General features: G+C 72.3%; 53 protein-coding genes (1 of these 53 cut by a window edge). 31 read left to right on the top strand and 22 right to left on the bottom strand.

Annotation, left to right across the window (positions count from 1 at the left end; genetic code table 11):
- Window positions 1-333, top strand: the 3' portion of a protein-coding gene (locus tag ACZ37P_RS12665; protein WP_355339019.1) for a hypothetical protein. 18 nt of this gene lie to the left of the window's left edge; the window shows 333 of its 351 coding nt (coding positions 19-351); the start codon falls outside the window, past its left edge; it ends in the stop codon at window positions 331-333.
- Here the strand turns inward: ACZ37P_RS12665 and ACZ37P_RS12660 are convergent.
- The 4 genes from ACZ37P_RS12660 to ACZ37P_RS12645 form a co-directional block, all read right to left on the bottom strand.
- A complete protein-coding gene (locus ACZ37P_RS12660) occupies window positions 305-1123 on the bottom strand; it encodes an arylamine N-acetyltransferase family protein (protein ID WP_467346379.1) in 819 nt (272 codons plus the stop codon). The two genes, ACZ37P_RS12665 and ACZ37P_RS12660, sit on opposite strands and share 29 nt — an antisense overlap.
- Window positions 1124-1170: 47 nt before the next feature.
- Entirely contained in the window at window positions 1171-1497 is a 327-nt protein-coding gene (locus ACZ37P_RS12655) for a hypothetical protein (protein WP_467346377.1), read from the bottom strand.
- Between the two features lie 111 nt (window positions 1498-1608).
- Entirely contained in the window at window positions 1609-3156 is a 1548-nt protein-coding gene (locus ACZ37P_RS12650; protein WP_467346375.1) for a lysyl oxidase family protein, read from the bottom strand.
- Between the two features lie 181 nt (window positions 3157-3337).
- Window positions 3338-3883, bottom strand: coding sequence for a CchlQ (locus tag ACZ37P_RS12645; protein ID WP_188285437.1), 546 nt, complete (start codon window positions 3881-3883; stop codon window positions 3338-3340).
- 188 nt (window positions 3884-4071) lie between these two features.
- On the opposite strand from ACZ37P_RS12645, the gene ACZ37P_RS12640 reads away from it, so the two are divergent.
- Window positions 4072-5205 carry an aromatic ring-hydroxylating dioxygenase subunit alpha gene (locus ACZ37P_RS12640; protein WP_355339031.1) on the top strand — a complete coding sequence of 378 codons (1134 nt, stop codon included), beginning with the start codon at window positions 4072-4074 and terminating at the stop codon, window positions 5203-5205.
- Here ACZ37P_RS12640 and iolD read toward each other — a convergent pair.
- The 5 genes from iolD to ACZ37P_RS12615 all read right to left on the bottom strand — a co-directional run bounded on the left by iolD (window position 5202) and on the right by ACZ37P_RS12615 (window position 11330).
- Window positions 5202-7067, bottom strand: a complete 1866-nt coding sequence (iolD, locus tag ACZ37P_RS12635) for a 3D-(3,5/4)-trihydroxycyclohexane-1,2-dione acylhydrolase (decyclizing) (protein WP_391049492.1) — start codon at window positions 7065-7067, stop codon at window positions 5202-5204. The genes ACZ37P_RS12640 and iolD overlap by 4 nt on opposite strands.
- Window positions 7064-7960, bottom strand: coding sequence for a 5-deoxy-glucuronate isomerase (gene iolB / locus ACZ37P_RS12630; protein ID WP_467346371.1), 897 nt, complete (start codon window positions 7958-7960; stop codon window positions 7064-7066). Before iolB ends, iolD begins: the two co-directional genes overlap by 4 nt.
- Window positions 7957-9024, bottom strand: a complete 1068-nt coding sequence (gene iolC, locus ACZ37P_RS12625; RefSeq protein WP_467346369.1) for a 5-dehydro-2-deoxygluconokinase — start codon at window positions 9022-9024, stop codon at window positions 7957-7959. Before iolC ends, iolB begins: the two co-directional genes overlap by 4 nt.
- A 356-nt stretch (window positions 9025-9380) precedes the next feature.
- Window positions 9381-10229 carry a TIM barrel protein gene (locus ACZ37P_RS12620; protein ID WP_467346367.1) on the bottom strand — a complete coding sequence of 283 codons (849 nt, stop codon included), beginning with the start codon at window positions 10227-10229 and terminating at the stop codon, window positions 9381-9383.
- Between the two features lie 60 nt (window positions 10230-10289).
- Window positions 10290-11330, bottom strand: coding sequence for a Gfo/Idh/MocA family protein (locus tag ACZ37P_RS12615; protein WP_355339043.1), 1041 nt, complete (start codon window positions 11328-11330; stop codon window positions 10290-10292).
- Between the two features lie 131 nt (window positions 11331-11461).
- On the opposite strand from ACZ37P_RS12615, the gene ACZ37P_RS12610 reads away from it, so the two are divergent.
- The 15 genes from ACZ37P_RS12610 (at window position 11462) to ACZ37P_RS12540 (ending at window position 24369) form a co-directional block, all read left to right on the top strand.
- A complete protein-coding gene (locus tag ACZ37P_RS12610) occupies window positions 11462-12295 on the top strand; it encodes a GntR family transcriptional regulator (RefSeq protein WP_467346365.1) in 834 nt (277 codons plus the stop codon).
- A gap of 217 nt (window positions 12296-12512) precedes the next feature.
- The gene (locus tag ACZ37P_RS12605) at window positions 12513-13520 is read left to right on the top strand and encodes a sugar ABC transporter substrate-binding protein (RefSeq protein ID WP_401311800.1); all 1008 of its coding nucleotides are present in this window, start codon (window positions 12513-12515) and stop codon (window positions 13518-13520) included.
- Between the two features lie 41 nt (window positions 13521-13561).
- Window positions 13562-14596, top strand: a complete 1035-nt coding sequence (locus ACZ37P_RS12600; protein ID WP_391163763.1) for an ABC transporter permease — start codon at window positions 13562-13564, stop codon at window positions 14594-14596.
- Window positions 14593-15450 (top strand): ATP-binding cassette domain-containing protein, encoded by an 858-nt coding sequence (locus ACZ37P_RS12595; RefSeq protein WP_391163625.1) that lies wholly within the window; start codon window positions 14593-14595, stop codon window positions 15448-15450. Before ACZ37P_RS12600 ends, ACZ37P_RS12595 begins: the two co-directional genes overlap by 4 nt.
- Window positions 15447-16586 (top strand): ROK family glucokinase, encoded by a 1140-nt coding sequence (locus tag ACZ37P_RS12590; RefSeq protein ID WP_355339048.1) that lies wholly within the window; start codon window positions 15447-15449, stop codon window positions 16584-16586. The genes ACZ37P_RS12595 and ACZ37P_RS12590 overlap by 4 nt, the downstream gene beginning before the upstream one ends.
- Window positions 16583-17218: a hypothetical protein gene (locus ACZ37P_RS12585; protein WP_355339051.1), complete on the top strand. Its 636-nt coding sequence runs from the start codon at window positions 16583-16585 to the stop codon at window positions 17216-17218. Before ACZ37P_RS12590 ends, ACZ37P_RS12585 begins: the two co-directional genes overlap by 4 nt.
- A 121-nt stretch (window positions 17219-17339) precedes the next feature.
- Window positions 17340-18611, top strand: coding sequence for a bifunctional 3-oxoadipate enol-lactonase/4-carboxymuconolactone decarboxylase PcaDC (gene pcaDC, locus ACZ37P_RS12580; RefSeq protein ID WP_391049506.1), 1272 nt, complete (start codon window positions 17340-17342; stop codon window positions 18609-18611).
- Between the two features lie 125 nt (window positions 18612-18736).
- Window positions 18737-19369, top strand: coding sequence for an MBL fold metallo-hydrolase (locus ACZ37P_RS12575; RefSeq protein ID WP_401311591.1), 633 nt, complete (start codon window positions 18737-18739; stop codon window positions 19367-19369).
- 49 nt (window positions 19370-19418) lie between these two features.
- Entirely contained in the window at window positions 19419-20198 is a 780-nt protein-coding gene (locus ACZ37P_RS12570) for an exodeoxyribonuclease III (protein WP_355339059.1), read from the top strand.
- A gap of 95 nt (window positions 20199-20293) precedes the next feature.
- Window positions 20294-20734, top strand: a complete 441-nt coding sequence (locus ACZ37P_RS12565; protein ID WP_355339062.1) for a DUF6278 family protein — start codon at window positions 20294-20296, stop codon at window positions 20732-20734.
- A gap of 175 nt (window positions 20735-20909) precedes the next feature.
- Window positions 20910-21161, top strand: a complete 252-nt coding sequence (locus ACZ37P_RS12560; protein ID WP_188285422.1) for a TfoX/Sxy family DNA transformation protein — start codon at window positions 20910-20912, stop codon at window positions 21159-21161.
- Window positions 21162-21169: 8 nt separating this feature from the next.
- The gene (locus tag ACZ37P_RS12555) at window positions 21170-21913 is read left to right on the top strand and encodes an amino acid ABC transporter ATP-binding protein (RefSeq protein WP_188285421.1); all 744 of its coding nucleotides are present in this window, start codon (window positions 21170-21172) and stop codon (window positions 21911-21913) included.
- Window positions 21914-21930: 17 nt separating this feature from the next.
- The gene (locus ACZ37P_RS12550) at window positions 21931-22869 is read left to right on the top strand and encodes a glutamate ABC transporter substrate-binding protein (protein ID WP_467346359.1); all 939 of its coding nucleotides are present in this window, start codon (window positions 21931-21933) and stop codon (window positions 22867-22869) included.
- Window positions 22870-22885: 16 nt separating this feature from the next.
- On the top strand, window positions 22886-23530 hold the full coding sequence (locus ACZ37P_RS12545; protein ID WP_391049513.1) for an amino acid ABC transporter permease: 645 nt from the start codon (window positions 22886-22888) through the stop codon (window positions 23528-23530).
- Entirely contained in the window at window positions 23527-24369 is an 843-nt protein-coding gene (locus tag ACZ37P_RS12540) for an amino acid ABC transporter permease (protein ID WP_401311582.1), read from the top strand. The genes ACZ37P_RS12545 and ACZ37P_RS12540 overlap by 4 nt, the downstream gene beginning before the upstream one ends.
- 22 nt (window positions 24370-24391) lie before the next feature.
- Here the strand turns inward: ACZ37P_RS12540 and ACZ37P_RS12535 are convergent, their stop codons facing one another.
- Window positions 24392-26032: a CocE/NonD family hydrolase gene (locus ACZ37P_RS12535; RefSeq protein WP_401719536.1), complete on the bottom strand. Its 1641-nt coding sequence runs from the start codon at window positions 26030-26032 to the stop codon at window positions 24392-24394.
- A gap of 284 nt (window positions 26033-26316) precedes the next feature.
- Here ACZ37P_RS12535 and ACZ37P_RS12530 point away from each other — a divergent pair, with 284 nt between their 5' ends.
- The 4 genes from ACZ37P_RS12530 to ACZ37P_RS12515 are packed head-to-tail and all read left to right on the top strand — an operon-like array spanning window position 26317 to window position 31187.
- A complete protein-coding gene (locus tag ACZ37P_RS12530; protein WP_355339077.1) occupies window positions 26317-28191 on the top strand; it encodes a transketolase in 1875 nt (624 codons plus the stop codon).
- Entirely contained in the window at window positions 28188-29363 is a 1176-nt protein-coding gene (locus ACZ37P_RS12525) for a cation diffusion facilitator family transporter (protein WP_467346354.1), read from the top strand. The genes ACZ37P_RS12530 and ACZ37P_RS12525 overlap by 4 nt, the downstream gene beginning before the upstream one ends.
- Window positions 29364-29383: 20 nt before the next feature.
- A complete protein-coding gene (locus ACZ37P_RS12520; protein ID WP_467346352.1) occupies window positions 29384-30379 on the top strand; it encodes an SGNH/GDSL hydrolase family protein in 996 nt (331 codons plus the stop codon).
- A gap of 55 nt (window positions 30380-30434) precedes the next feature.
- Complete coding sequence (locus ACZ37P_RS12515) at window positions 30435-31187, top strand: ZIP family metal transporter (protein WP_355339086.1); 753 nt, start codon at window positions 30435-30437, stop codon at window positions 31185-31187.
- Here ACZ37P_RS12515 and ACZ37P_RS12510 read toward each other — a convergent pair.
- Window positions 31156-31932 carry a hypothetical protein gene (locus tag ACZ37P_RS12510; protein WP_391049520.1) on the bottom strand — a complete coding sequence of 259 codons (777 nt, stop codon included), beginning with the start codon at window positions 31930-31932 and terminating at the stop codon, window positions 31156-31158. The two genes, ACZ37P_RS12515 and ACZ37P_RS12510, sit on opposite strands and share 32 nt — an antisense overlap.
- 109 nt (window positions 31933-32041) lie before the next feature.
- Here ACZ37P_RS12510 and ggt point away from each other — a divergent pair, with 109 nt between their 5' ends.
- Window positions 32042-34036, top strand: coding sequence for a gamma-glutamyltransferase (gene ggt / locus ACZ37P_RS12505; RefSeq protein WP_467346350.1), 1995 nt, complete (start codon window positions 32042-32044; stop codon window positions 34034-34036).
- A 24-nt stretch (window positions 34037-34060) separates the two neighbouring features.
- Here the strand turns inward: ggt and ACZ37P_RS12500 are convergent, their stop codons facing one another.
- Together ACZ37P_RS12500 and ACZ37P_RS12495 are read right to left on the bottom strand one after the other, a co-directional pair.
- Window positions 34061-34627 (bottom strand): isochorismatase family protein, encoded by a 567-nt coding sequence (locus tag ACZ37P_RS12500; RefSeq protein ID WP_467346348.1) that lies wholly within the window; start codon window positions 34625-34627, stop codon window positions 34061-34063.
- Window positions 34628-34695: 68 nt separating this feature from the next.
- Window positions 34696-35133 carry a MarR family winged helix-turn-helix transcriptional regulator gene (locus tag ACZ37P_RS12495; RefSeq protein WP_355339098.1) on the bottom strand — a complete coding sequence of 146 codons (438 nt, stop codon included), beginning with the start codon at window positions 35131-35133 and terminating at the stop codon, window positions 34696-34698.
- Window positions 35134-35283: 150 nt separating this feature from the next.
- Between ACZ37P_RS12495 and ACZ37P_RS12490 the strand changes: the two genes are divergently transcribed.
- From ACZ37P_RS12490 to ACZ37P_RS12460, 7 genes are all read left to right on the top strand, one after another.
- The gene (locus ACZ37P_RS12490; RefSeq protein ID WP_467346345.1) at window positions 35284-36786 is read left to right on the top strand and encodes a hypothetical protein; all 1503 of its coding nucleotides are present in this window, start codon (window positions 35284-35286) and stop codon (window positions 36784-36786) included.
- A 177-nt stretch (window positions 36787-36963) separates the two neighbouring features.
- Window positions 36964-37806 (top strand): nitrilase-related carbon-nitrogen hydrolase, encoded by an 843-nt coding sequence (locus ACZ37P_RS12485; RefSeq protein WP_355339104.1) that lies wholly within the window; start codon window positions 36964-36966, stop codon window positions 37804-37806.
- A 3-nt stretch (window positions 37807-37809) separates the two neighbouring features.
- On the top strand, window positions 37810-39168 hold the full coding sequence (locus ACZ37P_RS12480; protein WP_355339107.1) for an aspartate aminotransferase family protein: 1359 nt from the start codon (window positions 37810-37812) through the stop codon (window positions 39166-39168).
- Window positions 39165-40571, top strand: coding sequence for a dihydropyrimidinase (gene hydA / locus ACZ37P_RS12475; RefSeq protein WP_391049529.1), 1407 nt, complete (start codon window positions 39165-39167; stop codon window positions 40569-40571). Before ACZ37P_RS12480 ends, hydA begins: the two co-directional genes overlap by 4 nt.
- A gap of 28 nt (window positions 40572-40599) precedes the next feature.
- Complete coding sequence (locus ACZ37P_RS12470; protein ID WP_188281266.1) at window positions 40600-41613, top strand: TIGR03842 family LLM class F420-dependent oxidoreductase; 1014 nt, start codon at window positions 40600-40602, stop codon at window positions 41611-41613.
- 141 nt (window positions 41614-41754) lie between these two features.
- Entirely contained in the window at window positions 41755-42621 is an 867-nt protein-coding gene (locus ACZ37P_RS12465; RefSeq protein WP_467346342.1) for an inositol monophosphatase family protein, read from the top strand.
- An 11-nt stretch (window positions 42622-42632) separates the two neighbouring features.
- Window positions 42633-44048 carry a phytoene desaturase family protein gene (locus ACZ37P_RS12460; protein WP_467346555.1) on the top strand — a complete coding sequence of 472 codons (1416 nt, stop codon included), beginning with the start codon at window positions 42633-42635 and terminating at the stop codon, window positions 44046-44048.
- 300 nt (window positions 44049-44348) lie between these two features.
- Here the strand turns inward: ACZ37P_RS12460 and ACZ37P_RS12455 are convergent, their stop codons facing one another.
- On the bottom strand, window positions 44349-45212 hold the full coding sequence (locus tag ACZ37P_RS12455) for a nucleotidyltransferase domain-containing protein (RefSeq protein ID WP_402711627.1): 864 nt from the start codon (window positions 45210-45212) through the stop codon (window positions 44349-44351).
- Window positions 45213-45357: 145 nt separating this feature from the next.
- Here ACZ37P_RS12455 and ACZ37P_RS12450 point away from each other — a divergent pair, with 145 nt between their 5' ends.
- Entirely contained in the window at window positions 45358-45825 is a 468-nt protein-coding gene (locus tag ACZ37P_RS12450) for an SCP2 sterol-binding domain-containing protein (RefSeq protein WP_355339117.1), read from the top strand.
- Here the strand turns inward: ACZ37P_RS12450 and ACZ37P_RS12445 are convergent.
- A complete protein-coding gene (locus tag ACZ37P_RS12445; protein ID WP_467346340.1) occupies window positions 45798-46694 on the bottom strand; it encodes an aminoglycoside phosphotransferase in 897 nt (298 codons plus the stop codon). The genes ACZ37P_RS12450 and ACZ37P_RS12445 overlap by 28 nt on opposite strands.
- 173 nt (window positions 46695-46867) lie before the next feature.
- On the bottom strand, window positions 46868-47371 hold the full coding sequence (locus ACZ37P_RS12440; protein WP_355339123.1) for an NUDIX hydrolase: 504 nt from the start codon (window positions 47369-47371) through the stop codon (window positions 46868-46870).
- Between the two features lie 133 nt (window positions 47372-47504).
- Here ACZ37P_RS12440 and ACZ37P_RS12435 point away from each other — a divergent pair, with 133 nt between their 5' ends.
- A complete protein-coding gene (locus ACZ37P_RS12435) occupies window positions 47505-48674 on the top strand; it encodes a glycerate kinase (RefSeq protein WP_467346338.1) in 1170 nt (389 codons plus the stop codon).
- Window positions 48675-48809: 135 nt separating this feature from the next.
- On the opposite strand, the gene pssA is transcribed toward ACZ37P_RS12435, so the two are convergent.
- From pssA to ccrA, 6 genes are all read right to left on the bottom strand, one after another.
- Window positions 48810-49643 carry a CDP-diacylglycerol--serine O-phosphatidyltransferase gene (gene pssA / locus ACZ37P_RS12430; protein ID WP_355339129.1) on the bottom strand — a complete coding sequence of 278 codons (834 nt, stop codon included), beginning with the start codon at window positions 49641-49643 and terminating at the stop codon, window positions 48810-48812.
- A 37-nt stretch (window positions 49644-49680) separates the two neighbouring features.
- A complete protein-coding gene (locus tag ACZ37P_RS12425) occupies window positions 49681-50337 on the bottom strand; it encodes a phosphatidylserine decarboxylase (RefSeq protein WP_355339132.1) in 657 nt (218 codons plus the stop codon).
- 193 nt (window positions 50338-50530) lie between these two features.
- The gene (locus ACZ37P_RS12420; protein WP_355339135.1) at window positions 50531-51742 is read right to left on the bottom strand and encodes an acyl-CoA dehydrogenase family protein; all 1212 of its coding nucleotides are present in this window, start codon (window positions 51740-51742) and stop codon (window positions 50531-50533) included.
- 3 nt (window positions 51743-51745) lie between these two features.
- Complete coding sequence (locus ACZ37P_RS12415; protein ID WP_355339138.1) at window positions 51746-52252, bottom strand: MaoC family dehydratase; 507 nt, start codon at window positions 52250-52252, stop codon at window positions 51746-51748.
- Between the two features lies 1 nt (window position 52253).
- Window positions 52254-54269, bottom strand: a complete 2016-nt coding sequence (locus ACZ37P_RS12410) for a protein meaA (RefSeq protein ID WP_355339141.1) — start codon at window positions 54267-54269, stop codon at window positions 52254-52256.
- The gene (gene ccrA / locus ACZ37P_RS12405) at window positions 54266-55642 is read right to left on the bottom strand and encodes a crotonyl-CoA carboxylase/reductase (RefSeq protein ID WP_355339144.1); all 1377 of its coding nucleotides are present in this window, start codon (window positions 55640-55642) and stop codon (window positions 54266-54268) included. Before ccrA ends, ACZ37P_RS12410 begins: the two co-directional genes overlap by 4 nt.
- Window positions 55643-56050: the final 408 nt, after the last annotated feature.

The following is a 56050-nucleotide window of genomic DNA, read 5'->3' as shown; positions in this document are numbered from 1 at the left end:
GCCGTCGCCGTGACGACGGGCCTGCTCGCGGCAGCGACGTGTCTGCCGGACGGAAGCGCCGCAGCCGCGACCGGCAGATTCTCGTACACGTTCATGACGCGGCAGGGGCCGCTGACCAGTGTGTTGACCGACCCGCCGAGCGGGCAGTGCCTCGTGCTGCCGGAGGTGATCGGGCCGAGGGCGTACGGGGCGGCGTACGCGCCGTGGAACGAGACGGGGGAGACGGTGCGGGTCTATACGGGGGCGGACTGCACCGGCGGGTACGCGACGCTGGGCCCGCACAGCCGGCGCGCCCCGGAGCAGGTCACGCTGCGGGCGGTGTGGGTGGGGTGACGGCGGGCTCGCGGGGGAGGTCGAGCGAGAAGTGGGTGCGGTAGGCGGCGAGCACGGCCTCGGCGTCGGGGAGTTCGCGCTCCTCGCGCGTGCCGGAGGCGGTGAGGACGAGGGTGCGCCCGCTGAGCGTGGCGCGCCCCTCGGGGGTGAGGCGGGAGCAGATGAGGGACGTGCGGAAGTGCGAGACGGGCGAGGTGCGCTGCCACCAGCAGGTGGCCTCGAAGTCCGCCAGCAGCCGGGGCCGCCGCTCCAGCAGATACTGCGGCTCACCGTCGCGCACGACGACAAAATCCCCCGCGTCCGAGTGGGCGTCGGCGTCGGCATCGGCGTCCGCGATCCGGAACACCCCTCCCGGATCGACCTGTTCACCCCGCTCGGCGTAGCGCAGCGGAAAGTGACTGTGGCGGCCGAAGCCGACATCGGCCAGCCACGTCTCGCCGTCCGCCGTCCGTACCCGCAGCGCGAGATGGTCGTACGGCGGCCCGACGCGGCCGTCCTTCCCGTACACCCGCGCGGCCAGCAGCTCCACCCCGTAGCCGAGCGAGCGCAGCAGCGCGCCGAAGGCGCCGTTCAACTCGTAGCAGAATCCGCCCCGTCGGTCCGTGACGACCTTCTCGAAGAGCGCGGGCTCGGTGAGCACGATGTCCTGGCCGAGGTGGATCGACAGGTTCTCGAAGGGGACGGCGAGCTGATGCCGCAGGTGCAGTTCGCGCAGCCCCGCCGCGTCGGGGACGGCGGGCCGTTCGGCCCCGATGCGCTGGAGGTAGGCGTCGGCCTGCGAGGAGTCCATGCGCTCCTTTATACGTCCGCCCGCCCCGGCATCGGTGATCCCGGCCCTCAGACGAGCAGGTCCGCCAGGACATCCGTGGCCCGCACCACCCAGTCCGGATCACCATGCCGCCGCCCCCACACGGCGAAGGCGTCCGGCTCGTGGACGTTCCCGGGGTGCGGGAAGGAGACCTTGAGGACGGCGGACCGGCCCTCGCCGTCGCGTACGGGCAGCACCACGCCGACCTGCCCGTGGACGACGGCCGCCTCCGGTACGCAGTCCCAGCGCTGGAGCAGTTCGTCGACGAGCGTCGGCAGCGCGGCGATCCACTCGCGGCCCCGCTCCGCCTCCCGCGCCACCGTGCCGCGCGCGAAGTCCTCGGGAATCTCGATCATCACGTCACCCTAGCCCGCGGCCCGCGCGCGAAGGACGCGAAGAGCGCGAAAGAGGGGCCCGGCCGCGAGGAGGGGAGGCGGCCGGACCCCGGACGGTCAACGCGCGCTGGATCAGGGCGCGTTGACCAGCTCGTACGCGGGCACCTTGACCGTGCGGTGCCCCGGCGTGCCGCCCAGGATCACCTTGCGCAGCGCCACGTTGTTGCCGTAACTGCTCTCCTTGAGCCGGTGGTCGGGGTTGGCGATCACCTGGATGTAGTACGTGCCGTTCGCCAGCTTGCTGATGTCGAAGGACTGGCCCGGGCGGTACTGCGAGTACGTGTCGCCGTTGCCGACGTCCAGCACCTCGCGCACCGACAGCGCGCTGTGCTCACCGCAGGCGGTCGCCAGATCGGTGTTGTTCGGGTGCCAGTTGGCGTTCTTCACCGTGTAGTCGATGGCGTCGGTGTTGGCCAGGCAGAAGGCTTCCTTGCCGCTGCGGACGATCAGCTTCTTGTCGGAGCTCAGCAGCCGGTAGCTGGCGAAGTCCGAGAAGTGCCAGTGCTGGTGGCCGACGCGCGGGTCCCACTCCATGGTGCCGGTGGGCGTGTAGCCGACCTGCTTGCCCTTGGCGTCGTAGAAGTACTGGTAGGCGTCCATCTTCTCCTTGCCGGGAGTGCGGAAGCCGTCCACGACCAGCGGCGCCGGGCCCGCGTCCCACACGGTGGCGCTGAAGGCCAGGTAGTCGGTGCCGGTGGCCGGGGTGTCGCCCTCACCGCCGTCGCTGCCGTCGGTGATCGCGATGCCGTACGCGGGCAGCGCCCGCAGGTCCGGCTTCGGCACGTTGGACGGCACGCCCGCGGCGCCCGTCGGCCGGTGCGCGGCGGCCCTGAGCGTGCCCGGCGCGGAGCCCGCGCGCGGCTGTCCGCCCGGCAGCGCGGCCGACATCCGCGACCGCGCCGCGCCCGACCCGTCCTGCACGGTCCGCACGGTCACCTTCACCGTCGGCTGGTCGTTCGGAATCCCGAACACGTCCCGGTACTTCTTCGCCACGGAGATCTTCGCGGTGTACGTGCCGGCCTTCAGGTCGACCCCGCCGTCCGGGCCGATGCCCTGCGAGGCCGCCGCGGCCCAGCCCTTCTGGACGCCCCACACCGAGCCGAGCGTGAACGGGTTGTCGGAGCAGCCGTCCGGGTACGGCGAGGTGGCCGGGGCGTCCGGACGGATGCGGCCCGCCGCGGAGTTCGGGCAGAAGGTGTCGCTGGTGCTCGCGACCTTCACGCCCTTGCTGTCGGTGATGGTCACCTGGAGGAAGCCCGGCAGCCCGGCGAAGTCCTTGACCAGCCCGGCGGACAGCTTCTTCGTGACCGTCTTCGAGCCGCCGCGCGTCACCTGCGCGACGACCACCGGGTCCTTGTACGACTTACGGGTCACGCGGAGTTCGAACGGCGCCTTGTCGGCGGTGAGGTACGCGCCGAGGTCCAGGTAGACGCCGGTGTCGCCGTCGTAGCGGTCAGCGGTGATCGAGGTGGAGGCGGCCACCAGCTTCAGCTTGGGGGTCACGGGCGTCGCCGCTCCGGCGCCGGGTGCGGCGCCGACGCCGCCCGCGACCACGGCGAAAGCCGCCGCGGCCACGAGAGCCGAGCGCCTGAGACGTCGGCTGCCTTGGGTATGCGTCATCGAATTCCTCGCGTCCAGGTGCGGTTGGGTCTACCTGCGAACAGGGACGCGAGCGCGCACAGGTTGCCGCGCGGGCGAAAGAACGCCAATTTCTGTCCGGATAATGCCTTTACGGCATGTCGGGTGTACGCGGGCCGCGCCGTGTGCCCATTCCGGAATCAGCTCGCGCCGAGCGCGGTCATCAGCTCGCGCCGAGCGCGGCCCGGCAGATCGGGCACCGGTCCTTGCCGTCCCACTCGGACCAGCCGAAAGCCTCCGGTGAAAGGGAGAGACCTTCCAACTCCCTGCGCACGGCCACCCGGTAGGTCCACACCGCGCCGAGATAGGGGTGATAGACGTCGTGGAAGGCGACGGACGTCGAAGCGGCCCCCGCCGCGACCGCCCGCTGAACGGCGCGCAGGTGCTCGAACATCGCCTGGCCCGCGCCCGCGACGGCGGTGGAGGCGTCGATGAAGAGCCGCTCGCGCGCCTCGTAGATCCCGGCGTCGTCGAGCGCGGCGCGCGACGCGGCGTCCACGTCCGGCTCCGCGCCCGGATTCTGGGCGATCCGGCGCAGGCCCGCGTGGCAGACCCCGGTGGCGCTGATGAAGTCGATGTAGACCGCCCGGCGCCGCGCGTCGGTGCCCCGGCCGTCCTCGTGGCGGCGGCGCAAATGGTCGGCGAGCACGGTGCCGGAAATGGCGATGCCACCGCCGCTGAGCGTCGCGACGAGCGTTCCCCAGTCCACATCTGCCCCCAGTGATGTTCCGCGCCGCCGGTCCCCGTGCCGGGCCCGGCGGAATTCCGCCGCCGGTCCCGGAGATGATCACGACATCGGCACCGGAAATCTACGCGTGGACGCGGACTTGACCAAGTCATGACGATTTGGTGAGGCCGCCACGCGAACGTACTGACCGGTACGTTCGTATTTCTGGTATGACGCTCCCGCAGACGAAGCCCCCATTGCGCAAATACCGCGACGTGGCACCGGAGGAGGACGTCCCCACCACCCGCACGACCGGACTCGACCCGGACTTCTGGTATCCGCTCGCCCGGTCCCGCGACCTCAAGAGCGGCAAGACGCTGGCCGTGAAGTACGCCGGGACGGAGATCGTCCTGGTCCGGCCGGAGAAGGGCGCGCCGTACGCCCTGGAGGACCGCTGCGCCCACCGCCAGGTCCCGCTGAGCATGGGCGTGGTGAAGGACGAGCGGCTGCTCTGCGGCTACCACTGCTGGACGTACGACCGCACGGGCGCGTGCGTGAACATCCCCTATCTGGACCGGAAGCGGAAACTGCCCAACGGCGTGCGCAGTTACGCGTGCCGCGAGGCGTACGGATTCGTCTTCGTCTTCCCCGGCGATCAGGAACTGGCCGAGGTCACGCCGATGCCGGAACTGCCCTCGTACGCCGACCGCCGGTACAAGACGCGCGTGCTCGACCGGGACATCGCCTGCCACTACTCGTTCATGCACGAGAACCTGATGGACATGAACCACCAGTTCCTGCACCGCAGTCTGATGGGCCGGATCCGGGCCAAACTGCTGGACGTCCGCGAGGGCGAGGACTGGCTGGAGGCCGACTACTCCTTCTCGCGCACCGAGGGCAAGCAGTCCCTCGGCGAGCGCCTGATCATCGGCAGCGGCAACGACGACAAGTACGCGGACCTGATGACGATCCGCACCGGCTACCCGTACCAGACGCTGCGCTACTGGACCGACGGCAAGCGCGAGGAGCCCCCGGCTCTCGACCTGTGGAACGCCTACATGCCCACCGACCAGGCCCAGCACCACAATCACACCTACGGCCTGATCATGATCCAAAAGCCCCCGGTCCCCGGCGTGATCCACCTGCTGTGGCCGGTCATCACGCTCTTCACCGAGGGCATCTTCGGCCAGGACCGCGTCATCGTCGAGGCGGAACAGCGCGCCTACGAGAGCCAGGGCGCCGACCTCAACAACGAGGTCTTCCCGATCATCCAGTCCCTCAAGTCGCTGCTCGCCCGCAAGGGCGTGCCGATCCCGCCCGTCGCATGCGGTGGTCCGGCCCAAGGCCCCGCGGACAGGCCCTAAAGACGGGGCCGGGTCCCGGGTGCCGGGCGCGCCCGGTCGTACGCCTCGCGGGCGGCCCGCGTGGCCGGGCGGTCCGACACCTCGGCGACCGGGACGTCCCACCACGCCTCGGCGCCGGGTCCGGGCCGCGCGGGGTCGGTCTCGACGTACACGGCCGTCGCCCGGGGCGACTCGCGGGCGGCGGCCAGCGCGGCGCGCAACTCCTTGGCCGTACGGGCGGTGAAGACCTCGAGGCCGAGGCTGGCGGCGTTGGCCGCGAGGTCCACCGGCAGCGGCTCGCCCGCGAAGGACCCGTCAGGGGCGCGGAACCGGTAGGCGGTGCCGAAGCGTTCGGCGCCGACCTGCTCGGACAGGCCCCCGATGGAGGCGTATCCGTGGTTCTGGACGATCACCACATTGATCGGAACGCCCTCCTGGACGGCGGTCACGACCTCCGTCGGCAGCATCAAGTACGTGCCGTCGCCCACGAGCGCGAACACCTCGCGGTCGGGCGCCGCCAGCTTCACGCCGATCGCGGCCGGGATCTCGTACCCCATGCAGGAGAAGCCGTACTCGACGTGATACTGCCCCACGTCCCGCGCCCGCCACAGTTTGTGCAGGTCACCCGGGAGGGAACCGGCCGCGTTGACCACTACGTCCCGGTCGTGCAGCACCGCGTCCAGCGCCCCGACGACCTCGCTCTGCGACGGCGGTCCCTCGCCGCCGCCGTCACCGAAGGCAGCGTCCGTACGGGCGCGCCAGTCGGCCAGCGCCCGGCGCGCTTCGGAGGTCCGCCCCGGTGCCTGATGGCCCGTCAACTCGGCGGCCAGGGCGGCGATTCCGGCCCGAGCGTCGCCGACGAGCGCCAGTCCGGCCATCTTGTGGCCGTCGAAAGAGGCGATGTTGAGACTGACGAAGCGCGCGTCGGGCGCGAAGAGCGCACCGGACGCCGTGGTGAAGTCCGTCCAGCGGGTGCCGACGCCGAGCACCACGTCGGCCTCCCGCGCCGCCGCGTCGGCGGGCGCCGTACCGGTGTGCCCGATGCCGCCGAGCGCCTGCGGATGGTCCCACCGCAGCGCGCCCTTGCCTCCTTGCGTCTCGGCCACCGGAATGCCGGTCGCCGCCGCCAACTCGGCCAGCGCGGACGCCGCTTCGGAGATCCGCACCCCGCCGCCCGCGACGATCAGCGGCCGACGCGCGCCGCGCAGCAGGGCGGCGGCCTCGGCCACCGCGTCCGCGTCCGGCACGGGCCGCCGCACCTGCCAGACCCGCTCGCGGAACAGCTCGTCCGGCCAGTCGTACGCCTCCGCCTGCACGTCCTGCGGCAGCGCCAGCGTCACCGCGCCCGTGTCGACGGGGTCGGTCAGCACCCGCATCGCCTGGAGCAGCGAGGCGGGCAGCATCTCGGGCCGCCAGATCCGGTCGAACCAGCGCGACACCGGCCGCAGCGCGTCATTGACGGTGATGTCGTACGCCCACGGCACTTCGAGCTGCTGGAGCACCGGGTCGGCGGGGCGGGTCGCGAAGACGTCACCGGGGAGCAGCAGCACCGGCACCCGGTTGATCGTCGCGAGCGCCGCGCCCGTGACGAGATTGGTCGCGCCGGGACCGATCGACGTCGTGCACGCCATCGCCGAGAGCCCGTGCCGGGTCCTGGCGTAGCCGACGGCCGCGTGCACCATCGCCTGCTCGTTGCGCCCCTGGTGGTACGGCATCGCCTCGGGCCCGGCCGCCAGCAGCGCCTGGCCGACGCCCGCGACATTGCCGTGCCCGAAGATGCCCCACATCCCGGCCACCGACCGGTGGCGCACGCCGTCCCGCTCGGTGAACTGGACGGACAGGAACCGGACGAGGGCCTGTGCGACGGTGAGTCTGACGCTCATACGGTGCCGCCCTCCTGCTTCGTGACCGGCGCCTCGTACAACGGCAGCCGGGGGTCGGGGAGTTGGTCCGCCCATGACGCGCGGACCCACGCGTGTGCCGGGTCGTCGCTGATCAGCCAGGCCCGTTCGGCGCCCGGGCCCGCCATCACGTTCAGGTAGTACATGTCGTAGCCGGGGACCGCCATGCTCGGGCCGTGCCAGCCGTCGGGGATCAACACCGCGTCGCCGGTGCGGACTTCGGCGAGGACATCGGTGGCACCTGCGGGGGAGGGGTAGACGCGCTGGTAGCCCAGCGCGGCCGGGCCGCCGCCGAACTCGTAGTAGTAGATCTCTTCGAGGACCGACTCGTGCGGGCCCGCCTCGTCGTGCTTGTGCGGCGGGAACGACGACCAGTTGCCGCCCGGTGTCAGCACCTCCACCGCGATCAGCCGGTCGCAGGCGAAGACGCCCGCCGCCGCGAAGTTGTTGACCTGGCGGCTCGCGCCGCCCGCCCCGCGCAGCTCCACCGGCACCGCGGAGGCCGGGCCGTACCGCGCGGGCAGCCGCCGCTCGCAGCGCGCCCCCGCCAGCGCCAGGCGGCTGCCGCCGGGGCTGACGACGGTGACCTCCGCGTCGCGCGGCACATACGCGAAGTCGCTGACGCCGCTGAACACGCTGACCCGGCCGCGCAGTTCGAAGGCGGCCTCGGTGCCGTCGGCCTGCGTCACCGTCACCGCGCAGCCGCCCGCCAGCGGCAGCACGATCCACTCGCTGTCCCCGGCCGCGAAGCGGCGCAGGGCGCCCGGCGGCAGGGTCAGGGTCCGCAGGGACGAGTACGACCAGCCCGCGACGGCCGGATCCACCCACAGGTCGAAGCCGTCCTTTGCCGCGGTGCCCGCGGCCAGATGGGTCACTGGGGCTCAACTCCTTCGGCGGGCGCGGCGGGCGTGCCGGGTGTGGCGGGCGCGGTGGGTGGCGCGAGCACGGGGGGTGGCGCGGGCTCGCGCAGCAGCTCGTCGATCTCCCGGCGGGTCGGCATCGCGTCGGCGCACGCCAGGCGGGAGGCGACCAGGGCACCGGCCGCGTTGGCCGCCCGGAGCACGTCGGGCAGCGGCTCCCCGGACAGCAGGCCCGCGCACAGGGCTCCGCCGAAGGCGTCACCGGCCCCGAGGCCGTTGACGGCCTTCACCGGGACCGGCGGCACCGAGTGCTGCTCGCGGGCGGTTCTGCCCAGCACTCCGGCCGGGCCCTGCTTGACGACCGCCGTCCGCACGCCGCGCCGCAGCAGCAGCCCGGCCGCCGTCTCCGGGTCGCGGCTGCCGACCGCGATCTCCGTCTCGTCCAGATTGCCGACGGCCACCGTCGCGTACGCCAGCGCGCGGGCGTACAGCGCGGGGGCCTGCGCCGGGTCCTCCCAGAAGCCGGGGCGCCAGTCCAGGTCGAACCACACCTCGCCGCCCTCGCGGGCGTCCAGCGCCGCGAAGACGGTCGAGCGCGTCGGTTCCACCGCGAGGGCCGAGCCGGTGATCCACAGGGCCCGCGCCGTCCTGACCGCCGCGCGGTCCAGCGTGTCCGGTTCGAGGCACTGGTCGGGCGCGACCGGGCGCCGGTAGAAGTAGATCGGGAAGTCGTCGGGCGGGAACAACTCGCAGAACACGACGGGGGTTTGCACCCCGGGCACGGTCGTGACCAGCTTGTCGTCCACGCCGAAGCCTTTGAGCGCCGTGCGGACGTACGTGCCGAACGGGTCGTCACCCACGCCCGTCAGCACGGCCGTTCGCAGCCCGAGGCGGGCCGCTGCCACCGCCACGTTTCCGGCCGTCCCGCCGAGCGATTTCGCGAACGTCCGCACCTCCGCGAGCCCCACCCCGCTCTGCTCGGGATAAAGGTCCACCCCCACCCGCCCCAACGTCACCACGTCATACGCCCCGCCCTCAGGAGGGTTCTCTCCCCCGCCCGCCCGCCCCTGTGTCCTCAATCGCCGGACGGGCTCCGAGAGTTGGGGCGTAGAGGGCGCCGGGTCTGGCTGGGCGGGTTGGGGCGTAGAGGGCGTCGGGTCTGGCTGGGCGGGTTGGGGCTGAGAGGGCGCCGGGTCTGGCTGCGGGGGTTGGGAGGGAGGGGGAGCGGGACGCGACTGAGGGGGGTCGGGGGGAGACGGGGTGTGGCTCGGCTGCGGGGGCTGGGATCGGGATGCGGCGGGGCGCGACTGAGCGGGGTGGGGTGGGGCGTTGCCGGCGGCGGGCGGCCGGTGGGGGCGGGTCACGTCGGCCTGGGTCGCGCGCCCGCTTGCGCGCGCGTTGTTCGCAAGGGGCTGGCTCTTGTCGGTGGGGGGTGTCATTGGTGGGTGAGCCAGTGGAGGGAGGCGCGGATGGCGGGGAGGGGGCCTTGGCCGGGGGGTGGGGGGGCGGTCAGGACGCTGTCCTGCTCCATGACGTACCAGCCGGGGTAGCCGGCGGATTCGAGGTGGGTGATGAGGGCGCTGAGGTCGAGGCCGCCCTGGCCGAGGGGGCGGTAGAGGCCCCGCTGGACGGCGGAGGTGTAGGTGGTGCGGCCGTCCCGGACGGCGTCGGCGGCGGCGGGGTCGACGTCCTTGAGGTGGACGTGCGTGACGCGGGAGGCGGCCCGGCGCGCCAGGGCCACCGGGTCGGTGCCGCCGATGAGGAGGTGCCCGGTGTCGAGGCAGAGCCCGATCCGGCTGCCGTCGAGGACGCGGTCGACCTCGGCGGGCCCTTCGACGACGGTGCCGACATGGGGGTGGAGGGCGGCGGTGACGCCGAGCGAGGCGGCGAGGTCGGTGACGGCGTCGAGCCGGTCCAGCAGGGTGCGCCAGCCGTCGGCCGACACGGCGGGACGTTCGTCGTAGCCGTCGAGCCCGGTGGCCGCGGCCAGGACGAGCGTGCGCGCGCCCGCGGCGGTGAAACGGTCGAGGTCGGCCCGGATGTCCGGCAGCGGATCGTGGCCGGGATCGTGCAGCACGGCGGGCACGAAGCCGCCGACCGCGGTGACGCCGCGGGCGGCCAGCAGCGGCCCCGGCAGAAAGCCGTCGGGCCCGAACTCACTGGCGGTGATGCCCAGCTCCGTCATCTCCGCCAGCACCCGCTCGGGCGTCAACTGGTGCCCCCAGCCGGGCACTTCGCACACACCCCAGGAAATCGGCGCCCCCGCGATCCGCTCCCGCTTCATGCCGTCACCACCTCCGGTGTCCCGTCGACCCGCCCCGCGGGCGCCGCCGTCCTGCCCGGCTCACGCCACCACTCCGCTCACGTCGCCCTCACGTACGCGCATGCCCACGTCGGCGACCGTCACCGGACGTCTCTCGCGGCGCGAGACCTCGCACGCCTCGGCGACGAGCAGCGCGCGCAACGCCTCCCGACCCTCGCAGGGATTCGGCTCCAGGCCGCGTACGACGCGCAGGAAGGCGGCCAGTTCGGCCCGGTAGGCGGCGGCGAAACGGTCGAGGAAGCCGGGCCAGGGCGCCGTGGGCAGGGCCGCGACCGCGACCGGCTCCATCGAGCGCAAGGGCGTCCGCGGGCCGACGCCCACCGCGATCTGGTCGTCGGTCCCGGCCAGTTCCATCCGGACGTCGTACCCCGCGCCGTGGTAGCGGGTCGCCGTCGCCGTCGCGAGGACACCGCCCTCCAGGGTGAGCAGCGCTGCCGCGGTGTCGGCGTCGCCCGCCGCGCGGAAGAAGTCGTCGCCGCCGTTGGCGCCCGCCGCGTACACCTCGGTGATCTCCCGGCCGGTGACCCAGCGCAGCACGTCGAAGTCGTGGATGAGGCAGTCGCGGTAGAGGCCGCCGGAGAGCGGGACGTACGCGGCCGGCGGCGGCGCCGGGTCAGAGGTGACGGTGCGCACGGTGTGCAGCCGGCCCACCCTGCCCGCCCGTACGGCCTCGCGCGCCGCGCGGTACCCGGCGTCGAAGCGCCGCTGGAAGCCGATCTGGAGCACGGCGCCCGCGGCCTCGACGGCGTCGAGCGCCGCCACCGTACCGGCGAGGTCGAGCGCCACCGGCTTCTCGCAGAAGGCGGGGACACCGGCGCGGGCGGCGCGGGTGATCAGCGCGGCGTGCGACGCGGTGGCGGAGGCGATGACGACGGCGTCCGGCGCGCTGTCGAAGAGCGCGTCCACCGAAAGGGCCGCGCGCCCGCCGACCGACGCGGCGACCTGCCGGGCGCGTACCGCCTCGGTGTCGGCGACCGTCACCTCGTCGACGTCCTCGTGGGCGGCCAGCGTGGCGGCGTGGAAGGAGCCGATCCGCCCGGCGCCGATGAGTCCGATCCGCATAGCTGCTACTTGCCCCTTCACCGCGGGAGACGTGCGCGCTGTCCCAACCTCCCGCGCCGCCCGCCCCCTGTCAACGCTTTGTCCGGACATAAGGACTTCCGGTGATCATGGGTGGCCGATACGCTCCCTCCGTGCCCAAGCAGGAGCCCACGCACGCACCCCCGCACGAACCAGGCCGCGAAGCCGTGCCGCCCGGCCGTGGGCGCCCGCAGGCCCGGCCCGTCCACCGCGATCTGCGGCTGGCCGTCGACCGCGCCAGCCCCGTACCGCTCTACTTCCAGCTCGCCCGGCAGCTCGAAGCCGCCATAGAAGAGGGCGCGCTCGCCCCCGGCAGCCTGCTCGGCAACGAGATAGAGCTGGCCGCGCGGCTCGGCCTGTCCCGGCCGACCGTCCGGCAGGCCATCCAGTCGCTGGTCGACAAGGGCCTGTTGGTGCGCCGCCGGGGCGTCGGCACCCAGGTGGTGCACAGCCATGTCGCCCGCCCGCTGGAACTGAGCAGCCTGTACGACGACCTGCTCGCCGCGGGCCGGCACCCCAGCACCCGGGTGCTCGCGAACGCCCGCGGGCCCGCGCCCGCCGCGGTCGCCGCCGCCCTGGGCCTGCCGGAGTCCTGCCAGGTCGCCGTCGTGCACCGGCTGCGCCTCACCCACGGCGAGCCGATGGCGTACCTGTGCAACTACCTCCCCTGCGACCTGCTGGAACCGGCCACCGGCGAGCTTGAGGCCAACGGTCTGTACGCGCTGATGCGGCACCACGGCATCACCCTGCACAGCGCGGAGCAGACCGTGGGGGCCCGCGCGGCCACGGCCGAGGAGAGCCGGCTGCTGGCCGAGCCGCCGGGCGCGGCGCTGCTGACGATGCAGCGCACCACGTACGACGACCGGGGCCGCGCGATCGAGTTCGGCTCCCATCTGTACCGGGCCTCGCGCTACACCTTCGAGTTCCGGCTGCTGGTCAGAGCCTGAGGCAGGACCGGTGCGAAGACGCCCGCCGACCGCGTACGGACCCCCTCGCCGACCCCGGGAAGGCGCCCTCTACCGCACCCCCGCCAACCCGCCGCACCGGCCCGCCGGGCATCGCGCCGTACCCCTTGACGGATACTTGGGCCGCCGGGATGGTCGCTCGCAACACTCTCATCCCGGCAGTAACAGGAACCGCAGGGAAAGGCAGGGCCTCGTGGCGATGGCAAGGGCGGGAACACGGGTGGTGGGCGCGCTGACGGCGGCGGTGCTCGGCGCGGTCTGCCTGGCCGGGTGCAGCAGCACCGGCGGCAAGCGCGCGGAGGACCGGGCCAAGCAGGCCGCGGCCAACGGCTCCGCCGTCAACACCCCGCACTGGACCTTCGCGATGGTCACCCACTCCGGCGCGGGCGACACCTTCTGGGACATCGTCCAGAGCGGCGCCAAGCAGGCCGCCGACAAGGACAACATCAAGTTCCTCTACTCCAACAGCGACCAGGCCAACGAGCAGTCGCAGCTCGTCCAGGCCGCCATCGACCAGCACGTGGACGGGCTGATCGTCACGCTCGCCAAGCCCGACGCGATGAAGGCCGTCGTGCTCAAGGCGGAGAAGGCCGGTATCCCGGTCATCACGATCAACTCCGGCTCGCAGGAGTCCAAGGAATTCGGCACGCTCGGCCACATCGGCCAGGACGAGACCATCGCGGGCCGCGCGGTCGGCGACGAGCTGAACAAGCGCGGCAGGAAGCACGCCCTGTGCGTGCTCCACGAGCAGGGCAACGTCGGCCACGAGCAGCGCTGCGCGGGCGCCAAGGCCACCTTCTCCGGGACGATGGACAACCTCTACGTCGACGGCACGAACATGCCCGACGTGCAGTCCGCCGTCCAGGCCAAGCTCCAGGCCGACAAGAGCATCGACTCCGTCGTCACCCTCGGCGCGCCCTTCGCGGCCACCGCGGTCAAGGCCAAGGACCAGGCGGGCTCCTCCGCCGAGGTCGACACCTTCGACCTGAACGCGCAGGTCGCCGCCTCCCTCAAGGCGGGCACCATCGGCTTCGCGGTCGACCAGCAGCCGTACCTCCAGGGCTACGAGGCGATCGACCTGCTGTGGCTGTACCGCTACAACGGCGACACCCTCGGCGGCGGCCAGCCCGTCCTGACCGGGCCGCAGATCGTCACCAAGGACGACGCGGAAGCCCTGCTGTCGTACACCAAGCGGGGCACCCGTTGAGCGGGCAGAGCACGCGCACCCCGGACGGCGGCGCCCCCGACCTGCTGGTGAGCCCGGTGGACGACGAGCGGCTGGCGCCGAGATCCGTCGTGCGCGCCCTGCTGGCCAGGCCCGAGCTGGGCTCCGTCGTCGGCGCGGTCGCCGTCTTCGTCTTCTTCTCCGTCGTCGCCGACGCCTTCCTGCGGGCGTCCAGCCTCGGCACGGTGCTGTACGCGTCCTCCACGATCGGCATCATGGCCGTCCCTGTGGCGCTGCTGATGATCGGCGGCGAGTTCGACCTGTCGGCCGGTGTCCTGGTGACCAGCTCCGCGCTGGTCTCCTCGATGTTCAGCTACCAGATGACCGCGAACGTCTGGGTCGGCGTCGGGGTGTCGCTGCTGGTCACCCTCGCCATCGGCTTCTTCAACGGCATCCTGCTCGTGCGCACCAAACTGCCCAGCTTCATCATCACGCTGGGCACCTTCCTGATGCTCACCGGCCTCAATCTGGGCTTCACCAAGCTCATCAGCGGCACTGTCTCCACCAAGACGATCGCCGACATGGAGGGCTTCCCGACCGCCCGCGACCTGTTCGCCTCGCACTGGACGATCGGCTCCGTCGACCTCCAGGTCACCATCTTGTGGTGGCTCGGCCTGGTCGCCGTGGCCACCTGGGTGCTGCTGCGCACCCGCGCGGGGAACTGGATCTTCGCCGCGGGCGGCAACGCGGACGCGGCCCGCGCGGTCGGCGTCCCCGTCGCCCGTACCAAGATCGGCCTGTACATGGCGGTCGCCTTCTGCGCCTGGATCTCGGGACAGCACCTGCTGTTCTCGTTCGACGTGGTGCAGTCGGGCGAGGGCGTCGGCAACGAATTCCTGTACATCATCGCGGCCGTCATCGGCGGCTGCCTGATGACCGGCGGATACGGCAGCGCCATCGGCTCGGCGGTCGGCGCGTTCATCTTCGGCATGACCAACAAGGGCATCGTGTACGCCCAGTGGAATCCGGACTGGTTCAAGTTCTTCCTCGGCGCGATGCTGCTGCTCGCGACGCTGCTGAACGCCTGGGTCCGCAAGCGGGCGGAGGCCGCGGCATGAGCGCAGAACCCGTCCTCGACAAGGTCCCCGCGCCCGCCGGCGCCCCGCTGGTCGAGCTGACCGACGTCTCCAAGTCGTACGGGAACGTCCGCGCGCTGCGGGACGTCTCCCTCGAAGTGCGCGCGGGCGAGATCACCTGCGTCCTCGGCGACAACGGCGCGGGCAAGTCCACCCTCATCAAGATCATCGCCGGGCTGCACCAGCACGACACGGGCCGCTACGCCATCGAGGGCGAGGACGTACGGCACAGCTCGCCGCGCGAGGCGCTCGACCGCGGCATCGCCACCGTCTACCAGGACCTGGCGGTGGTCCCCCTGATGCCGGTCTGGCGGAATTTCTTCCTCGGCTCCGAGCCCACCCTCGGCCGCGGCCCGCTGCGCAGGCTCGACGTGGCCGCCATGCGCGCCACCACCCACCAGGCGCTGCTGCGGATGGGCATCGACCTGCGCGACGTCGACCAGCCGATCGGCACCCTGTCCGGCGGCGAGCGCCAGTGCGTGGCCATCGCCCGCGCCGTGCACTTCGGCGCGAAGGTGCTGGTCCTGGACGAGCCGACGGCCGCCCTCGGCGTCAAGCAGTCGGGTGTGGTGCTGAAATACGTGGCCGCCGCGCGCGACGCGGGGCTCGGTGTGGTACTCATCACGCACAATCCGCACCACGCGTATCTGGTCGGTGACCGGTTCATTCTGCTCAAGCGAGGCGCGATGTCGGGCAGCCACCTGAAGAAGGACATTACGCTGGACGAGCTGACCCGAGAGATGGCCGGGGGCAGCGAGCTGGACGAGCTGACCCACGAACTGATGCGCCGGACGACCACCACACCACCGGCGACCGACCCGGAGACCTCCGCTTGAGTGCCAATCGTGAACGTGTGTACCGCGGCGGCGCCGCCAGGGCGACGGTGCTCCAGACCGTCGGCCGCCGCGAGAGGCGCTCGCATCTGACCGCGCCCCGCGTCCCCACCGTCGGTATCGACATCGGCGGCACCAAGGTGATGGCCGGGGTGGTCGACGCGGACGGGGTGATCCTGGAGAAGATCCGCACCGAGACGCCCGACAAGTCCAAGAGCCCCAAGGTCGTCGAGGACACCATCGTCGAGCTGGTCCTGGACCTGTCGGAGCGGCACGACGTGCACGCGGTCGGCATCGGGGCGGCGGGCTGGGTCGACGCCGACCGCTCGCGGGTGCTCTTCGCCCCGCACCTGTCCTGGCGCGACGAGCCGCTGCGCGACCGGCTCGCCGAGCGCCTGCTGGTCCCCGTCATGGTCGACAACGACGCGAACACCGCGGCCTGGGCCGAGTGGCGCTTCGGCGCCGGGCGCGGCGAGGCCGACCTGGTGATGATCACCCTCGGCACCGGCATCGGCGGCGCGATCCTGGAGGACGGCCAGGTCAAGAGGGGCCGCTACGGCGTCGCTGGCGAGTTCGGCCATATGCAGGTGGTGCAGGGCGGCCACCGCTGCGCCTGCGGCAACCGCGGCTGCTGGGAGCAGTACAGCTCGGGGAACGCGCTGGTCAGGGAGGCCCGCGAGATGGCCGCCGCGGATTCCCCGGTCGCCTACGGGATCATCGACCGGGTCGGCGGCAGCATCAGCGAGATCACCGGACCGCTGATCACCGAGCTGGCCCGCGAGGGCGACGCGATGTGCGTCGAGCTGTTCCAGGACATCGGCCAGTGGCTGGGCATCGGCATCGCCAACCTCGCCGCCGCCCTCGACCCGTCCTGCTTCGTCATCGGCGGCGGCGTCAGCGCCGCCGACGACCTGCTGATCAACCCGGCCAGGGACGCCTTCCGGCGCAATCTCACCGGCCGCGGCTACCGGCCGGAGGCGCGGATCGCCAAGGCCGAACTGGGCCCCGAGGCCGGTATGGTCGGCGCCGCCGACCTGGCCCGGCTGGTCGCCCGCCGCTTCCGCCGCGCCACCCGCCGCCGCGTCGAGCGGTACGAACGCTACGGCCGCGTCTACGGACGGCAGGGAGCCCAGTCGTGACCACCACACCCTTCGACCAGGACACCCTGGAGCCGGGCCCCGAGTCCGACGGGGGACCGCCCGCGGACGGCGACGCGGGCCGGGCGCGGCTCGCACCGCCGCCGCGGAACCCGCCGCGCTGGGTCCGCTGGACCGTCGTCCCGCTGCTCGTCCTCGTACCGATCGGGTACGTGCTGATCTCCGCCGAGCAGAGCCGGGACAGCGGGGTCACCAAGCAGAAGGAGGCGGCCCTCAGCCATCTGGAGCTGGCCGTTCCGACCATCCTCCAGCGGCAGATATACCAACTGCCCTTCCCCGACGGCACCACGGGCCCCGGCTACCTGGAGACCAACTCCTGGGACACCAGCGCGCTGTACGTCCAGTTCACCACCACCTCCGGCGGCCTGGACACCTTCCTCGCGCAGGTCGGCAGCGCCCGGAACGTGCTGCGCGGGGGCAAGGACGCGATCACCGCCGCGCAGGCCAGGACGGCGGGCTGGGACTTCCTCACCGGCCGCACGTATGTGGGCATCAGCATGCACCAGGCCGGCGACAAACCGGACCGCAACATCGTGGTGGACCTCACCGACCCGGACGTCCCCACGGTGTACGCGGTCTCCACCGTCAACTTCCGGCACGGCTTCAAGGGATGACGGCGGCGGGGCGCCGATGTCAGGGGCGATGACAACGATGGCCCATGACAGTCCTCGCGGGCCCGCGGAAGCGGGCCACTCGGATTTCGGAAGCACACACTCCACTCGGTAGCGTGAGGCGATGAGCGACTCGACCGACGGCGATCTGGACCCGCGGCCCCCCCTTCAGCACCGCTTCGACGGCCCGGCCGACGCCCCCGTCCTGATCCTGGGCCCGGCCCTCGGCGCCACCTGGCACATGTGGGACCGGCAGCTCCCGGCGCTCACCGAGCAGTGGCGGGTGCTGCGCTACGAGCTGCCGGGCCACGGCGGCGCGCCCGCGCACCCCGCGGCCTCGGTCGACGACCTGGCCGCCCGGCTGCTCGCCGTCCTGGACGACGAGGGCGTCGACACCTTCGGCTACGCGGGCTGCTCGCTCGGCGCCGCCATCGGCGCCCGGCTCGCGCTGCTGCGCCCCGACCGGGTCGCCGCCCTCGCCCTGGTCTCGGCCGCCGCGCGGTACGCCACCGCCGACGTGTGGCGGCAGCGCGGCGTCGTGGTCCGCGCCAACGGCCTGGACCGCACGGCGCTGGCCAGCCCCGAGCGCTGGTTCACCGGCCCCTTCCTCGCCACCCAGCCCGCGATCACCGACTGGGCCGTGCAGATGGTCAGGACCACCGACGCGGACTGCTACATCGCCGGGTGCGAGGCGCTGGCCGCCTTCGACATCCGGGACGCGCTCGGCAGCATCAAGGTGCCGACGCTGGTGGTGGCGGGCGCCGACGACACCGAGACCCCGCCCGCCGACGCCCGGCTGCTGGTCGCCGGAATACCGGACGCCCGGCTCGCGGTCGTCCCGGCCACCGGCCACCTGGCGCCCGTCGAGGAGCCCGTGGCCGTCGGCGACCTGCTGGCGACGCACTTCGGCAGCGTGTGGACCGAGCCGGTGTCCGTGTCGACCGGCTCCGTCGCCGTACCCCCGGCCCCCGTCGTACCGCCGCAGGCCGTCGCCGCGCCGCCCGCCGCGGTGGCGCCCGACACGTACGAGGAAGGGCTGCGGATACGGCGCGAGGTGATCGGTGACGCGGAGGTCGACCAGGCGCTGGCCCGCGCCGAGGACTTCGGCGCCGACTTCGACAGCTTCCTGACCCGCTACGCCTGGGGCGAGGTCTGGTCGCGGCCCGGCCTCGACCGGCGCACCAGGAGCTGCGTGACGCTGACCGCGCTGACCGCCACCGGCAGGCTGGAGGAGCTGGCCGACCACACCAGGGCGGCGCTGCGCAACGGCCTGACCCCGGCGGAGATCGAGGAGGTCCTGCTGCACACCGCGCTCTACTGCGGCCTGCCCGCCGCCAGGGCCGCGGTGGACACCGCGCGTACGGTGATCCGGCAGGAGACCGGGGCGCACCCGTAGCAAGATGGAGGCGTACCGGAAAACGCCCAGCATCCGAAACGCCCAGCATCCGAGAACCCCAGCACCCCAGCACCCCAGCACCCGAGTACCAGAGAAGCCAGAACGCGCTGCCGAGGACGGACCCTGTGAAGCTCACGAAGAAGCGCCACGCCTGCATCCGGCTGGAGAAGGACGGGCGCACGCTCGTCATCGATCCGGGCACCTTCAGCGAGGAGGACGCGGCGGTCGGCGCCGACGTCATCCTGGTCACGCACGAGCACCTGGACCACTTCAACGCCGACCGGCTGCGCGCCGGGCTCGAAGCCAATCCGGGCGCGGAGCTGTGGACCCTGCGCGCGGTGGCCGACGAGGTCTCCGCGGCCTTCCCCGGCCGCGTGCACACCGTCGGCGACGGCGACACCTTCACCGCCGCGGGCTTCGACGTCCAGGTGCACGGCGAGCTGCACGCCGTGATCCACCCGGACATCCCGCGGATCACCAACGTCGGCTACCTGATCGACGGTTCGCTCTTCCACCCCGGTGACGCGCTGACCCTGCCGGGCGCCGCCGTGGACACCCTGCTGCTGCCCGTGCAGGCCCCCTGGAGCAAGATCTCCGAGGTCATCGACTACGTCCGCGAGGTCAAGCCGCGCCGCGCCATCGACGTGCACGACGCGCTGCTGACCGACCTGGCCCGGCCGATCTACGACACGCAGATCGGCGGCCTCGGCGGCGCCGACCACGTACGGCTGGCGCCCGGCGACAGCACGCAGGCGTAGCAGCGCCGCCACCGGGTCACTGTCGGACCCACCGGTTAGGTTGGGGAGCATGCGCATCGCGACCTGGAACATCAACTCGATCACCGCCCGCCTTCCGCGGCTGCTCGCCTGGCTGGAGAGCAGCGGCACCGACGTCCTGTGCCTCCAGGAGACCAAGTGCACCGCCGAGCAGTTCCCGCGCGACGAGCTGCGCGAGCTGGGGTACGAGTCGGCGGTGCACGCCACCGGCAGGTGGAACGGGGTGGCGCTGGTCTCCCGCGTGGGCCTGGAGGACGTGGTCGAGGGCCTGCCCGGCGGACCCGACTGGGAGGGCGTGCACGAGCCGCGTTCGGTCTCCGCGACCTGCGGCGCGGTCCGTCTCTGGTCGGTCTACGTGCCCAACGGCCGTGAGGTCGACCACCCGCACTACGCGTACAAGCTCCAGTGGTTCGAGGCGCTGCGCGCCGCCGTCGCGCAGGACGCGGCTGGTCCGCGGCCCTTCGCGGTGCTCGGCGACTTCAATGTCGCGCCGGTGGACGAGGACGTGTGGGACCTGTCGGTCTTCGAGGGCCAGACGCATGTCACCGCCCCCGAGCGCGCCGCGCTGGCCGCCCTGCGCGAGACCGGCCTCACCGATGTGATGCCGCGCCCGCTGAAGTACGACCGCCCGTACACGTACTGGGACTACCGGCAGCTCGCCTTCCCCAAGAACCGCGGGATGCGGATCGACCTGGTGTACGGGAACGAGCCGTTCGCCAAGGCCGTCGGCGACGCGTACGTGGACCGCGAGGAGCGCAAGGGCAAGGGCGCCTCCGACCACGCGCCGGTCGTGGTGGACCTGGAGGTCTGACCGGGGGCCGCCGCGGCGCGCGGGGGCGCTCCGGCGGCCGGTCCCGGCACGCGCGCCTGTGGTCGCGGCGGCACGGCAGGTGCGACGCTGACCGCATGGACATCCCCCTGATCGGCAAGTGGCGCAGAAGACACGGCGTCGCCCGCGGTTTCGCCGTGTACACCGACGGCGCCCCCGACGCGACCGGCGTCGCGGAACTGCTCGGCGAGTGCGAACTGCTGCGCGCCCGCGCCGCCGACGACGGGGTGGACCTGGACGACACCCCCGAATCGCTCGCCGCCCTCGACCAGTTGGCGCCGAGCTGGCGGGACGACGAAGAGGTGCTGTCGGACCTCGGCAACGACGCGGGTCTCTACCTCGGCACCGTCATGGTGCTCACGGTCCCCGACGCGGCGTGGGAGATCCTGCCCAACGGCCAGCCCGTGGTGCGGCTCGCGTCCGGCCGCGAGATCGACACCGTGGCGATCGGCCACGCCTGGGCCGAGAGCGGCAGCCCCGAACTGTCCCAGGTGCTCGCGGAGTCGTCGGAAGACTGAGCCCGTACGGCGGTGCGGCTGTCACCCGATCCAGTGGTCATCACCACACAGTGGGGTGCGGTCCAGGGCGTGTCACCACGCGATGGCCGCGCAGGGCACTAGAGGACGTGCATGATGGCGCCGAAGGTCCCCCTTTTCGCACCAGTCCCCACCAGCTCGGTACCGGAGGCACGACGTGGACTCCCTTCAGCAGCTCCCGAACATCGGGTCGGTCCTGGCCGACCGCCTGCGCCGCGCGGGCGTCGACGACGCGGGCGAACTGCGACGGCTGGGCTCCGGCCGCGCCTTCGAGAAGATCCGGCCCGAACTGCCGGAAGACGCCTGCACGCACACGCTGCTCGCGCTGGAGGGCGCGCTGCGCGGCATGCGCTGGACCGCGATCCCGCAGACCGAACGCGACACCCTCGTCCATCGCGTGCTGGGCTGAGCGCGCGGATGACCCGGGAACCCCTGATCGTCCTGCGCGGAGTCAACAAGCACTTCGGCCCGCTGCACGTGCTCAAGGACATCGATCTGACCATCGGCCGCGGCGAGGTCGTCGTGATCATCGGTCCCTCGGGTTCCGGGAAGTCCACGCTGTGCCGGGCCATCAACCGCCTCGAACCCGTGGAGTCGGGCACGATCACCATCGACGGCGTGCCGCTGCCCGCCGAGGGCCGCGAGCTGGCCCGGCTCCGCGCCGATGTCGGCATGGTCTTCCAGTCCTTCAACCTCTTCGCGCACAAGACCGTCCTGCAGAACGTGATGCTCGCGCCGGTCAAGGTGCGCGGTCGGGGCAAGGCCGAGTCGGAGCGGCAGGCCCGCGAACTGCTGGACCGGGTGGGCCTGGTGGGGCACGAGGACAAGTTCCCCGCGCAGATGTCCGGCGGCCAGCAGCAGCGGGTGGCCATCGCCCGCGCACTGGCCATGAACCCCAAGGCGATGCTCTTCGACGAGCCCACCTCGGCCCTCGACCCCGAGATGATCAACGAGGTGCTGGAAGTGATGCGGCAGCTCGCCGAGGAGGGCATGACCATGGTCGTGGTCACCCACGAGATGGGCTTCGCCCGGTCCGCCGCGCACCGGGTGGTCTTCATGGCGGACGGCCGGATCGTCGAGGACCGGGTGCCGGAGGAGTTCTTCACCGCGCCGCGCAGCGAGCGCGCCAAGGACTTCCTCTCCAAGATCCTGCACCACTGATCAGCACCTGGACCGCCATGCGACGCACTCACCGGCCCGCCCGCCCGGCGGCCGTGGCCCGTCTCGCGGCGCTGGCCGCGGTGACCGGGCTGGCCGCGCTGACCGCTGTGACCGGCTGCGGCAAGCAGGGCAGCCCGCCCGCCAAGGGCCCCCGCGCCGACGCCCTGCCCGCCTACCGGGTCAACCGCGCCTTCTCGCTGCCCGCCTCCGCCACCTGGTCGGCCGCCCACCGGCGCGGCAGGCTCGTGGTCGGCGTCAAGGACGACCAGCCGTATCTCGGCGAGCGCGACCCGGCCACCGGCACGTACTCCGGTTTCGACATCGAGATCGCCAAGATGATGGCCGCCTCGCTCGGTTTCGCGGCCGACCGCGTGCAGTACAAGCCGATCGCCTCCGCCAACCGGGAGACCGCCCTGAGCAACGGCCAGATCGACTACTACGTCGGCACGTACACCATCAACGCGCTGCGCAAGAAGCAGGTCGGCTTCGCGGGCCCGTACTACATGGCCGGGCAGGGCCTGCTGGTGCGCAAGGACGAGAAGGACATCAACGGGCCGCAGGACCTGAAGGGCAAGAAGGTCTGCTCGGCGGCCGGTTCCACCCCGATCCAGCGGATCGAGCGCGACTACCCCGACGCCACGCCGGTCACGTACGACACGTACTCGGTGTGCGTGGACAATCTGCTGACCTACCAGGTCGACGCGGTCACCACCGACGACTCGATCCTGCTGGGCTACGCGGCCAAGGCGCCGAACGAGATGAAGCTGGTCGGCAAGCCGTTCTCGAAGGAGCCGTACGGCATCGGACTGGCCAAGGGCGACACGGCGCTGCGGGGCGCGCTGGACGACGCGATCGTGGCGCACGAGCGCGACGGCGACTGGAAGAAGGCGTACGCGGCGACGCTGGGTCTGTCCGGGGTCCCGGCGCCCGTACCGCCGCCGGTCGACCGGTACTGAGGGGGAGACACACCGCGTGAACGTCCTGACCGACAACTACTCGCTCTTCGGCAAGGGCCTGTGGGGCACCGTCCAGCTCACCCTGCTCGCCGGGGCGCTCTCGCTGGTCGTCGGGGTGATCGTCGCCGGATTCCGGGTGTCGCCCGTCAAAGCGCTCCGGGCGTTCGGCACCGCCTGGGTGACGGTGCTGCGCAACACCCCGCTGACGCTGCTGTTCTTCGCGGTGCTGCTCGGCCTGCCGCGCTTCGGACTCGTGCTGCCCTTCCGGGTGTTCGCGATCCTGGCGCTGGGCGCGTACACCTCGGCGTTCATCTGCGAGGCGGTCAGGGCCGGGATCAACACCGTGCCGCTCGGCCAGGGCGAGGCGGCCCGCAGCCTGGGCATGACCTTCACGCAGACGCTGAGCCTGGTGGTGCTGCCGCAGGCCGCCCGCGCGGTGATCTCGCCGATCGGCTCCACGCTGATCGCTCTGGCCAAGAACTCCGCCATCGCCGGGTCCTTCTCGGTCACCGAACTGCTCGGCACGTACAAGCCGCTCAACGAACTGGGCTACAGCATCGTGTGGACCTTCGTCTGGATCGCCGTCGGCTATCTGATCGTCACGTTGACCATCAGCGCGGTCTTCACCGTGCTGGAGCGGAAGCTGGGGGTCGCGCGATGAGCGGAAGCAGCGCGCTGTACGACATTCCGGGGCCCAAGGCGCTGGCCAGGCACCGGCTGTACGCGTGGCTCACCACGGCGGTGCTCGCGGCGCTGGTCGGCTTCGTCGTCTACAAGCTGGTGGACACCGGGCAGTTCTCCGCCGTGAAGTGGCGGCCCTTCGCCTACGCGGGCATCCAGCGGCTGTTGCTCAAGGGCCTGGCCAACACGCTGAAGGCGTTCGCCTGGGCGGCGGTCCTCTCGCTGGTCTTCGGCGCGGTCTTCGCCGCCGGACGGCTCTCGGACCACCGGCCGGTGCGCTGGTTCAGCACGCTGGTGGTGGAGTTCTTCCGCGCGATGCCGCTGCTGGTGATGATCTTCTTCATCTTCATCGCCCTCAAGCTGGAGCCGATGACGGCCCTGGTCATCGGCCTGACGCTGTACAACGGCTCGGTGCTCGCCGAGGTGTTCAGGGCCGGTGTCAACTCCGTGCCGCGCGGCCAGGGCGAGGCCGCCTTCGCGCTCGGGATGCGCAAGACGCAGGTGATGGCGCAGGTGCTGGTGCCGCAGGCGGCCCGCGCGATGCTGCCCGCGATCGTCAGCCAGCTCGTGGTGGCCCTCAAGGACACCTCGCTCGGCTACCTCATCACCTACGAGGAGTTCCTGTACGCGGGCAAGCTGATCGCCACCAACCTCGACTACGACCTGCCCTTCATCCCGGTCGTGATGGTGATCGCGCCGATCTACATCGGCATGTGCATGCTGCTGTCGTGGTTCGCCAACTGGCTGGCGCGCCGTGAACGGCACAGCCCCAAGGTCAAGGACGTGCCGGTCACGGTCGCCACACCGCCGGAGATCTGAGCCCGACGTCCCGCTCAGCGGTTCACCTGTCGTCGAACGGGACCGACAGCGTCGAGGGGTCGCCGGCCGGGGAGGAGAAGCCCACCGTCGCGAACGCCGGATTCTCCCCGATGTAGAGCGGGTCGACGGTGTCGACGACCAGCGCGAGCCGGTGCCCGGCCGGTACGTCGTACGCCGTCGCCTGGAGCGCGATGTCGGTGCCGAACGCCTTCCCCGGCGTCTTCCCGATCCAGGTGTACGGCGCGTGCGCGACGAGCTTGCCGGTGCCGAGCGCGTCCACGTCGTAGAGGTACGCGATCACCGTGCCGTTGGCCGCGGACGGGGTGAGCGTGGTGTGCAGCACGCTCGTGCCGCGCACGTGCTGGGCGGTGGCGTACGGCTGCGACTGCCACACCCCGGCGAAGGCGCGCGGCAGCAGCGGGATCGACGCGGTGGGCGGGGCCTTGGCGAACTGGTCGAGCAGGCTGGACAGGAAGATGACGCCGCCGTCGGCGCCGGAGTCCACGCCGGTGCCGATCGTGGTGTGCCAGCCGGTGCCCGCGTCGCCGCCGAGCGCCCCGGTGCGCGCGCCCTTGGCGCCCAGCGCCAGCTTCTCGGTCCGCGACGGCACCGAGGACCAGTCGGCGTACCCCTCGTAGGCCCCGGTGGAGCGGGAGGTGAGCTGGACCGGCGGCTGGCGGTCGATCCCGTTGTCGGTGCCCTTCAGATAGTGGTCGAGCCAGGCGCGGGCGTCGGTCCAGGTGTCGTTGGGCAGCCCGAGCAGTCCGGTCGCCTCCGCCGTGGCGTGGTCGCCGGGCCGGAACTCCAGCCGCTTGGGGCCGGTCAGCCTCTCGTAGAAGTCCGCGTACTGGTTGGGCGGGAAGAGGCTGTCGCCCCAGGCGTTGGCGAGCATGACGGCGGTGTGGTTGGCGTTGAGCCGGTCCACGTAGGTCAGCGGGGAGCGGAGCTTCGCCCAGGCGATCATGGTGTCCTCCGACGCCAGATTCGCGCTGAGGAAATTGGCGAGGATCGACTGGAGTTCGGCGCTGGGGCGGCCGGTCAGATACGCGGAGCCGCCGAGCAGGGCCGCCGCCTGGAGGTGCGGGGTGCGGCCCTGGTAGATCGACTCGACGAGGTCGGCCCAGCCGCTGAGCGCGGCCACCGCCTTGATCCGCGGGTCGTGCGCCGCCCCCAGCAGCCCGATCCCGGCGCCGTACGAGACACCGGCCATGCCGATCCGCGCCGGGTCCGCCGGGGTGTTGGCGAGGGTCCAGTCGATGACCTTCGAGACGTCGGCGACGTCCGGCGGGCCCGCGGTCTCGATCTCGCCGCCGGAGAGCCAGAAGCCGCGGCTGGTGTAACTGACCACGACATAGCCGGAGTCGGCGAGCAGTTTCTCCTGGGCGAGGTACTCCAGGTCGTTGATCGCCCAACTGCTGGGCAGGACGACGACGGGGTAGCGCTGCGAGCCGTCGTAGCCGCCGGGGGTGTAGACGTTCGCCTTGAGGGTGATGCCGCCGGAGCCGGGGATGTCGACGAAGCGCAGGGCCGACGCGGCGGCCGGGGCCGCGGCGGCGGACACCTTCGGCACGGGGGCGGGGGCCGCGGTCGCGGCGGGGGCGAGGCCGAGGGCCGTGGAGGCGAGCAGCGCCGCGCCGACGACACCCGCTGTGGTTGCTCTCATGGACTGCTCCTGACACGCCGGATGCGAAGTGACTGGAGAGTAACCACGCGGGCTTACCGAAGGTAACTCGCGTGCATGTTACGCACGGGTAACGATTGATGGGGAAGGTGCGACACCAGGGGCGCGACAGACCGCGCCGCCGCCCCGTTTGTCCGGCCCCGGGCCGGGCAGCCGCACCGCGGGGGGACAGCGGCCGAACGCGGGGGAAAGCAGGAAGAGCGGCACGCACGGGAGCGGGTGGCGGCACGAGGCGGCCACCACGCCACGAAGGGAGAGACGCCGCCATGAACGACGTCACCACGCACGACACCGAACCGGTCGACACGGCCGAGCTCACCGAACTCGCCCAGCAGTTGCGGGTGGACGCGGTACGCGCCGCCGACGCCGCCGGGTCCGGCCACCCCACGTCGTCGATGTCCGCGGCCGATCTGGCCGCCGTCCTCTTCGCCCGCCATCTGCGCTACGACTTCGACCGCCCCGACCACCCCGGCAACGACCACCTGATCCTGTCCAAGGGCCACGCCTCACCGCTGCTCTACGCCGCCTACAAGGCCGCGGGCGCGATCACCGACGAGGAACTGCTGACCTTCAGGAAGCTCGGCAGCCGCATGGAGGGCCACCCCACGCCCCGGCTGCCCTGGGTCGACGTCGCCACCGGATCGCTCGGCCAGGGGCTGCCGATCGGCGTCGGCGTCGCGATGTCCGCCAAGCGCCTGGAGCACCTGCCGTACCGCACCTGGGTGCTGTGCGGGGACAGCGAGCTGGCCGAGGGCTCGGTGTGGGAGGCGTTCGAGCACGCCGGCATGGAAGGGCTCGACAATCTCACCGCGATCCTCGACGTCAACCGGCTCGGCCAGCGCGGCCCCACCCGGCACGGCTGGGACCTGGGCGCCTACACCCGCCGTATCCGCGCCTTCGGCTGGAACACCGTCGAGATCGACGGCCACGACATCGCCGCGGTGGACGAGGCGATGACCACCGCGCGCACCAACCGCGGCGCGCCCACCGCGATCATCGCCAGGACCCGCAAGGGCCGCGGCGTCGCGGCCGTCGAGGACCGCGAGGGCATGCACGGCAAGCCGCTGCCGGACGCCGAGGCCGCGATCCGCGAGCTCGGCGGCGTACGCGACCTGCGGGTCCACGTACGCCGTCCGCCGGACGCCGAGCGGCGCGAGCGCGGCGGGAACCCGTCCGCGGCGCTGCCGGAGTACCGGATCGGCGAGGACGTGGCCACCCGTACCGCCTTCGGCGAGGCGCTGGCCGCGCTCGGCACCCGGCGCGAGGACGTCGTGGTCCTGGACGGCGAGGTCGGCGACTCCACCAAGGCCGAGCTGTTCTCCAAGGAGCACCCCGAGCGGTACGTGGAGTGCTACATCGCCGAGCAGCAGCTCATCGGCGCCGCGGTCGGCTTCGGCGTACGCGGCTGGACACCGTACGCGGCCACCTTCGCCGCGTTCCTGACCCGTGCGCACGACTTCCTGCGGATGGCCGCGGTCAGCCGCTCCGACCTCAACGTCGTCGGCACGCACGCGGGCGTCGCGATCGGCGAGGACGGCCCGTCGCAGATGGCGCTGGAGGACCTGGCGATGATGCGCGCGGTGCACGGCAGCACCGTGCTGTATCCGTGCGACGCCAATCAGACGGCCAAGCTCGTCGCCGCGCTGGCCGACCGCACCGGCGTCGGCTATCTGCGCGCCACCCGCGGGGCCACCCCGGTGATCTACGGGCCCGAGGAGGACTTCCCGATCGGCGGCAGCAAGCTGCTGCGCGAGCACCCCGAGGACCAGGTCACCCTCATCGGCGCGGGCGTCACCCTGCACCAGGCGCTGGCCGCCGCCGACCGGCTCGTCGCCGACGGCATCCGCGCCCGCGTGCTCGACCTCTACTCGGTCAAGCCCGTCGACACCCAGGCGCTGCGCGCCGCCGCGCGGGCCACCGGCCGCTTCGTCACCGTCGAGGACCACCACCCCGAGGGCGGCCTGGCCGACGCGGTCCTGGAGTCCTTCGGCAACGGTCACCCGATGCCGCTGCTCACCCGCCTGGCCGTCCACACCATGCCCGGCTCCGCCACCCCCGAGGAACAGCTCCACGCGGCGGGCATCGACGCCGACGCCATCGCCGCCGCGGCCCGGACGCTGATCGGGCACACACACGAATGAGTGGAGAGCACACCCTGACCAGCACCGACCAGGACCTGACCGGCGACGCCCCGGAACCCTCCGGGCACACCGGAACGGGCGAGACGGAAACCGGCGACACGGAGACCGGCGGCACGGAGGCGAGCGGTACGGACGCCGGTGACACGGACACCGGCCGTGCGGCGTCCGGACCGCCGAAGCCCGGCGCGGACGACACCGGCGGCGAGCGCGACGAGGGCACCAAGGGAGCGGTGCTCGTCGCGCTCGGCGCCAACCTGGTGATCGCCGCCGCGAAGACCGCCGCGGGCCTCTTCTCCGGATCGCCCGCGCTGCTCTCGGAGGCCGCGCACTCGGTGGCGGACAGCCTCAACGAGGTGTTCCTGCTGCTGTCGCTGCGCCGCAGCCGCCGCGCGCCCGACAGCGACCACCCCTTCGGCTACGGCAAGGAGCGCTACTTCTGGTCGCTGCTCGCCGCCGTCGGCATCTTCGTGCTCGGCGGCTGCTTCTCCTTCTACCAGGGCATTCACGCGCTCGGCGGCACGGAGGACGAGTCCCGCAGCGGATACGTGGCGGGTCTGGCCGTCCTGCTGATCGCGCTGCTCGCCGAGGGCGCTTCGCTGCTCAAGGCGGTGGTCCAGGCGCGCCGGTCCGACGAGGGCGCCGACGACCCGGCGCTGCGGACGGTCCTCGCCGAGGACAGCACCGCCGTGATCGGTGTGCTGTTCGCCGCCGCCGGCATGGTCATCCACATGACGACCGGCAACGCGCTGGGCGAGGCCATCGCCTCGATGGCGATCGGCGCCCTGCTGATGGTCGTCGCGTTCACCCTCGGCCGCACCGCCCACCACCAGCTCATCGGCGTCTCGGTCGACGCCGAACTGCGCGACGGCATCCGCGAACTGCTCCTGGGGCAGACGGAGATCGACACTGTCGAGGAACTGCTCACCATGCGGCTCGGCCTGGACTCCACGCTGGTGGCCGCCAGGATCGACCTGGTGGGCGGCCTGGACAGCGAGCGGGTCGAGGAGGTCAGCCTGCGCATCCGGCGCGATATCCACGCCAAGTGGCCCACCGCCGACCGGGTGTTCCTCGACATCACCGACGCCGGAACGGAACGTGAAGCCCGAACGACGCGGGAGCGACGGGCCATTGACAGCGATGCGAGCACACCCGAGCCTGAGCATCGTCAATGACGACACCAGGGGAGGGCTCGATGGCCGCAGGTCTGGGCAACGGAAACGGCACCGCGGGCGACAAGGACACCGAAACCGGGAGCGTACGGGGCAGGACGTCCGGCAGGCGCACCGCCGTTACCGTGGCCGCGGCCCTCGGCGGGGCGCTCGCGCTCACCGCCGCCACCGTCTCGCCCGCGGCGGCCCACTCAGGAGGCCGCCCGCCCTCGCACGGGCGCCCGGCACCGGCCGTCCACTATGTCGCGCTCGGGGACTCGTACACGTCAGGCCCGGCCATCCCCACCCAGGTCGACGCCAACTGCGCGCGCTCCGACCGCAATTACCCGTCGCTGGTGAACGACGCGAACGCCTTCGCGTCGTTCACCGACGTGAGTTGCGGCGGCGCCACCACCGCCGAGATGTGGAAGCCGCAGGGCACCAACGGCCCGCAGCTCGACGCCGTCCACCGGGACACGACGCTGGTCACCGTGCAGATCGGCGGCAACGACGTCGGCTTCGGCCCGATCATCGCCACCTGCGCGGGGCTGAGCGTCACCGACGTCACGGGCAGCCCGTGCAAGGACCACTACCGGGCCACGGGCGTCGACCAGCTCACCGTGACCATCCTCAAGACGGCCCCCAAGATCGCCCAGGTGCTGCGCGCGGTCCACAGCAGGGCGCCGCACGCGGAGGTCGTCCTGGTCGGCTACCCCGACCTGCTGCCCGACGACGGCGTGGGCTGCTTCCCGTCCGTGCCCTTCGCGGCCGGGGACTTCCCGTACCTGAGGGACGTGGAGAAGAAGCTCAACGCGATGCTGCGGGTCGAGGCGCTGCTCGGCGGGGCGCGCTACGTCGACACGTACAAGCCGACCGTCGGGCACGACATGTGCAAGGCGCCCGCCGACCGCTGGATCGAGCCGCTGGCCCCGGCGTCACCCGCCGCGCCCGCGCACCCGAACGCCAAGGGCGAGCAGTCGATGGCCCGGGCGGTGCTGAGGACGGTCGGGACGGGACACCGCGCCGGTCACGGTCGGTAAGGCTCAGGGGTACCCCTGAGTCGCGGGCGCGCCGGGCGTCATGGATCATGACCTCATGCCGGTCCTGATAGCCGCGTGCGCGTTCGCGATGACCTTGGTGGGCGGGTTCGTCGCCCAGCGCATCGGCGACCGCAGGCACCTCGTCCTCGGCCTCGCGGCCGGTCTGATGCTGGGCGTCGTCGGCTTCGACCTGCTGCCCGAGGCGCTGGACATGCAGCCGCGGGACGTCTTCGGCGTCCCCGCCGCGCTGCTGATGTTCGTCGCCGGCTTCCTGGCCCTGCACATCGTCGAGCGCTCGGTGGCGATCCACCGGGCGCACGAGGGCGAGTACGCGCCGCACGCGCACGGCCACGGGCACGCCCACGCCCCGGTCAAGGGCATCGGCCTCACCGCGGGCGCCGCGCTCGTCGGGCACAGCGTCATGGACGGCTTCGCGATCGGCGCGGCCTTCCAGGCGGGCAGCACCGTCGGCATCGTGGTGGCCATCGCGGTCGTCTCGCACGACTTCGCGGACGGCTTCAACACGTACACGATCACCCGGATGTACGGCAACGACCACAGCAGGGCGCGGCTGCTGCTCGGCGCCGACGCGCTGGCGCCGGTGGCGGGCGCCGCGGTCACTCTCGCCTTCACCATCCCGGCCGGTGTCCTCGGCCTCTACCTCGGCTTCTTCGCCGGTTTCCTGCTCTACCTGGCGACCTCGGACATCCTCCCCGAGGCGCACAGCCCGCACCCGTCGACCTCGACGCTGCTGTGCACGGTCGGCGGAGCGTCCCTCATGTGGCTGGTGATCGGTCTGGCGGGATGACCTTGCCGCCCTTGGGCGCCTTCGGCGCCGTCGTCGCGGCCTTGGTGACGTCCGCGACCAGCTCCACCACGTCGGAGCCGTACGCCTGCGAATTGACCACCTTCAGCAGCAGGCAGAAGGTCGCGTCGGCGCCGTGCTTGCGGGCCAGCCGCACCTGGTGCCTGGCCAGATAGCGGACGGCGGCCTGGTTGGCGATGCCGCGCTGGCCGGAGGAGAGGAAGACCGGGCGGTCGTTGCCCGAGTCGCGGGCGGCGGCCAGCCGGGCCAGCAGCACGTACTCGACGGCGCCCTTCTCCATCAGGTACGTCTCGCCGCCGACGCTGATCGCGCCCTGCTCGGGCCCCGGCGCCGGGTCGGTGTCGATCTCGACGCCCGGCAGCATCGAGCGCAGATGCGCGGCCAGCCGGAGGTTGGCGGCCGGGCCGCCTATGCAGAATTCGGTGCGCGCGCCGAAGCCCTGCCAGGCCGTGTCGTGCGCCAGCACCTCGGCGTGCGCCCCGCACTCCTTGATCACCGCGGCCAGCTCCAGCAGCGCGAAGGCGTCGTGCCTGGCCAGGCTCCAGCCCCGCGAGCCGGGGTCGCGCGGCACCACCAGCAGGCACTCGGAGTCCTTCGGCAGGCCGAAGAAGCGCTGCTTGCGCTGGAGCCTGCGGCTGAGCAAGTAGGTGCGCGCGAACCAGCCCAGGGCGGCGCCGATGGCGAGGGCCACCAGGCCCAGGACGAGATTGCGGAGGTCGTCGCTCATGGCGCGGCATCGTAGCGGTGTTCGACCCACCGCGGGGATACGCGGTCCTGACGGGACAGGAGAGGTGAAGTTACGCTTCCGGGACGCCCGTTGAGTGGAGGACTCCGCAATGCGACGCACAAGTGACAGCAGTGGTGGCGACACCGGTCTCCGTAGCGGCCCGGGTGGCAGCCCCGGCGGCGCCCGGGGCAGGGCCGCGGGCACGCGTTCTGACAGCGGACCGGACGGCGGTCCGGGGGGCGGTCCGGAAGGCGGTCCGGGCGCGTCCCGTACGGCCGTCCGCGGGTCCCGCGTCCGCAGGACCGCCGTCCGCGCGGTCGCCGCGCTCGCCGTCACCGCGGCGGTGGCGGCGGTCACCGCCGCGGCGCCCGCCCGGCACGGCGGCCCCGCGCATCCGCCCGGCTCCACGGCCAAGACCCCGCTGGCCGTCGGCTACGGGGGAGCGGTCGCCAGCGTGGACGCCGACGCGTCGGCCGCCGGCATCGAGGTGCTGCGGCGCGGCGGCAACGCCGTGGACGCGGCCGTCGCCACCGCCGCCGCCCTCGGCGTGACCGAGCCGTACTCCTCGGGCATCGGCGGAGGCGGCTACTTCGTCTACTACGACGCGCGGCAGCACAAGGTCTCCACCATCGACGGCCGCGAGACCGCCCCGCGCAGCGCCACCGACCAGCTCTTCGTCGAGAACGGCCAGCCGCTCGCCTTCGCCGACGCGGTCACCAGCGGGCGCAGTGTCGGCGTGCCCGGCACCGCCGCCACCTGGCAGACCGCCCTGGACTCCTGGGGGAGCCGCTCGCTCGGCGACGTCCTCAAGCCCGCGGAGCGGATCGCCCGCGACGGCTTCACCGTGGACGCGACCTTCAACTCCCAGACCGCGGCGAACCAGGACCGTTTCAAGGACTTCCCCGCCACCGCCGCGCTCTTCCTGCCCGGCGGACAGCCCCCGGCGGTCGGCTCCACCCTGCGCAACCCCCAACTGGCGGCCACGTACAAGGAGTTGGGTCGCAAGGGGATCAACGCGATCTACCGCGGCGACATCGGCGCGGACATCGTCAGGACCGTACGCAAACCCCCGGTCGACCCGGCGTCCACCCGCGTGGTGCGCACCGGTGACCTGACCGCCGCGGATCTTGCCGCCTACCACGCCAAGACCCAGGCGCCGACGCACACGACCTACCGCGGCCTCGACGTGTACGGGCCCGCGCCCTCGTCGTCCGGCGGGACCACGGTGGCCGAGGCGCTGAACATCCTGGAGCACACCGACCTGGCGCACGCCGACCAGGCGCAGTATCTGCACCACTACATCGAGGCCAGCCGGATCGCCTTCGCCGACCGGGGCCGCTGGGTCGGCGACCCGGCGTTCGAGCAGGTGCCGACCGCGGGGCTGCTCTCCAAGGGCTTCGCCGCCTCGCGGGCCTGCCTGATCAAGGACGACGCGGCGCTCACCAGCCCGCTCCCGCCCGGCGACCCGGCGCACCCCACCCCGTGCGCCGCCACCGGCAAGGCCGCGCCGACCACCTACGAGGGCGAGAACACCACGCACCTGACGGTGGCCGACAAGTGGGGCAACGTCGTCGCGTACACCCTCACCATCGAGCAGACCGGCGGCAGCGCGATCACGGTCCCCGGCCGCGGCTTCCTGCTCAACAACGAGCTGACGGACTTCTCCTTCGTGCCCGCCAGCCCGGCCGTCCACGACCCGAACCTGCCGGGGCCCGGCAAGCGGCCCCGCTCGTCGATCTCGCCGACGATCGTGCTGAAGAACGGCCGGGTGGACTTCGCGGTCGGCTCGCCCGGCGGCGCGACCATCATCACCACCGTGCTCCAGGTGCTCACCGAACACGTCGACCGGGGCCTGCCGTTGGTGGACGCCATCGCCGCGCCGCGCGCCAGCCAGCGCAACGCGGCGGCGACCGAACTCGAACCGGCCCTGTGGAACAGCCCGCTCAAGGCCCAACTCGAAGCCCTCGGGCAGCACTTCACGCAGAATCCGGAGATCGGCGCCGCCACCGGTGTGCAACGGCTCTCCGACGGCCGGTGGTTGGCCGCGGCGGAGCCCGTACGGCGCGGCGGCGGCTCGGCGCTGGTGGTGCTTCCCACGCGCTGACCTGCCTCGACGCGGCTACTCCGCTCAGGCGGTCGGGACGGCGGGCAGCAGGGCGATGATCTCGTCCGTGCCCGCCGTCTCGGCCAGCCGCGGGAAGATCTTGGCGAACGCGTGGGCGTGCGACTCGGCGTCGGTGTCGGTCACCGCGTCGGCGGCGACCGTCACGTGGTAGCCGTGTTCGTGCGCCGCGCGGGCGGTGGACTCGACGCCGATGCTGGTCGATATGCCGGCCAGCACGATCTGCGTGACCCCGCGGCGGCGCAGCTCCAGGTCGAGCGCGGTGCCGTAGAAGGCGCCCCACTGGAGCTTGGTGATCCTGATGTCGCCGTCCTGGACATCCAGTTCGTCCACCAGCTCCGTCCAGTCGGCGGGCAGCGAACCGCTCATGGCCGGGCCCTCGTTGCGTCCTGGCGGGCCCCCGGCCACGTTCACCAGCACGACCGGCAGCCCGCGCTCGCGGAAGGCGGCGGCCAGCTTCGCGGCGCGCGCGACGACCTCGCGGGCCGGGTGCGCGGTGGGCAGCGCGACGATGCCGCGCTGGAGGTCGATGACGACAAGGGCGGTGCGGGGGTCGATCGTCGTGGCGGTCATGCGGGTAACTCCCTGTGCGGTGAACGGTGTTGCCGTGCTGTTCGGGTCGCGGGGTCGTGGCTGTGCGGTCACGCCTTGACCAGGCGCTGGAGGATGCCGAGCGCCTCGGTCAGCCGCCGCTGGTCCTCGGCGGACAGCTCGGTGGCGATCGCCTCGGCGAGCCAGCCGCGCCGGGCCCGGCGGCCGGTGCCGCGCAGCCGGACCCCTGCCTCGGTGAGGGAGAAGACGACCTGACGGCCGTCGGTGGGGTGCGGCGAGCGGGCGACGAGGCCGCGTTCCTCCAGGGCCGCGAGCGTCATCCGCATGGACTGCGGCCGGACGATCTCGGCGCGGGCCAGGGCGGCGGTGGTCGCCGGACCCTCGCTGCCGATCCGCCCCAGCACCGAGACCTGCGAGGGCGTGAGCGCGCCCTGCGCCGAGGCCGACGCGGTGCGCAACCGGCGCTGGAGCTGCGCGATCACCGTGGTCAGCTCGTCGGCGACCCGCGCCTGGTCCTGAGTGGGCATGGTTGCACCGTACGACGTCGACAGGAAAACTTGCAAGTTTGACTGTCGAAATCGTCCGCCGTTGAAAACTCCCCGTAGCAGCGCCGTAACACCGTGGGTGTCGAATGCCCACCGGGCGCGGGGAGCGGGGGCGGCGGATGCGAGGGTGTGATGACAACGGAACTGGCCGGTGCGGCAACGGAGTTCACGTTCTACTTCCGGTCGATGGTGGCGGCGCTCGGGGACCGTCCCGGCTGGTACGGGGTGTTCGCGGGGCGTGAGCCGGAGGCCGCGCACGCCTACGAGGGCGGCGCGGACATACCGCCCTGGGACGTCGTCGGGGCCGTCCTGCACGATCTGGCCGCCGCCGTGCGGGCGCCGCTCGACGAGGCGGAGGTGTCCCGTGCCCGGGTCCTGCACCGCGCCGCCGTCGCGGAGTGGGACGCCGCGCCCGGCGCGGAGAGCGCGCTCCGCCTCCGGCTCGAAGTGACCTCGCGGGCCCGCGACATGGCGCTGCTGCGCGAGCGCGAGGCGGCCCGCGCCCTCGACCAGGCCCCCGCCGACCCGGCGGGAGCCGCCACCGCCCGGCTCGCCAACATCCTCGCCTGGGCCCGCGACGACCGTGAGCGGGCCGCCGCCCGCTGCGATGAACTCCGCGCCCGGCTGGCCGCCTTCGCCGCGCCCCCGGCCGCCGACTGGTTCCGCCAGACGCCCGAGCGCCATCCCGCCGCCCAGCCCTCCCCGCCCGCCGAGCGCGACCCCGCCGCGCCCGCCGCCCAGCCCTCCTCGCCCCCCGAGCGCGACCCCGCCGCGCCCGCCGCCCGTACCGCCTCCTGGGCCCGCGACCCCCGCCCCGAGGAAGCCGCGCGACCGCGGCCCGCCAAGGCGACCGGCGCGCGCACCAAGGGCGCCTCCCGCCCGCGCGGCGCACGCTTCGCCGGGGCCTTCGAGGAGGCGGCGGGCGCCGAGGAAACGCCCCTGGAGCGGTCGGTGCCGCGCGGCGCGCGTTTCGCGGGCGCGCCCGCCGCCCCGGCCCCGCAGGCGGAGACCGCCCAGGGACCCGTACGCGCCACCCCGCGCGGCGCGCGCTTCGCCGGCGCTCCGGAGAGCGCGGAACCGCGCCAGGCGCGGCCCACCCTCGACCCGCGCTGGCTGGCCGAGGCGCGGCAGGAGGCCGCGCGCCTCGGCGAGCTGCGCCGTACCGGCCAGAGCGGCGCCGCCTACGTCGTCATCTGCGAGGCGGCGGAAGGCCCGGCGCCCCGACTGCCCTACCTGCTCAGGGAGTTGGAGCGCACCGAACTGGCCGCCGATGTGGCCACCCTGCTCTGGGAGGTCGCCGCGCTGCCCGGCGCCCCGCTGGCCGCCGCCGCCTCTGAACTGGCCGCCGCGGGCCGTACCGGCGACTGCCGCACGCTTCTGCACCAGGCCGCGTCGCGCCCGCCCGCCGACCTGGCCACGATCGCGGGCGACCTGGCCGACGCGGGGCACCACGAGGAGGCGGGCGAACTCCTGCGGACGCTCGCCCGGGCGCGTCCGCCCGAGGACGCCGCCGCCGTGGTCAGAGCCCGCCCCGGCCTGGCCGTTCCCGTCCTGGACGCCGCGGAAGCCGTCTCCAAGTCCCGCCGCCGCGACATCGTGGCCGCCCTGCGCCGGGCGGGCCTGCCGGGCGGCTGACGCGGGCGCGCGCCGCCGAACGGGTTCCCCGAGGGGGAAACGCGATCGTCTTCGCCCGGTAACGGTAGCGGTCTTGCCACAGTGGGTAGGGCGCTTCTACGTTCTTCCCCACGGCTGGGATCTACGGGCGTAGAACGGGACTACCGGCGTGAAGCTGCCACGTCTGAGGAGCTGCTCATGAGCAATGTCGTGCGTGCCGCGCTCGTCCAGGCCACCTGGACCGGCGATACGGAATCGATGATCGCGAAGCACGAGGAACACGCCCGGGCCGCCGCCGCGCAGGGCGCGAAGGTGATCGGCTTCCAGGAGGTGTTCAACGCCCCCTACTTCTGCCAGGTCCAGGAGGCCGAGCACTACCGGTGGGCGGAGCCCGTCCCCGACGGGCCGACCGTCCAGCGGATGCGGGCGCTGGCCCGCGAGACCGGCATGGTCATCGTCGTGCCGGTCTTCGAGATCGAGCAGCCCGGCGTCTACTACAACACCGCGGCCGTGATCGACGCGGACGGCACCGTCCTCGGCAAGTACCGCAAGCACCACATCCCGCAGGTCAACGGCTTCTGGGAGAAGTACTACTTCAAGCCGGGCAACCTCGGCTGGCCGGTCTTCGAGACCGCCGTCGGCCGGATCGGCGTCTACATCTGCTACGACCGCCACTTCCCCGAGGGCTGGCGCGCCCTGGGCCTCGCGGGCGCCCAGATCGTCTACAACCCGTCGGCCACCAGCCGCGGCCTGTCGGCGTACCTGTGGAAGCTGGAGCAGCCCGCGGCGGCCGTCGCCAACGAGTACTTCATCGCCGCGATCAACCGGGTCGGCCGCGAGGAGTACGGCGACAACGACTTCTACGGCACCAGCTACTTCGTCGACCCGCGCGGCCAGTTCGTGGAGGGCACCGCCTCCGACACCAAGGAGGAACTGCTGGTCCGCGACCTGGACCTGGACCTGATCGACGAGGTCCGGCAGACCTGGGCCTTCTACCGCGACCGCAGGCCCGACGCCTACGGCGACCTGACGGAGGGCTGAGCGATGGCCACCGCGACCGAGAGCGCGCACGCCGCGCTGCACGCCCGCCACCGCGCCGTCCTGCCCGACTGGCTGGCCACGTACTACGCCCGGCCGATCGAGCTGACGCACGGTGAGGGCCGCCACGTCTGGGACGCCGAGGGCAACCGCTACCTGGACTTCTTCGGCGGCATCCTCACCACGATGACCGCGCACGCGCTGCCCGAGGTCACCGCCGCCGTCGCCGAGCAGGCCGGGAAGATCCTGCACTCCTCGACGCTCTACCTCAGCCGCCAGGCCGTGGAGCTGGCCGAGCGGATCGCCCGGCTGTCCGGCATCCCCGACGCCCGGGTCTTCTTCACCACCTCGGGCACCGAGGCCAACGACACGGCCCTGCTGCTGGCCACCGCCTACCGCCGCTCCAACCAGGTGCTGGCGCTGCGCAACAGCTACCACGGCCGCTCCTTCACCTCGATCGGCATCACCGGCAACAGCGCCTGGTCGCCGACCAGCCTGTCCCCGCTCCAGACGCTGTACGTGCACGGCGGGGTGCGCAGCCGCGGGCCGTACGCGCATCTGACGGACGCCGAGTTCACCGCCGCGTGCGTCGCGGACCTGGAGGACATCCTCGGCCAGGCCAACGGCACGGTCGCCGCGCTCATCGCCGAACCCGTCCAGGGCGTCGGCGGCTTCACCTCGGGCCCCGACGGGCTGCTCGCCGCCTTCAAGCGGGTCCTGGACCGGCACGGCATCCTGTGGATCACCGACGAGGTGCAGACCGGCTGGGGCCGTACCGGCGACAACTTCTGGGGCTGGCAGGCGCACAGCGGCTCCGGCGCGCCCGACATCCTCACCTTCGCCAAGGGCATCGGCAACGGCATGTCCATGGGCGGCGTGGTGGCCCGCGCCGACGTGATGAACTGCCTGAACGCCAACTCCATCTCCACCTTCGGCGGCAGCCCGATCACCACCGCGGGAGCGCTGGCGAATCTCACCTACCTCCTCGACCACGACCTCCAGGGCAACGCCCGCCGGGTCGGCGGCCTGCTCAAGGCCCGCCTCACCGCCGTCTCCGCGGGCCTGGGCATCGTCCGCGAGGTGCGCGGACGCGGCCTGATGCTCGGCGTCGAACTGGTCGAGCCGGGCACCGACACCCCGTCCCCCGCGGCGGCCTCCGCCGTCCTCGAAGCGGCCCGCGCGCACGGACTGCTGATCGGCAAGGGCGGCCTCGCGGGGAACGTCCTGCGGATCGCCCCGCCGCTCTCGCTCACCGTCGCCGAGGCCGAGGAAGGCGCCGACCTGCTGGAGGCGGCCCTGAAACAGGCGCAGAGCGAACTCGCGGACCAGGCACCGGGCGAATCCGAAGGAGGGACCGCGCAGTGACCGCGACCCGTACCGTGATCCGCGGCGGCCTCGTCATCACCGCCGCCGACGAGATGCACGCCGACGTCCTGATCGAGGGCGGCAGGATCGCCGCCCTCGCCGCCCACGACAGCGACACCGCGGCGGGCTGGACCGCCGACACCGTCATCGACGCCACCGGGAAATACGTCATCCCCGGCGGCGTCGACGGGCACACCCACATGGAGATGCCGTTCGGCGGCACCACCGCCTCCGACACCTTCGAGACCGGCACCCGCGCCGCCGCCTGGGGCGGCACCACCACCATCGTCGACTTCGCCATCCAGGGCGTCGGCGCGTCGCTCCGCTCCGGGCTCGACGCCTGGCACGCCAAGGCCGACGCGCAGTGCGCGATCGACTACGCCTTCCACATGATCGTCTCCGACGTGAACGAGCACTCGCTCAAGGAGATGGACATCCTGGTCGAGGAGGGCGTGACCAGCTTCAAGATGTTCATGGCCTACCCCGGCGTCTTCTACAGCGACGACGGGCAGATCCTGCGCGCCATGCAGCGCGCCGCGGGCAACGGCGGCCTGACGATGATGCACGCCGAGAACGGCATCGCGATCGACGTCCTCGTCCAGCAGGCCCTCGAAGCGGGGAAGACCGACCCGCGCTACCACGGCGAGGTCAGGCACGCCCTGCTGGAGGCCGAGGCCACCCACCGCGCCATCCAGCTCGCCCGCGTCGCCGGCGCCCCGCTCTACATCGTGCACGTCTCCGCGCAGCAGGCCGTCGCCGAACTCACCGCCGCCCGCGACCTGGGCCTCAACGTCTTCGGCGAGACCTGTCCGCAGTACCTGTTCCTGTCCACCGACAACCTCGCCGAACCCGGCTTCGAGGGCGCCAAGTACGTGTGCAGTACTCCGCTGCGCCCCCGCGAGCACCAGGCCGCGCTCTGGCAGGGCCTGCGCACCAACGACCTCCAGGTGGTCTCCACCGACCACTGCCCGTTCTGCTTCACCGGGCAGAAGGACATGGGCGTCGGCGACTTCTCCAAGATCCCCAACGGCATGCCCGGCGTGGAGAACCGCATGGACCTCCTCCACCAGGGCGTCGTGGACGGGCACATCAGCCGCCGCCGCTGGATCGAGATCGCCTGCGCCACCCCGGCCCGGATGTTCGGCCTCTACCCGCGCAAGGGCACCATCGCGCCGGGCGCCGACGCCGACGTGGTGATCTACGACCCGCACGCCGAGCAGGTCATGTCCGCCGAGACCCACCACATGAACGTCGACTACTCCGCCTACGAGGGCAAGCGGACGACCGGCCGGGTCGAGACCGTGCTGTCCCGCGGGGTGCCCGTGATCGAGGGCCGGTCGTACGTGGGCCGGGCCGGTCACGGCCAGTACACGCCGCGCGGCATCTGTCAGTACCTGATCTAGCCCTCAGCCTCACAGAAGGAGCGGCGCCATGGACTTCGGCCTCGTGCTGCAGACCGATCCACCCGCCTCGAACGTCGTCGGCCTGATGCGCCGCGCCGAGCGCAACGGCTTCACGTACGGCTGGACCTTCGACTCCGCCGTGCTGTGGCAGGAGCCGTTCGTCATCCACAGCCGCATCCTCGACCACACCGACCGGCTCAAGGTCGGCACGATGGTCACCAACCCCGGCACCCGCACCTGGGAGGTGACCGCCTCCACCTTCGCCACCCTCAACTCGATGTACGGCAACCGCACGGTCTGCGGCATCGGCCGCGGCGACTCGGCGATGCGGGTCGCCGGGCGCAAGCCCAACACCCTCGCGCGGGTCGGCGAGGCGATGACCGTCATCCGCGACCTCGCCGAGGGCCGCGAGGCCGTGGTCGACGGCACACCGCTGCGGCTGCCGTGGGTCGAGAACGGCGAACTGCCGGTCTGGATGGCGGCGTACGGCCCGAAGGCGCTGGCGCTGACCGGCGAGAAGGCCGACGGCTTCATCCTGCAACTCGCCGACGTCTACCTCACCGAGTGGATGGTGAAGGCGGTACGGGACGCGGCCGAGAAGGCGGGCCGCGACCCGGCCTCGGTCACCGTCTGCGTCGCCGCGCCCGCCTACGTCACGGCCGACGACTCGCCCGAAGCCCTCGCGCACGCCCGCGAACAGTGCCGCTGGTTCGGCGGCATGGTCGGCAACCACGTCGCCGACCTCGTCAGCCGTTACGGCGAACACTCCGACCTGGTGCCGGAGGAACTGACCGAGTACATCGCCCAGCGGCACGGCTACGACTACGCGCACCACGGCCGCTCGGGCAACCCCGACACCGCCTTCGTGCCCGACGAGATCGTGGACCGCTTCTGCCTGATCGGCCCGGTCGACCGGCACCTGGACAAGCTGCGGGCCCTGCGGGACCTGGGCGTCGACCAGTTCGCGGTCTACGACATGCACGACGCGAAGGAGGCGACGATCGACGCGTACGGCGAACACATCATCCCGGTGCTGGGCTGAAGCGCGCGGCCGGGTCCCGGCGCGCGGCTGACCTGGGGGAGCGTGCCCGCGGCGGCAGCGCCGCGGCTGCCCGCACCCGTGGGACGGCCGTTGTCCACAGGGCGGGAACCGCGCGGCGCCCGGGTCTGATTGGATGGCGGCATGGGCAATGAGGTCGGTGCGGTATCGGGTGACGCGGCGGGCGCGGACGGCGTGGACGACGCACTGCTCGCCGCCGTCGAAGACGTGATCAGAGCGGTGGTCGCCGCCGAGGTGGTGCCGCGCTGGCGGCGGCTCGGCGACGACGACATCTCGCGCAAGAGCGGCCCGTACGACCTGGTCACCACCGCCGACCGGCGCGCCGAGGAACGGCTCACCGAAGAGCTGACCGCGCTGCTGCCCGGCTCCGTCGTGGTCGGCGAGGAGGCGGTGAGCGCCGACAGCGGCGTACTGGAACGGCTGGGCGGCGACGACCCGGTGTGGGTGGTCGACCCGGTCGACGGCACCTCCGCCTTCGTCCGCGGCGAGGACGGCTTCGCCACCCTGGTCGCCCTCGTGCGCGACGGCGTACCGCTCGCCTCCTGGACGTACGCCCCGCAGCGCGGCCTGTTCGCCACCGCGCGGCGCGGCCGGGGCGCGCATCTGGACGGCGAGCGGCTGCACACCCGCACCCCCGAGGCGGGCGAGCCGCTGCGGCTGTCCACCTCCAACCCGGTCTACCGCACCGGCTACGAGCGCGACGCCCTGACCCGGCTGGACGCCTCGGGCGCGGTCTGCACCCCCTGCACCTGCGCGGGCCTGGCCTACCTGGACGTGGCCCGCGGCGCGATCGACGCTGTCGCCTTCTTCTGGGAAGCGCCCTGGGACCACGCGGCGGGACTGCTGCTCGCCACCGAGGCGGGCGGCGTCAGCCGTACGGCGTCCGGCGCGCCCTTCTCGATCCCCGGCGGCAACGAACTGCCCTTCACCCTCGCCCGCGACGAGGCCACCGCACGGCAGGTCACCGAGCTGATGGCGGCCGGAAGGTGAGCCGCGCGGTCGTGGCCGACGCCGTCGTCGTCGGCGCGGGTCCCAACGGGCTGACGGCGGCGGTGGAGTTGGCCCGCGCCGGGCTCTCCGTGCAGATCTACGAGGCCGCCGACACCGTGGGCGGCGGCGCCCGCACCGAGGAGCTGACGCTGCCGGGCTTCCGGCACGACCCCTGCTCCGCCGTGCACCCCTTCGGCATCGGCTCGCCCGCCTTCGGCGCGCTGCCGCTCGCCGAGCACGGCCTGGAGTGGCTCCAGCCGGAAGTCCCGATGGCGCACCCGTTCCCCGACGGCACCGCCGCCGTTCTCGCCCGCACCGTCGGCGAGACCGCGGCCTCGCTCGGCGCGCGCGACGCGGGCACCTACCGGCGGCTGCTCGCGCCGTACACCGGTCACTGGGACACGCTCGCCGCGGACTTCTTCCGGCCGCAGTGGGCCGGGATACCGCGTGACCCGTACCGCTTCCTCCGGTTCGGCCTGACCGGCACGCCGCCCGCCGCCGTCCTCGCCCAGCGCTTCCGCGACCCCAAGGCGCGGGCGCTGATCGCCGGGCTCGCCGGGCACGCGATCACCCGGCTCACGCAGCCGTTCACCGGGGCGATGGCGATGATGTTCGCGCTCGCCGCGCACGAGAACGGCTGGCCGGTCGCCCGCGGCGGCTCCCAGGCCATCTCCGACGCGCTGGCCGGGCACCTCACCGAACTGGGCGGCGTCATCCGCACCGGCGTCACCGTCCGCAAGCTCGACGAGCTGCCGCCCGCCCGCGCCTATGTCTTCGACACCTCGCCGACCGCGCTCGCCCGGATCGCCGGACTCGGCGACGCGTACCGCGGCTACCGCTACGGCGCCTCCGTCTTCAAGATCGACTACGCGCTGGACGGGCCGGTGCCGTGGACGTCCCCCGACGCGCGGCGCGCGGGCACCGTGCACATCGGGCCCAGCTACACCGAGATCGGCGACGCCCTCAACCGGGCCGTGACCGGCCGCCCGCCGCAGACGCCCTTCCTCATCACCGCCCAGCCGTCCGTGATCGACCCCTCCCGCGCCCCCGAGGGCAAGCACGTCTTCTGGGCCTACGGGCACGTCCCCCACAACTGGCACGGGGACGCCACCGATGCCGTCGAGCGCCAGATCGAGCGCTTCGCGCCGGGCTTCCGTGACCTCGTCCTCGCCCGCGCCGTCACCGGGCCCGCCGGTCTCGCCGCCCGCAACGCCAACTATGTCGGCGGTGACATCGCCTGCGGCGCCTACTCCGGACTCCAGTCCGTCATCCGGCCCCGCCTCGCCGCCAATCCCTACACCACCATCCGCCCCAACCTCTTCCTCTGCTCCTCCGCCACCCCGCCCGGCCCCGGCGTCCACGGCATGCCCGGCCACCACGCCGCCCGCGCCGTCCTCCACCACCTCCGCCACGCCGCCCGCCGCTAACCCCGCCGCGCGGCGTTTTTCAGGGGCGCGGCGGCCTGGCGGTTTCTCTGCTGTGGGCGGCCCGCCGATCTTTTCAGGGGGCGCGGCGCCCGGGCGGTCACTCTGCTGTGGGCGGCACCCCGATCTTTTCAGGGGCGCGGGGAACTGCGCGCCCAGCCACCGCCGGGCTTTCAGCCCGAAAACACCCAGCAACTGCCCCGCTGGGGCCGGTATTTACAGCTCGCCACCGTTGGTGGCTGGCCGCGCAGTTCCCCGCGCCCCTAAGAACACGCCCTGCGCCAGCCCGGCGCGCAGTCCGGGTCAGGGGAGGGGGAGGCCGCGGCGGGCCTCGCGGACCAGGCGGGCCGCCGAGGCCACGGTGGCGGAAAGCTCCTCGGCCGAGAGCCCACTGCGACCGAGAAGAACGCCGACCTCGTCGGCGAACCCCGCGGGAGCCCCGGAAAGCACCGCGGCCGCGGGAAAGGCCCCCTTCTCGTTCAGGCACCACACCCGGTTCCAGGCGTGCAACGCCTGCGCGAGGACACCGAAGGCCCGCGACAGGCAGAGGGACACGTGCACGTGATCCCCCTTGACGGCCGACTTCGCGGCAGCGGCCACCGTGAACTCCGCCTCCCACGCGGCCTCGACCAGAGCCCGCCGCAACGCCTCGGGATACACCCGCGTCTCGGCCCGGAGCGCCGACAACTCCCCGTCGGTGTCGGCGAGTACGTGCCCGAGGGCGACCTCGCCCGGGTAACAGGGCGACCAGAAGCCGAGCGGGTGCCCCGGCTGGATACCGACCTCGTAGCGGCCCTCGCGGCAGTCCTGCCACACCCGCCGGACGCGGTCGACGTCCCGCAGGATCCAGTCGACGGCGACCCCGTCCACGCGCAGCCACGCCCCGGCGTTGACCCACGGCCCCCACCCGCCCGGCGCGGCCACCTCCACCGGTTCCCCGGTGAACTCCCGTGCGAGCGCGGCCAACGCGGCCACATCCGGCTCGCCCCGGTAGTACACCCCGAGGTCCCAGTCCGAGTCCGCCCGGTGCGTCCCGCGCGCACGGCTGCCCCCGAGCAGCACCCCGACCACCCCGGGCACCTCCCGAAGGGCTTGGGCCATGGCGACCACGGGAACGTCCGGCGCGGCGGCGAGGACTTCGGGCAACGGCGGCTGATCAGCATGCATGCCGTGACGGTACGGGAGGGCGGGGCGGCCCCGCGCGCCTATTTCCGCTGCCCGCGCGGTGCCCGAGGCGACGCCTTGCCACGGTGCCGCGCCGTACCTATTCTTACTCACCAGTAAACTTACTCTGGAGTCAGGAAGGCCCGACATGGCGGCGCTCGACGACATCGACCTCGAACTCCTCGACTTCGGCACGGTCGAGCCGAAGGAATTCGCGCGGATCGTACGGGATCTTCCGGCCCGCCGGATCGCGGAGTTCATGAACGGAGCGCAGCGCCGACGGGTCCTGGACGAGGTCTTCCACCGGATGGGCACCCTCTTCAAGCCGGAGTCGGCAGGCCGCCGCGACGCCCTGATCCGCTGGCGGATCACGGCGGGGGACGAGGCACCGGACGTCTACGAGACGCACATCGCGAACGGCGCCTGCGCGGTCACGGCCGAGGACACCGGACGTACGCCGCAGCTCACCCTCACGATGGCCGCGCCGGAATTCCTCAAGCTGGTCTCGGGCAACGCCTCGGGCCCGGCGCTGTTCTTCACCCGGAAGCTGAAGGTGCAGGGGGACATCCGGCTGGCCGGCGGCCTGACCTACTTCTTCGACATCCCCAAGCCCTGACCGCCCGCGGCCGCATACGCCCGTACGGCCGCGACCGCCGCCCGCTCGTACGGTCGCGGCTGCGCGTCCGGGCCGAGCACGGCGCCGGTGACCAGCCGGAACAGCAGGGCGCGGACGAGGAGTTGGGCCCACGCGTCGGGGTCGGGGACACAGCCGTCCCCGGCGGGGCCGAGCGCGAGGACCGCGGGCCCCGCCCCGTACCAGAGCAGCGCGTCGACCACCACGACGGCCGCCGCCCAGTCGGCGGGGTACCAGTACGGCGGCCAGTCGATGACCGCAGGCGGCAGGCCGTCCGCGAAGAGCACATTGCCCAGCAGGTCGCCGTGCACGACCTGCGGCGCCGGTGCGCCGGACGGCCCGAACGGGCGGCGTTCTGCGGCCAGTTGGGCGATGAGCGCGGCCACCTCGGCGTCACCGTCGCCCCCGTCGTCCAGCGGCGACTCCTCCCAGGCGACCCGGGCCGCGTACGACCACGGGCCCTCGCGCGTGTCGAGGAAGCCGGGGCGCGGTACGTCCGCGAGCGCCGCGTGGAAGGCGGCGGCCGTCCGCAGCACATCGGCGGGCCGCCCCGGGTCGGACCGGCCGGCCACGTACTGCCACGCCTCCCAACCCTCCGCCGTCCAGCCGCCGTTCGCCGCCCGGACCGGCCGCGCGACCCGGAAGTGCGGGGACGCGGGCAGCGCGGTCAGCACCTCGGCCCGCCACGCGGTCTCGGCCGCGAGCCCGGTCGGCTTGAGCACCACCTCGCCGTCCCGCCAGGTCTGCCCCTGCCCGCCCGGCAGCGGCACCGGCCGCCCCGGCGCGCCGAAGGCCGCGAGCACGGCGGCAGACGGCGGGACCGACCCGGCTGGCTGGGTGGATTCGATCATGAGGCAAAATCCTAGATCCGGGGTCGCGGACCCGGCGACGGATATACCGCGCGGCGGCACGAGCCGAACGGTTCGACGGCACATGCGCCGCAGGCGAACTCGCCTCGCCGACCCGGCCCCCGACCTCGGACACCTCCCCGACAGGCCCCGCCGCACAGCCGGTTGACGTGACGTCAGTTGACGCCCGCGCGGCGGCCGTTCTCCAGCTCCACAGGACCGGCGCCCGCGGCGAGGGCGGCCAGGGCCGCGTGGACACGGCGGGCGGCGCCCGGCGAGAAGTAGGAGTCGATCTCGTCGGCCGGGACCAGCTTCCAGGAGTCCAGTTCCTCCTCCTGGAGCCGTACCGCCGCCAGCCGCGTCTCGTCCAGCACGCCGCCGTCGTAGAGGTAGCTGGCCAGCGGCGGCCTGCCGGGCCCCGTCACCCAGTCGACGGCGAGCAGCGGGCCCGGCTCGATGTCCAGACCGATCTCCTCCGCGCTCTCCCGGCGGGCGGCCTGCCGCGGCGTCTCGTTCAGATCGGACTCGATGGTGCCGCCCGGCAGCGTCCAGGTCCCGTCGTCGCGGTAGTTCGGCTCGACGATGAGGATCCGGCCGTCGGCGGACCTGAAGAGGGTGTTCGCTCCCGAAATGATCTTCGGCAGCCCTGCGATGTACGTGGCGAAGTCGGTCGTCGTCATGCCGCCAAACCTACGACCACGGGCCGCGCGGCGGACTCGCGAACCGGTGATCGCGCGGTGACACAGCGCGGTGCCCATGGGCAGGCGGGCTCGGCCGGGATAGGGTCCCACCGGCGCGATGTTCCGTTTTCGGATGGGGAGTACGACAGTGTCCGACGCTGCAACAAGATCCACGGGACGTGTGCTGATCGCCGCGGACAAGTTCAAGGGCTCGCTGACCGCGGTGCAGGTGGCCGCGCATGTCGAGGCGGGGCTGCGCAAGGGCGCGCCCGGTGTGACCGTCACCTCCGTACCGGTCGCCGACGGCGGTGACGGCACCGTCGAGGCCGCCGTCACCGGCGGTTTCGAGTGCCGCACGGTACGCGTCATCGGACCGCTGGGCGAGCCGGTCGACGCCTCGTACGCGCTGCGTGACCGTACCGCCGTGGTCGAGATGGCCGAGGCGTCCGGCCTCCAGCACCTGCCGTCCGGCGTCTTCGCGCCGCTCACCGCGACCACGTACGGCACCGGCGAGCTGCTGAAGGCCGCGCTCGACGCGGGCGCCCGCACCATCGTGCTCGGCGTCGGCGGCAGCGCCACCAACGACGGCGGCGCGGGCATGCTCAGCGCGCTCGGCGCCCGGCTGCTGGACCGCGACGGCGCGCCCGTCGCGCCCGGCGGCGGCCCGCTGGCCGCGCTCGCCACCGCCGACCTGTCCGGGCTCGACCCGCGGCTGGTCGACACCGAGATCGTCCTCGCCAGCGACGTCGACAACCCGCTGCTCGGGCCCAAGGGCGCCGCCGCCGTCTACGGGCCGCAGAAGGGCGCCTCCGAGGCCGACGTCGCCACGCTCGACGCCGCCCTCGGGCACTACGTCGACGTCCTCGCCCTCGCCGAGGGTCCGACCGCCGCCGCGGCGGCCGACGCCCCCGGTGCGGGCGCCGCGGGCGGCATCGGCTACGGGGCCCTCGTCGGCCTCGGCGCCACCTTCCGGGCCGGTATCGACGTCATGCTCGACGTCCTCGGCTTCGCGGCCGCCCTCGACGGCGTCGACCTCGTCATCACCGGCGAGGGCTCCCTCGACGAGCAGACCCTGCACGGCAAGGCGCCGGTCGGCGTCGCCCAGGCCGCCCGCGCCCGTGACATCGACGTCGTCGCCGTCTGCGGCCGTCTCGCGCTCAGCCCCAGCGCCCTCGGCTCCGCCGGGATCCGCCGCGCCTACCCGCTCTCGTCCCTGGAACCGGACCCGGCCGTCTCCATCCCCAACGCCGGCCCGCTCCTGGAACAGCTCTCCGCCGAGCTGGCCCGCGACTTCCTGACCTAGCCAGCCCCAGCGCCAGCGCCAGCCCCCCAGCCCCAGCGCCAGGCGCAGGCGTGCGGAAACGACTGCGGCCCCTCCGCCGAGAGCGGAGGGGCCGCGGGCCGTAGCAGCGCACCGGGGGCTCACCCCGGAGACGTGTCAGCGCAGAGCGTCCGCCCTGGCCTCACGGCGATTGGCCCGCATCGTATTGACGCGGCGCGTGGTCGCGAAGCAGGGGATGACCGCCGCGGCCACGCACTGGAGGGCGGCGCCCGTCTGGAGGAGCAGGTGGCCGCCGGGGACGTCGAGGGTCCAGGCGGTCAGGCAGCCCATGCTGATGAGGATCCAGCCGAGGGTGATGACGGCGAGGCGTCCGCGCGGCTTGGGGTACTCCACGCGGCTCACCATGAGCCAGGCGACGCCGACGATGGCGACGACGGTGGGGATGAAGGGCAGTTCCAGCAGGACGACGGAGACGACCGTCATCGCCCCGAAGGGGCTGGGCATGCCCTGGAAGACACCGTCCCTGATCGTGGTGCAGGAGAAGCGGGCGAGCCGCAGCACCACGGCCAGGACGACCATCACCGCGGCGGCGGCCGACACCTTGCCGTGGGCGTCGTCGGCGACCAGACCCCAGACGACGACGAAGTAGGCCGGCGCGAGGCCGAAGCTGATCAGGTCGGACAGATTGTCCAGCTCGGCGCCCATCGCGGAGCTGCGCAGCTTGCGCGCGACCAGCCCGTCGAAGAGGTCGAAGACGGACGCGAGCAGCATGAGCGTCACCGCGGTGGCGGCGCTGTGCTTGGACATGCCGCCGACGGTGGTGCCCATCAGGTGCGGGACCAGGACTCCGGTGGTCGTGAAGTACACGGCCATGAAGCCACAGATCGCGTTACCGAGAGTGAGCGCGTCGGCGATGGACAGCCGGGTGGACAGCGGAAGGTCGGCTACCTCGTCCTCCAGCTCGGTGACCCAGTGCGACTGCGCCTGCACCGGAGTGTGAGTGTGGGCCTTTGCCTGCGTGTCGGGTTCAACCACGGTCAAGGCGAGTCACCCCAGCCGTGGTGGTCTGCCCGACCTCGACGTCGGGCTCGATGCCCTCCGGCAGGTACACGTCGACCCGCGAGCCGAACCGGATCAGGCCGATCCGCTCGCCCTGTTCCACCTTGCAGCCGCGCGGCACGTACGGAACGATCCTGCGCGCCACCGCGCCGGCGATCTGCACCATCTCGACATCGCCGATCTCGGTGTCGAAGTGCCAGACCACCCGCTCGTTGTTCTCGCTCTCCTTGTTGAACGCCGGTACGTATCCGCCGGGGATGTGCTCGACGGAGGTGACCGTGCCCGCGAGGGGCGCGCGGTTCACGTGGACGTTCAGCGGGCTCATGAAGATCGCGACGCGGGTACGCCCGTCCTTCCACGGCATGATGCTCTGCACCACACCGTCCGCGGGACAGATCACACGGCCCTCGGCGATCTCGCGCTCGGGGTCGCGGAAGAACCACAGCATGCCCGCGGCGAGCGCGGTGGCGGGGACGGCCACCGTCGCCCAGCGGCCTGAGCGGCGCGCGCGGACAAGGCTTACCGCCGCGGTGGCGACGGTCGGGAGGAGCCACGGCGACGCTCCGCGCGCGAGTCGTACGCCGACAAGGCCGTCGCGTGGTGCAGAGGAATGGCTGTGGGGCATGGAAGACCTTCGTAGCGGAGGGTGCCGCGAATTACTTCTGGGGACGGCGGCTTTAACCCGATGGTATCGGTTGACACGGGCAACTCGGCAAGCTCAAGGGCGAGTCGATGGCTGGTTCCCGTGCCGCGACGGCTCACGCAGTGTGACCTTCCCCTCGGGTAAATGTCAATAAATACGGACATTCTTCCTTCGGTTATCCCTGGAGACGATACTCCTCCAGCAGTCGCCGCCCGATGATCATTTTCTGGATCTCGGCGGTCCCCTCGCCGATCAGCAGCATCGGCGCCTCCCGGTACAGCCGCTCGATCTCGTACTCCTTGGAGAAGCCGTAGCCGCCGTGGATGCGGAACGCGTCCTCCACCACTTCCTTGCAGAACTCCGCGGCCAGGTACTTCGCCATCCCGGCCTCCAGGTCGTTGCGCTCGCCCGAATCCTTCTTACGTGCGGCGTTGACCATCATCCGGTGCGCGGCCTCCACCTTGGTGGCCATCTCGGCGAGCTTGAACTGGATCGCCTGGTGCTGTGCGATGGGTTTGCCGAACGTGTGCCGTTGCTGTGCGTAGGCGATGCCCAGTTCAAACGCCCGCTGTGCCACACCGCAGCCGCGCGCGGCCACATTGACCCGGCCGACCTCGACGCCGTCCATCATCTGGTAAAAACCCCGGCCGCTCTGTCCGCCGAGCACCCGGTCGGCCGGAACCCTCACGTCCTGGAGGATCAGTTCCGTGGTGTCGACGCCCTTGTAGCCCATCTTGTCGATCTTTCCTGGCACGGTGAGGCCGGGGACCGAGGCGTTGGCGCCGAAGCCGGGCTCCTTCTCGATCAGGAAGGTCGTCATCGACTTGTGCGGCGGCGCGTCCTCCGCCTGCCCCTCGTCGGTCCTGCACAGCACCGCGACCAGATGGGAAGAACCGCCGTTGGTCAGCCACATCTTCTGGCCGTTGACGACGTACGCGTCCCCGTCGCGTACGCCCTTGGTGCGGATCGCCGACACGTCGGAGCCCAGTTCCGGCTCCGACATCGAGAACGCGCCGCGCACGTCGCCCGCCGCCATACGCGGCAGGAAATGGTCCTTCTGCTCCTGTGTGCCGTGCTGCTTGATCATGTAGGCGACGATGAAATGGGTGTTGATGATGCCGGACACGCTCATCCAGCCGCGCGCGATCTCCTCGACCGTCAGCGCGTACGTCAGCAGCGACTCGCCGAGGCCGCCGTACTCCTCGGGAATCATCAGGCCGAAGATGCCCAGTTCCTTGAGCCCTTCGACGATGTCCGTCGGATATTCGTCGCGGTGCTCCAACTCCGTGGCGACCGGCAGGATCTCCTTGTCCACGAAGGAGCGGACGGTGGAGAGGATCTCCTTCTGGACGTCGGTCAGCCCGTCGGTCTGCGCGAGGCGGCTCATGACTCAGCTCTCTCCCAGCTCGGGACGGCCGGGCTGTTCCCCGCCGCGCTCCTTGATGTACGTGGCGGTCGGCACCAGCACCTTGCGGCGGAAGACGCAGACCAGGGTGCCGTCCTGCTTGTAGCCCCGGGTCTCCACCTCGACGATGCCGCGGTCGTTCTTCGACTTCGACGGGCGCTTGTCGAGCACCGTCGTCTCGCCGTAGACCGTGTCGCCGTGGAAGGTCGGCGCCACGTGCTTCAGCGACTCGATCTCCAGATTGGCGATGGCCTTGCCCGAGACATCGGGCACCGACATCCCGAGCAGCAGCGAGTAGATGTAGTTGCCGACGACGACATTGCGGCCGAAGTCGGTTGTCTTCTCCGCGTAGTTGGCGTCCATGTGCAGCGGATGGTGATTCATCGTGAGGAGGCAGAAGAGGTGGTCGTCGTACTCGGTGACGGTCTTTCCCGGCCAGTGCTTGTAGATCGCACCGACCTCGAACTCCTCGTAAGTGCGGCCGAACTGCACGTCATACCTCCAGCTTTTCCAGCTTGTTCGCGAGCCGGATCTCGTCCACGATCCGGCCGATGATCCCGGTGATTCCGAAGTCCTTCGGGGTGAAGACGGCCGCCACTCCGGCCTCGATCAGCGCCTTGGCGTCCGCCGAGGGGATGATCCCGCCGACGACCACCGGGATGTCGTCCACCCCGGCCCCGCGCAGCCGCTCCAGCACGTCCGGCACCAGAGCGGCGTGCGAACCGGACAGGATCGACAGACCCACGCAGTGCACGTCCTCGGCCACCGCCGCCGACACGATCTGCTCGGGTGTCAGCCTGATCCCCTGGTAGACCACCTCGAAACCGGCGTCGCGGGCGCGTACGGCGATCTGCTCGGCGCCGTTGGAGTGCCCGTCGAGCCCCGGCTTGCCGACCAGCAGCCGCAGCCGTCCGCCGCCCAACTCCTTGGCCGTCTCGGCGACTTTGCGCCGTACCTCGGCCATCGGACTGCCCTCCTCGGCGGCCACCGCGACCGGCGCGCCGCTGACCCCGGTCGGCGCCCGGAACTCACCGAACACATCGCGCAGCGCCCACGACCACTCGCCGGTCGTCACCCCCGCCCGCGCGCAGTCCAGCGTCGCGGGCATCAGATTGTCGGTGCCCGCCGCGGCCGAGCGCAGCGCGGTCAGCGCCTCCTGCGCGCGCGCCTCGTCACGCGCCACCCGCCAGTCGTGCAGCGCGGCCACCACCCGCGCCTCGTTGGCCGGGTCGACGGTCATGATGGCCGTGCCGAGGTCGGCGGTCAGCGGACTGGTCTCGGTGGACTCGTAGACGTTGACGCCGACGATCTTCTCCTCGCCGGACTCGATCCGGGCCCGGCGCTCGGCGTGCGAGGACACCAACTCCGACTTCAGATAGCCCGATTCGACCGCCGCCATGGCGCCGCCCAGCTCCTGGATGTGCTCGATCTCGGCGGTGGCGAGCGCCACCAGCTCCTCGACCTTCGCCTCGATCACATGGCTGCCGTCGAAGATGTCCTCGTACTCCAGCAGGTCGCTCTCGTGCGCCAGCACCTGCTGGATGCGCAGGCTCCACTGCTGGTCCCAGGGCCGGGGCAGCCCCAACGCCTCGTTCCACGCCGGGAGTTGCACCGCACGGGCGCGGGCGTCCTTGGACAGCGTGACAGCCAGCATCTCCAGCACGATCCGCTGGACGTTGTTCTCCGGCTGCGCCTCGGTCAGGCCGAGCGAGTTGACCTGCACGCCGTAGCGGAAGCGGCGCTGCTTGGCGTTCTCGATGCCGTACCGCTCGCGGGTGACGGTGTCCCAGATCCGGCCGAAGGCGCGCATCTTGCACATCTCCTCGACGAAGCGCACGCCCGCGTTCACGAAGAAGGAGATCCGCGCGACGACATCGCCCCTGCGCTCCTCCGGGACCTGCCCCGAGGCGAAGACCGCGTCCAGGACGGCGATCGCCGTGGACATCGCGTAGGCGATCTCCTGGACCGGCGTGGCCCCGGCCTCCTGGAGGTGGTAGCTGCAGATGTTGATCGGGTTCCACTTGGGGAGGTGGTTGACCGTGTACGTGATCATGTCGGTGGTCAGCCGCAGCGACGGGACCGGCGGGAAGACATGCGTCCCCCGTGACAGGTACTCCTTGACGATGTCGTTCTGCGTCGTGCCCTGGAGCGCGGTGAGGCCCTCCTCGCCGAGTCCTTGCTCCTCGGCGACCACCTGGTAGAGCGCCAGCAGCCACATGGCGGTGGCGTTGATGGTCATCGAGGTGTTCATCCGCTCCAGCGGAATGTCCTGGAACAGCCGCCGCATGTCGCCGAGATGGGCGATCGGCACGCCGACCCGGCCGACCTCGCCGCGGGCCAGCACGTGGTCCGCGTCGTAGCCGGTCTGGGTCGGCAGGTCGAAGGCGACGGACAGGCCCGTCTGGCCCTTCTCCAGATTGCGCCGGTACAGCTCGTTGGACGCCTCCGCGGTCGAGTGCCCCGCGTAGGTCCGCATCAGCCAGGGCCGGTCCTTCTGACGCCCTGTCATCGGGCGTCCCCGGCAGGGGAGTCGGGGACACCGGACGTCGCGTCGCGGAACAGGTTGATCGAGGGCAGGTGCTTCGCGCGCAGCTCCGGGTCGGTGACGCCCATGCCCTCCTCGGGGGCCAGCGCGAGGACGCCGACCTTGCCCTGGTGGAGATTGCGGTGCACGTCGTACGCCGCCTGCCCGGTCTCGGCCAGCGTGTACGTCCGCGACAGCGTCGGGTGGATCTTCCCCTTGGCGATCAGCCGGTTGGCCTCCCACGCCTCGCGGTAGTTGGCGAAGTGCGAGCCGACGATCCGCTTCAGGCTCATCCACAGGTAGCGGTTGTCGTACTCGTGGGTGTAGCCGCTGGTGGACGCGCAGGTGACGATCGTGCCGCCCTTGCGGGTGACGTAGACCGAGGCGCCGAAGGTCTCGCGGCCGGGGTGCTCGAAGACGATGTCGACGTCCTCGCCGCCGGTCAGTTCGCGGATCCGGGCGCCGAACCGCTTCCACTCGCGCGGGTCCTGGTGGTGCTCGTCCTTCCAGAACCGGTAGCCCTCGGCGCTGCGGTCGATGATCGCCTCCGCGCCCATCGCCCGGCAGATGTCCGCCTTCTGCGGGCTGGAGACGACACAGATCGGGGTGGCGCCGCCCGCCAGCGCGAACTGCGTGGCGTACGAGCCGAGTCCGCCGCTCGCGCCCCAGATCAGCACGTTGTCGCCCTGCTTCATGCCCGCGCCGTTGCGCGAGACGAGCTGGCGGTAGGCCGTGGAGTTGACCAGTCCGGGCGCCGCGGCCTCCTCCCACGTGAGGTGCTCCGGCTTGGGCATGAGCTGGTTGGACTTGACCAGCGCGATCTCGGCGAGGCCGCCGAAGTTGGTCTCGAAGCCCCAGATCCGCTGCTCGGGGTCGAGCATCGTGTCGTTGTGCCCGTCGGCGGACTCCAATTCCACGCTCAGGCAGTGCGCGACGACCCGGTCGCCGGGCTTCCAGGCGTTGACCCCGGCGCCGGTGCGCAGCACGACGCCCGCCAGGTCGGAGCCGATGACGTGGTACGGCAGGTCGTGCCGCTTGGCGAGCGGCGACATCCTGCCGTAGCGCTCGAGGAAGGAGAAGGTCGAGACCGGCTCGAAGATCGAGGTCCAGACCGAGTTGTAGTTGACCGAGCTGGCCATCACCGCCACCAGGGCCTCGCCGGGCCCGAGTTCGGGCAGCGGGACCTGGTCGAGGTGGAGCGAGGTGCGGGGGTCCTTCTCGCGGGTGGTGAGTCCGGCGAACATCTCGGCCTCGTCCTTGCGGACGGTGACGGCGCGGTAGGACTCCGGCAGCGGGAGGGCCGCGAAGTCGGCGGCCGAACTGTCAGGCGCGAGGATCGCGTCCAGGATTTCCTTCATGGTGTCTGACCTCCGGCGAAGCGTGCTGCTGCTGCGTTGACGCTGGGGGGAACGCAGGGGCGGATGGCTGGGGGTGCCGTCGTCGGTCCGGCGGGTACGGCGGTGGAACTGACCATGTGCGCGGTGGCGCGGGGATACCTGTGACGCAGGCGGGTCCGGGCCTTGGGGACAGTCGGCGTACGCGGGATATCCGTACGCCGGCCGCCCGGACTACCGTCACGGTATGGCACGCAGTGCCAGTCGTAAAGACACTGCGTGCCAAAAATTTGTCTCACGTGTCACCGGGACGCCACAAACGAGCGGCAGCGGGGGGGGGGGGGGGGGGGGGGGGGGGGGGGGGGGGGGGGGGGGGGGGGGGGGGGGGGGGTGGGGGGGGGGGGCGGGGGGGAGGGGGCGGGGGAAGGAAGA

Source organism: Streptomyces sp. NPDC024632 (assembly GCF_055559175.1).
The sequence above is the reverse complement of the archived record's forward strand: the minus strand, read 5'-3'. Positions and strand labels throughout refer to the sequence as shown.

What these genes read in the sequence shown, in the direction of transcription:
- ACZ37P_RS12640 (WP_355339031.1), top strand. Translation starts at nt 4,072, where the DNA reads ATGACGCTCCCGCAGACGAAGCCCCCATTGCGCAAATACCGCGACGTG.
- ACZ37P_RS12615 (WP_355339043.1), bottom strand. Translation starts at nt 11,330, where the DNA reads ATGCGGATCGGACTCATCGGCGCCGGGCGGATCGGCTCCTTCCACGCC.
- ACZ37P_RS12605 (WP_401311800.1), top strand. Translation starts at nt 12,513, where the DNA reads ATGGCAAGGGCGGGAACACGGGTGGTGGGCGCGCTGACGGCGGCGGTG.
- pcaDC (WP_391049506.1), top strand. Translation starts at nt 17,340, where the DNA reads ATGAGCGACTCGACCGACGGCGATCTGGACCCGCGGCCCCCCCTTCAG.
- ccrA (WP_355339144.1), bottom strand. Translation starts at nt 55,642, where the DNA reads ATGAAGGAAATCCTGGACGCGATCCTCGCGCCTGACAGTTCGGCCGCC.
- ACZ37P_RS12535 (WP_401719536.1), bottom strand. Translation starts at nt 26,032, where the DNA reads ATGAGAGCAACCACAGCGGGTGTCGTCGGCGCGGCGCTGCTCGCCTCC.
- ACZ37P_RS12550 (WP_467346359.1), top strand. Translation starts at nt 21,931, where the DNA reads ATGCGACGCACTCACCGGCCCGCCCGCCCGGCGGCCGTGGCCCGTCTC.
- ggt (WP_467346350.1), top strand. Translation starts at nt 32,042, where the DNA reads ATGCGACGCACAAGTGACAGCAGTGGTGGCGACACCGGTCTCCGTAGC.
- ACZ37P_RS12540 (WP_401311582.1), top strand. Translation starts at nt 23,527, where the DNA reads ATGAGCGGAAGCAGCGCGCTGTACGACATTCCGGGGCCCAAGGCGCTG.
- ACZ37P_RS12465 (WP_467346342.1), top strand. Translation starts at nt 41,755, where the DNA reads ATGGGCAATGAGGTCGGTGCGGTATCGGGTGACGCGGCGGGCGCGGAC.
- ACZ37P_RS12650 (WP_467346375.1), bottom strand. Translation starts at nt 3,156, where the DNA reads ATGACGCATACCCAAGGCAGCCGACGTCTCAGGCGCTCGGCTCTCGTG.
- ACZ37P_RS12660 (WP_467346379.1), bottom strand. Translation starts at nt 1,123, where the DNA reads ATGGACTCCTCGCAGGCCGACGCCTACCTCCAGCGCATCGGGGCCGAA.
- ACZ37P_RS12595 (WP_391163625.1), top strand. Translation starts at nt 14,593, where the DNA reads ATGAGCGCAGAACCCGTCCTCGACAAGGTCCCCGCGCCCGCCGGCGCC.
- ACZ37P_RS12510 (WP_391049520.1), bottom strand. Translation starts at nt 31,932, where the DNA reads ATGAGCGACGACCTCCGCAATCTCGTCCTGGGCCTGGTGGCCCTCGCC.
- ACZ37P_RS12520 (WP_467346352.1), top strand. Translation starts at nt 29,384, where the DNA reads ATGGCCGCAGGTCTGGGCAACGGAAACGGCACCGCGGGCGACAAGGAC.
- ACZ37P_RS12530 (WP_355339077.1), top strand. Translation starts at nt 26,317, where the DNA reads ATGAACGACGTCACCACGCACGACACCGAACCGGTCGACACGGCCGAG.
- ACZ37P_RS12555 (WP_188285421.1), top strand. Translation starts at nt 21,170, where the DNA reads ATGACCCGGGAACCCCTGATCGTCCTGCGCGGAGTCAACAAGCACTTC.
- ACZ37P_RS12620 (WP_467346367.1), bottom strand. Translation starts at nt 10,229, where the DNA reads ATGAAGCGGGAGCGGATCGCGGGGGCGCCGATTTCCTGGGGTGTGTGC.
- iolD (WP_391049492.1), bottom strand. Translation starts at nt 7,067, where the DNA reads ATGAGCGTCAGACTCACCGTCGCACAGGCCCTCGTCCGGTTCCTGTCC.
- ACZ37P_RS12490 (WP_467346345.1), top strand. Translation starts at nt 35,284, where the DNA reads ATGACAACGGAACTGGCCGGTGCGGCAACGGAGTTCACGTTCTACTTC.
- ACZ37P_RS12470 (WP_188281266.1), top strand. Translation starts at nt 40,600, where the DNA reads ATGGACTTCGGCCTCGTGCTGCAGACCGATCCACCCGCCTCGAACGTC.
- ACZ37P_RS12425 (WP_355339132.1), bottom strand. Translation starts at nt 50,337, where the DNA reads ATGCCCCACAGCCATTCCTCTGCACCACGCGACGGCCTTGTCGGCGTA.
- ACZ37P_RS12565 (WP_355339062.1), top strand. Translation starts at nt 20,294, where the DNA reads ATGGACATCCCCCTGATCGGCAAGTGGCGCAGAAGACACGGCGTCGCC.
- ACZ37P_RS12445 (WP_467346340.1), bottom strand. Translation starts at nt 46,694, where the DNA reads ATGATCGAATCCACCCAGCCAGCCGGGTCGGTCCCGCCGTCTGCCGCC.
- ACZ37P_RS12440 (WP_355339123.1), bottom strand. Translation starts at nt 47,371, where the DNA reads ATGACGACGACCGACTTCGCCACGTACATCGCAGGGCTGCCGAAGATC.
- ACZ37P_RS12485 (WP_355339104.1), top strand. Translation starts at nt 36,964, where the DNA reads ATGAGCAATGTCGTGCGTGCCGCGCTCGTCCAGGCCACCTGGACCGGC.
- ACZ37P_RS12515 (WP_355339086.1), top strand. Translation starts at nt 30,435, where the DNA reads ATGCCGGTCCTGATAGCCGCGTGCGCGTTCGCGATGACCTTGGTGGGC.
- ACZ37P_RS12450 (WP_355339117.1), top strand. Translation starts at nt 45,358, where the DNA reads ATGGCGGCGCTCGACGACATCGACCTCGAACTCCTCGACTTCGGCACG.
- ACZ37P_RS12410 (WP_355339141.1), bottom strand. Translation starts at nt 54,269, where the DNA reads ATGACAGGGCGTCAGAAGGACCGGCCCTGGCTGATGCGGACCTACGCG.
- ACZ37P_RS12655 (WP_467346377.1), bottom strand. Translation starts at nt 1,497, where the DNA reads ATGATCGAGATTCCCGAGGACTTCGCGCGCGGCACGGTGGCGCGGGAG.
- ACZ37P_RS12435 (WP_467346338.1), top strand. Translation starts at nt 47,505, where the DNA reads ATGGGGAGTACGACAGTGTCCGACGCTGCAACAAGATCCACGGGACGT.
- ACZ37P_RS12525 (WP_467346354.1), top strand. Translation starts at nt 28,188, where the DNA reads ATGAGTGGAGAGCACACCCTGACCAGCACCGACCAGGACCTGACCGGC.
- ACZ37P_RS12420 (WP_355339135.1), bottom strand. Translation starts at nt 51,742, where the DNA reads ATGAGCCGCCTCGCGCAGACCGACGGGCTGACCGACGTCCAGAAGGAG.
- ACZ37P_RS12455 (WP_402711627.1), bottom strand. Translation starts at nt 45,212, where the DNA reads ATGCATGCTGATCAGCCGCCGTTGCCCGAAGTCCTCGCCGCCGCGCCG.
- ACZ37P_RS12570 (WP_355339059.1), top strand. Translation starts at nt 19,419, where the DNA reads ATGCGCATCGCGACCTGGAACATCAACTCGATCACCGCCCGCCTTCCG.
- ACZ37P_RS12480 (WP_355339107.1), top strand. Translation starts at nt 37,810, where the DNA reads ATGGCCACCGCGACCGAGAGCGCGCACGCCGCGCTGCACGCCCGCCAC.
- ACZ37P_RS12495 (WP_355339098.1), bottom strand. Translation starts at nt 35,133, where the DNA reads ATGCCCACTCAGGACCAGGCGCGGGTCGCCGACGAGCTGACCACGGTG.
- ACZ37P_RS12500 (WP_467346348.1), bottom strand. Translation starts at nt 34,627, where the DNA reads ATGACCGCCACGACGATCGACCCCCGCACCGCCCTTGTCGTCATCGAC.